The organism is Trichocoleus sp. AS-A1 (genome assembly GCF_039962015.1).
In the GTDB taxonomy this organism is placed as follows: domain Bacteria; phylum Cyanobacteriota; class Cyanobacteriia; order Cyanobacteriales; family FACHB-T130; genus FACHB-T130.
Window position 1 is genome coordinate 1 of record NZ_JAMPKG010000044.1, and the last position, 40,389, is coordinate 40,389.

30 protein-coding genes and 3 pseudogenes are annotated in these 40,389 nt (G+C 46.7%); 14 read left to right on the forward strand and 19 right to left on the reverse strand.

From position 1 onward, the window contains the following. Positions 1–201: 201 nt before the first annotated feature. Positions 202–1,719, reverse strand: coding sequence for a glycerol kinase GlpK (gene glpK / locus NC994_RS23950; RefSeq protein WP_190439409.1), 1,518 nt, complete (start codon positions 1,717–1,719; stop codon positions 202–204). 386 nt (positions 1,720–2,105) lie between these two features. On the opposite strand from glpK, the gene NC994_RS23955 reads away from it, so the two are divergent. After that, positions 2,106–3,464, forward strand: coding sequence for an erythromycin esterase family protein (locus NC994_RS23955; RefSeq protein ID WP_190439481.1), 1,359 nt, complete (start codon positions 2,106–2,108; stop codon positions 3,462–3,464). A gap of 312 nt (positions 3,465–3,776) precedes the next feature. Further along, on the forward strand, positions 3,777–4,652 hold the full coding sequence (locus NC994_RS23960; RefSeq protein WP_190439412.1) for a phosphatase PAP2 family protein: 876 nt from the start codon (positions 3,777–3,779) through the stop codon (positions 4,650–4,652). Between the two features lie 36 nt (positions 4,653–4,688). Here NC994_RS23960 and NC994_RS23965 read toward each other — a convergent pair whose 3' ends face one another. Next, a complete protein-coding gene (locus NC994_RS23965) occupies positions 4,689–7,166 on the reverse strand; it encodes a glycoside hydrolase family 31 protein (protein WP_190439414.1) in 2,478 nt (825 codons plus the stop codon). A 424-nt stretch (positions 7,167–7,590) separates the two neighbouring features. Here NC994_RS23965 and NC994_RS23970 point away from each other — a divergent pair, with 424 nt between their 5' ends. Beyond that, on the forward strand, positions 7,591–7,803 hold the full coding sequence (locus NC994_RS23970) for a hypothetical protein (RefSeq protein ID WP_190412242.1): 213 nt from the start codon (positions 7,591–7,593) through the stop codon (positions 7,801–7,803). 7 nt (positions 7,804–7,810) lie between these two features. On the opposite strand, the gene NC994_RS23975 is transcribed toward NC994_RS23970, so the two are convergent. The 4 genes from NC994_RS23975 to NC994_RS23990 form a co-directional block, all read right to left on the reverse strand. Continuing rightward, positions 7,811–11,320: a tetratricopeptide repeat protein gene (locus NC994_RS23975; RefSeq protein WP_190439416.1), complete on the reverse strand. Its 3,510-nt coding sequence runs from the start codon at positions 11,318–11,320 to the stop codon at positions 7,811–7,813. Positions 11,321–11,719: 399 nt separating this feature from the next. After that, positions 11,720–12,802 carry a glycosyltransferase family 4 protein gene (locus tag NC994_RS23980; protein WP_190439417.1) on the reverse strand — a complete coding sequence of 361 codons (1,083 nt, stop codon included), beginning with the start codon at positions 12,800–12,802 and terminating at the stop codon, positions 11,720–11,722. Positions 12,803–13,271: 469 nt separating this feature from the next. Continuing rightward, the gene (locus NC994_RS23985; RefSeq protein ID WP_190439419.1) at positions 13,272–13,556 is read right to left on the reverse strand and encodes a hypothetical protein; all 285 of its coding nucleotides are present in this window, start codon (positions 13,554–13,556) and stop codon (positions 13,272–13,274) included. 405 nt (positions 13,557–13,961) lie between these two features. After that, positions 13,962–14,570, reverse strand: coding sequence for an Hsp20/alpha crystallin family protein (locus NC994_RS23990; protein ID WP_190439422.1), 609 nt, complete (start codon positions 14,568–14,570; stop codon positions 13,962–13,964). A gap of 430 nt (positions 14,571–15,000) precedes the next feature. Between NC994_RS23990 and NC994_RS23995 the strand changes: the two genes are divergently transcribed. Both NC994_RS23995 and NC994_RS24000 read left to right on the forward strand, forming a co-directional pair. Beyond that, positions 15,001–15,669 (forward strand): DUF1614 domain-containing protein, encoded by a 669-nt coding sequence (locus NC994_RS23995; protein WP_190439483.1) that lies wholly within the window; start codon positions 15,001–15,003, stop codon positions 15,667–15,669. A gap of 161 nt (positions 15,670–15,830) precedes the next feature. After that, positions 15,831–16,121 carry a hypothetical protein gene (locus tag NC994_RS24000; protein ID WP_339380513.1) on the forward strand — a complete coding sequence of 97 codons (291 nt, stop codon included), beginning with the start codon at positions 15,831–15,833 and terminating at the stop codon, positions 16,119–16,121. A gap of 456 nt (positions 16,122–16,577) precedes the next feature. On the opposite strand, the gene NC994_RS24005 is transcribed toward NC994_RS24000, so the two are convergent. Both NC994_RS24005 and NC994_RS24010 read right to left on the reverse strand, forming a co-directional pair. Then, entirely contained in the window at positions 16,578–21,974 is a 5,397-nt protein-coding gene (locus NC994_RS24005; RefSeq protein WP_190439425.1) for an ATP-binding sensor histidine kinase, read from the reverse strand. 115 nt (positions 21,975–22,089) lie between these two features. Continuing rightward, positions 22,090–22,416 (reverse strand): annotated as a pseudogene (locus NC994_RS24010) (transposase); the annotation flags it as partial. Positions 22,417–22,423: 7 nt separating this feature from the next. On the opposite strand from NC994_RS24010, the pseudogene NC994_RS24015 reads away from it, so the two are divergent. Continuing rightward, positions 22,424–22,571: pseudogene (locus tag NC994_RS24015) on the forward strand (IS982 family transposase); the annotation flags it as partial. A 63-nt stretch (positions 22,572–22,634) separates the two neighbouring features. Beyond that, complete coding sequence (locus NC994_RS24020) at positions 22,635–24,146, forward strand: CoA-acylating methylmalonate-semialdehyde dehydrogenase (RefSeq protein ID WP_190439434.1); 1,512 nt, start codon at positions 22,635–22,637, stop codon at positions 24,144–24,146. A gap of 150 nt (positions 24,147–24,296) precedes the next feature. Here NC994_RS24020 and NC994_RS24025 read toward each other — a convergent pair whose 3' ends face one another. The 5 genes and pseudogenes from NC994_RS24025 to NC994_RS24045 all read right to left on the reverse strand — a co-directional run. Further along, complete coding sequence (locus tag NC994_RS24025; RefSeq protein ID WP_190439437.1) at positions 24,297–25,085, reverse strand: tryptophan-rich sensory protein; 789 nt, start codon at positions 25,083–25,085, stop codon at positions 24,297–24,299. A gap of 216 nt (positions 25,086–25,301) precedes the next feature. Next, the gene (gene msrA, locus NC994_RS24030; RefSeq protein ID WP_190439439.1) at positions 25,302–25,955 is read right to left on the reverse strand and encodes a peptide-methionine (S)-S-oxide reductase MsrA; all 654 of its coding nucleotides are present in this window, start codon (positions 25,953–25,955) and stop codon (positions 25,302–25,304) included. Positions 25,956–26,198: 243 nt separating this feature from the next. Next, a complete protein-coding gene (locus tag NC994_RS24035) occupies positions 26,199–26,915 on the reverse strand; it encodes a pentapeptide repeat-containing protein (RefSeq protein WP_190439498.1) in 717 nt (238 codons plus the stop codon). Between the two features lie 112 nt (positions 26,916–27,027). Next, entirely contained in the window at positions 27,028–27,330 is a 303-nt protein-coding gene (locus NC994_RS24040; RefSeq protein WP_190439442.1) for a hypothetical protein, read from the reverse strand. A gap of 179 nt (positions 27,331–27,509) precedes the next feature. Further along, positions 27,510–27,714 (reverse strand): annotated as a pseudogene (locus NC994_RS24045) (ATP-binding cassette domain-containing protein); the annotation flags it as partial. Between the two features lie 340 nt (positions 27,715–28,054). Here NC994_RS24045 and NC994_RS24050 point away from each other — a divergent pair. Then, positions 28,055–28,855, forward strand: coding sequence for a prohibitin family protein (locus NC994_RS24050; protein WP_190439446.1), 801 nt, complete (start codon positions 28,055–28,057; stop codon positions 28,853–28,855). 6 nt (positions 28,856–28,861) lie between these two features. Here NC994_RS24050 and NC994_RS24055 read toward each other — a convergent pair whose 3' ends face one another. Further along, positions 28,862–29,800: a LysR substrate-binding domain-containing protein gene (locus NC994_RS24055; protein WP_190439449.1), complete on the reverse strand. Its 939-nt coding sequence runs from the start codon at positions 29,798–29,800 to the stop codon at positions 28,862–28,864. 222 nt (positions 29,801–30,022) lie between these two features. Here NC994_RS24055 and NC994_RS24060 point away from each other — a divergent pair, with 222 nt between their 5' ends. The 6 genes from NC994_RS24060 (at position 30,023) to NC994_RS24085 (ending at position 35,883) form a co-directional block, all read left to right on the forward strand. Next, entirely contained in the window at positions 30,023–31,510 is a 1,488-nt protein-coding gene (locus tag NC994_RS24060; protein WP_190439451.1) for an APC family permease, read from the forward strand. Positions 31,511–31,555: 45 nt separating this feature from the next. After that, positions 31,556–32,293, forward strand: a complete 738-nt coding sequence (locus tag NC994_RS24065) for a cadmium resistance transporter (protein ID WP_190439454.1) — start codon at positions 31,556–31,558, stop codon at positions 32,291–32,293. 21 nt (positions 32,294–32,314) lie between these two features. Continuing rightward, the gene (locus tag NC994_RS24070; protein ID WP_190439457.1) at positions 32,315–32,974 is read left to right on the forward strand and encodes a cadmium resistance transporter; all 660 of its coding nucleotides are present in this window, start codon (positions 32,315–32,317) and stop codon (positions 32,972–32,974) included. Between the two features lie 146 nt (positions 32,975–33,120). Continuing rightward, the gene (locus NC994_RS24075; protein WP_190439460.1) at positions 33,121–33,765 is read left to right on the forward strand and encodes a hypothetical protein; all 645 of its coding nucleotides are present in this window, start codon (positions 33,121–33,123) and stop codon (positions 33,763–33,765) included. A gap of 243 nt (positions 33,766–34,008) precedes the next feature. Then, a complete protein-coding gene (locus tag NC994_RS24080; protein ID WP_190439462.1) occupies positions 34,009–34,434 on the forward strand; it encodes a DUF202 domain-containing protein in 426 nt (141 codons plus the stop codon). Between the two features lie 261 nt (positions 34,435–34,695). Beyond that, complete coding sequence (locus NC994_RS24085) at positions 34,696–35,883, forward strand: AbrB family transcriptional regulator (RefSeq protein WP_190439465.1); 1,188 nt, start codon at positions 34,696–34,698, stop codon at positions 35,881–35,883. A 31-nt stretch (positions 35,884–35,914) separates the two neighbouring features. Here the strand turns inward: NC994_RS24085 and NC994_RS24090 are convergent, their stop codons facing one another. The 5 genes from NC994_RS24090 to NC994_RS24110 form a co-directional block, all read right to left on the reverse strand. Beyond that, positions 35,915–36,661, reverse strand: coding sequence for a phosphatase PAP2 family protein (locus NC994_RS24090; RefSeq protein ID WP_190412263.1), 747 nt, complete (start codon positions 36,659–36,661; stop codon positions 35,915–35,917). A 114-nt stretch (positions 36,662–36,775) separates the two neighbouring features. Beyond that, a complete protein-coding gene (locus tag NC994_RS24095; RefSeq protein WP_190439469.1) occupies positions 36,776–37,573 on the reverse strand; it encodes a sulfite exporter TauE/SafE family protein in 798 nt (265 codons plus the stop codon). Positions 37,574–37,681: 108 nt separating this feature from the next. After that, on the reverse strand, positions 37,682–38,143 hold the full coding sequence (locus NC994_RS24100) for a hypothetical protein (protein WP_190439472.1): 462 nt from the start codon (positions 38,141–38,143) through the stop codon (positions 37,682–37,684). A gap of 402 nt (positions 38,144–38,545) precedes the next feature. Further along, on the reverse strand, positions 38,546–38,725 hold the full coding sequence (locus tag NC994_RS24105; RefSeq protein WP_190439475.1) for an HNH endonuclease signature motif containing protein: 180 nt from the start codon (positions 38,723–38,725) through the stop codon (positions 38,546–38,548). 73 nt (positions 38,726–38,798) lie between these two features. Continuing rightward, the gene (locus NC994_RS24110; protein WP_190439478.1) at positions 38,799–40,022 is read right to left on the reverse strand and encodes a hypothetical protein; all 1,224 of its coding nucleotides are present in this window, start codon (positions 40,020–40,022) and stop codon (positions 38,799–38,801) included. Positions 40,023–40,389: the final 367 nt, after the last annotated feature.

Here is a 40,389-nt window from a genome sequence, read left to right on the forward strand (position 1 = left end):
GAACTGTTGGGCATGGATAAGGAGCGGATTCTCCATCATTTTGCGCTCTTTGATGCGATTCAGATTGTTTCAGGGCGACTTATGTATACACGGTAGCTAGCAGAGGTGAGGGGTTGGGGTGGGGTTCCGAATGCCGAGGAATTATTGGTAAACCGACATAATCTTACCAAGAAGTCCTCTTCCCTCAGCCCTCAGTCCTCTTCAATCCGCCCAATGTTTCGCTCTTTCAACTGCTTTTTGCCACATTGTAAAATTCGCCTGTGCCTGGGTGACTCCCGCACCGGGTTGAAAAGTTCGGTCGATTTGACGACTCGCGGTTAATGTAGTGTAATCTTGCCAAAAATTAACTGCCAAACCAGCAGCAAAAGCGGCACCTTGTGCAGAAGCATCAAGAACGGCTGGACGTTCTACGGGTATCCCTAAAACATCCGCTTGGAATTGCATTAAAAAGTCATTTTGACAAGCTCCGCCATCTACTTTTAGCAGGGAAATGTCGGTGCCGCTATCTTGGTTGATTGCCTGTACAACTTCTTTAACTTGGAAGGCGATCGATTCTAGCACCGCCCTGACCATGTGTTCTCGCTGCACTCCGCCTGTAATGCCGAAAAATGCCCCCCTCGCACTCATATCCCAGTGCGGCGCACCCAAACCACTCAACGCCGGAACGAAGTAAACACCCCCGTTATCCGCCACCTGCTGCGCCATTCGTTCTGTATCTGTAGCCGCCGTAATGAGTTTAATGCCATCCCGCAACCATTGGATGCAAGCTCCAGTGGTAAATATACTGCCTTCCATGCCATAGCCGGCTTGGATTTTTCCGTCATTACCTGTCTGCGTCCAAGCGACAGTTGAAAGGAGTTGATTGCGCGATCGCTGTATTTTCTCTCCGGTATGTGTAACTAAGAAGCAGCCAGTGCCATAGGTGCATTTTAATAACCCAGGGCGATCGCAACCATGAGCAAATAAGGAAGCTTGTTGATCGCCCAAAATTGCCATAATTGGCACCTCACCGCCTAATAATTCCGGCTGAGTGTAGCCAAATAAGCCTAAACTTGGCTGAATTTTTGGCATCAAAGGAACCGGAATTTTAAATAAATTCAGTAGCGTCTGATCCCACTGCCGCGAAGCCAAATTCATTAACATCGTGCGGCTGGCGTTACTATCATCCGTGGCGTGTACCTTACCGCCCGTGAGATTCCAGAGAATCCAGGTATCAATCGTGCCTGCTAAAACATTCTCTAAATCAATGGGGGGATGTTCTCTTTGAATGTCCTCCAACAACCAAGCTAATTTAGTTGCAGAAAAGTAGGCATCTAATACTAACCCCGTGCGATCGTAGATATCTGCTGCATGACCTTGACTTGCAAGTTGATTGCACAGGGGTGCCGTGCGTCGGTCTTGCCAGACAATTGCATTATGTAAAGGTCGCCCCGTGGTTTTGTCCCACAACAGACAAGTTTCTCGCTGCACGCTTAACCCAATCGCAGCAATATCTTTTGCAGTGATGTCCGCCTTCTGCAATACAGTCTGCATCGCCCAACAAGTATCTTGCCAAATTTCTCTGGGGTCATGCTCTAACCAACCCGGTTGGGGATAATACTGAGTGAGTTCTTTGTAAGCAGAGCTAACAATCGTCCCTTCAGCATTAAATAAGATCGCTCGGTTGCCGGTAGTACCGAGGTCTAGGGCGAGAACGTAGGCAGGCGTCGATGCAGTCATTGCAAGCTTTATTAGTAATAAATTGAGAGTTTTTCAACGGGCGAATTAAGCCGAAGTCTCGATCGTCAACGTTGCCAAGAATGCCAAGAAAGCGATCGCTGCTACACGCATCAGACTTTGAGCGTGCAACGTCTACGTTTCTCGGCTTTTTTGTATTCCTCATAACAGACTAACTTCACCCAGAGCCTTTCCTGGGGTAGAAGTTAGCAGAAATCGAGGCAGTTAGTTTGGAGGTAGACTCTCCACGTTCTGAGACTTTGCACAAGTATTTTGCACAAGTATAAGAGTCTGCCAAGAACCAGTTCTCATCAGCAATGCGATCGCATAAATATTCACCCAGTAGCGATCGCTGTCCCAAGCAAATTTTTGAAAGGAGGGCGAAAGCGATGCCCGACGTGACTCAGACTAACGCGACTCAGACTAAGCTAACCGATACCGTGCGCCAGATTGCCCACCCGCTCACAGGTGCCACCTCGGACTACGACCCTTTGATGGAACTTGTTGGCGATGCCCGCTTTGTCTTGCTGGGTGAGGCATCCCACGGCACCCATGAATTTTATCAAGCGCGAGCCGAAATTACCAAGCGGCTGATTCAAGAAAAAGGCTTTACAGCGATCGCTGTCGAAGCCGATTGGCCCGATGCTTACCGCGTCAACCGCTACGTCACTGGTGTCAGCGACGATACCACCAGTAACGAAGCACTCTCTGGCTTTGGACGCTTCCCCGCTTGGATGTGGCGCAACGCGGATGTGGTCAACTTCATTGATTGGCTGCGCCAGTACAATAGCGCCCTCCCTGAAAATGCGACGAAGACTGGCTTATACGGTCTTGACCTCTACAGCCTACACCAGTCAATCGCCGCCGTTCTCGACTACCTTGACAAAATTGACCCAGAGGCGGCAGAACAGGCGCGTCACCGCTACTCGTGCTTTGAAGACTTTGGTGAAGACGCTCAATCCTACGGGTATGTCGCCAACTTCGATGATGAGGAATCCTGTGAGAGCCAAGTTGTCAACCAACTTCTAGAATTGCAACATCGTGCTAGCGAGTACGCCCATCGGGATGGTCGCGTGACAGAGGACGAATTTTTCTTTGCCGAACAGAACGCACGACTGGTCAAGAACGCCGAGGAATACTACCGCTCAATGTTTCGTGGTCGGGTGTCGTCGTGGAATTTGCGCGATCGCCACATGGCAGAAACGCTGCAACACCTCGTCGCTCATTTGGACAAACAAAGCGATCGCACTAAGGTCGTTCTGTGGGCGCACAACTCCCATCTCGGTGACGCCCGCGCCACCGAGATGAGCGCACACGGCGAACTGAATGTCGGTCAACTGGTACGCGAACAGTACGGTCGCGACGCGGTACTCGTCGGCTTCAGCACCTACACGGGAACCGTCACCGCCGCCTCAAATTGGGACGCACCCGCCGAACGCAAGCGCATCCGTCCGGCAGTCCCAGACAGTTATGAAGGGCTGTTTCACGATACGGGTTTGCCACGCTTCCTGCTCCCCTTACGCGACAGTGGCTCATCAATCAAAGGATTGCGGGAGCCTCGATTGGAACGGGCGATCGGTGTCATCTATCGACCCGAAACCGAGCGGAGCAGCCATTACTTCCACGCACGGCTACCCGACCAATTTGACGCCATCATCCACTTCGACGAAACCCAAGCAGTGCAGCCACTAGAGCGTGCCGGATGGGAGACAGACGAAGTGCCAGAGACTTTTCCCTCTGGTTTTTAACTCGCCTCGCAGGAAGTCCCGTCCTCTACCGGATCGAGGGGGAGCGGGATGAAACCCCGGCTGTTGACGATACTCCTGTGACCCATGCCGTTCGTGTAGCGTCTTGAAGAGAAGGCGAGGAAAGAGGAGATGGAGGAAACAGCCAGTTATTAGGCCCCACCCTAGATTTATGAATCGGCTTCTTCCCCGCGAACAGGGACGGCTTCTCCCTGAGACTTTGGTACCGCATTCTAAGCGTGGAATTCTCCTCCAGCACAGCGACTTAGCTAAAACGTAATATATTTAGTTAGGTTTTTTGGAAAAAATTGCGGCATGGGGATTGAGCTACTGTGGAGTGCTGAGTCGATTATTGGAGTTCAGCGCTTTTTTGGGGCTAGCTGGAGTTGGTTCTTTAAGACCCTCACCATACTAGGGACAGTTCCGGCGATCGCAGTGGTCTTTGCTGTGGTGTTGTGGATCTGGGGGCGAGAGCTTGCCTACGGCTTGCTGGGTATTATCCTCTGGGCAACCTTTACAAACGTCCTGATTTGGACACTCTTCCCGGTGCCGCGTCCGCACGACCCGCAGATCGAGATCCGCGAAAAACAAACAGTACCGTCCTTTCCCAGCGGACACACCGTTACTGCAACTACCCTGTGGGGAACGTTAGCTGCGTTCAATCGTATCCCGATCGTGGTTGCGGTGGGTATTGTTGCGGGGGTGATGCTGAGTCGCCTATATCTCGGCGTACACTATCCGGTAGACTTACTCGGTGGCGTGTCGATCGGGCTGATCCTGGTGCTGACTTATCAGCGTTTGTGGTTCGTGCTTTTGCACTGGTTCTCCGGACGCCCCTTTCGATTTTTCTTAATCCTCGGTCTTTCCGCACCCGTTGCAGTGTTTCCTTTCACCGGCTTTTTGCCCCAAGCTTGGGAAATTTTTGGTGCTGCACTGGGTATGGGAATTGGAATGCCCCTGGAATATTGGTACGTTCATTACTCTCCAGATATACTTCCCCTCCAAAAGCAAATGTTGAAGCTGGCGGTCGGTTTGGGAGGACTTGCCTTGCTCGTACTGGTGCCTCGCCTCATCGGCATTTACGGGGTGGTACTTGAGGTGGTGACGTTTGCGATCGCGGCACTGTGGATCGTGTTCTTGGCACCGGCACTGTTTGTACGCATGAAACTATCATCGACAGGACTGACGTAGCCATTCTGCAATCAAGCTGAAAACAGGCAATTGGGATTAAAAAAACGCTCCTTTCAAACGAATTTGCTGGAAGCGATGGATGCTACCGCCTCCCGCTGCGCTAACGCATTCCACACGATTTCCCTGACAAGTCACTTCTGCCCCATCTAGCCAAGCTTGCTGCACTTCCATCCCGTGAAGTTGCACTTGGACACTGGCGTAAGGGAAAGCATACTCCCCGTGTTGTTCTTCCCAGGTCAGTTCTAAACCGTTCTCGTCCCGCACCATCCGGAATCGATCGAGCCGCGATTCTCCATATCCATCTCCGGCGTCGCTGTAGAGGTGAGCTTCGCCGGTTCCTTGCACGGGTGGATAGAGGTGGAGAATCAGTTGCCGATCTTCCTCCATTGGGAGAATACTTCCCGCCCTTACTAGCAGCGGAATCTGCTCTAGCGGTGCATCCAGATTCACCGACTGCGAACCTTCCAGTACGGCATCATCCCAGAAACGATACCAACGACCCTTGGGTAAGAGGACTTCACGCGATCGCGCTTTATCCTCGACAATTGGACAAATCAGCAGTGCATCGCCCAACAAGAAAGCATCCTCTACATCCCAAAGTGCAGATTCATCGCTGTCAGCCCAGAAAAGCGGACGAACTGGAGAATAACCCTTCTGGCTTGCTTCCCAAGCCAATGTATAAAAGTAGGGCAGCAGTCGGTAGCGTAATTGCAAGAATTGCCGAATAATACTCAGGTAAGGTTCGCCATACGTCCACGGCGTGCGGTGTTCAACGTTATTAGAAGAGTGGGTGCGGCAAAAAGTCAGAAAACTTGCCATCTGGAACCAGCGCAGGTAAAGTTCAGCACTCGGATTTCCCTGAAAACCGCCGATATCCGGGCCACTATAAGGAACTCCCGATAGTCCTAACCCCACCACCGTCGCCACCGTCTGCCGCAACGCCGCCCAAGTACACTCAATATCGCCCGTCCAGGTCCAAGCATAGCGCTGGAGTCCCGCCCAACCCGAACGCGAAACAATGAACGGGCGTTGATGGGGTCGATGTTCCCGCAGACTTTCGTATCCCGCCTCCGCTTGCAGCAACCCGTAGATGTTATGCGCCTCGCGGTGGTCGCCCCCTCTCCCTTCCAGGAAATGCCGCGTCGGTTTGGGAAGAGAGCGATCGCCCCAAAGAATAAACGCAGCCGGTTCGTTCATGTCGTGCCAAAATCCCGCCACGCCGACATCTAGCAAGTATGCATACTGCCGACTCCACCACTTGCGTACCGTTGGATTCGTGTAATCGGGGAAAACTGACCAACCGGGCCAAACTGGGGCAACAACAAGCTTGCCGTTGGGGTGTTTGCAAAACGCATCGAGAATCTGACCCTCTAAAAACAAGTTGCTCTGGCGGCTGTACTTAATTCCTGGGTTGAGAATGGCAATAAACTGCACCCCTAGCTCAGCCAGTTCTTGGGTAAAACTTCCTAAGTTGGGAAAACGCTCCGGGTCAATCGTGAAGGCTCGGTATCCCACCTGACAGTCAATATCTAGGTGAATCGCACTCAACGGCAAATTATGAGCCTGAAATGTCTTCGCTTCTTTTCGGACTGCCTCTTCCGTACCATATCCCCACTTCGACTGATGATAGCCCAAAGCCCAGCGGGGAGGCAGAGGAGAACGTCCCGTCAACTCCGTGTAACGCTCTAGTAGTTCCGCAGGAGAGCCGGAAGTAAAGTAGTAACGCAGCGCTCCTCCGTCGAAGTCAGCGGTGGCGACATCCGCAAACGTAAAATTGGCATTAAAAGAATTTTCATAGAAAACCAAGTAACTGCCAGCGGAGTGAAGACCCCAATAAACCGGAATGCAGATATACATCGGATCTGAACCGGGAGCGTACATCCCAGCCGCGTCATAGTTCCACATCCGATAAGTTTTCGGTTGCTGGGTAACTTCTCCTTTCTTTGTCACCTCCCTCGCTGCACGCAGGTTGAGGGAAGAAGCGCGTTCTCCCAAGCCATAAATGCGTTCTTCTTCTCGCAGTTGGGCTTTGTGAATCCATCCCCCATCTTTTCGTTGCGGCGGGAGTTCTTCCCGTATGGTTTGTCCAGAGGCGTCGCAGAATTTCAGGCTGCCATCGATTCCGACGATAACGGTGAGATTGTGGCTCGAAACCGTCCAACCCTCCGCCGTTTCTTCCAGCGTCGTCTCGACTTCCGACCACTCCTGACGAGCGATCGCATACGGAATCGGCGGTATCCCCGGCTTCCAATCCACTCGGACTAAATCGCCAGTCAGAAAACAAATTTCTAACTCTGCTTGCTCGAAGTAAAAATTAGCACCTCGATTGCTTGGCTCGCCCCGCAGTAATTTTCCGGGGTTGTCAAAAGCCTCATCGGCTGGCAGATTGGGAAACTCCTGTTCAATGCGATCGCGCTGGCGAGAGTAGACGAATGCCTGCGGCATATAGCTCACGTAAAGCAGAGAGCCTAGAAAGAAACGTATTTTTAGCGATATTTCTTTGAAGAGAGTCATCGTAATTTATGCGACAAGAAAGCTTAGATTTTCAACCGATTTAAAAATCTTTTTAATCAAGCAACTCTTCAAGAGAAAACCAAATTCATCGCGAGTGATTCATCAATCCTAAGTATGATTTCTTGAATTCAATAGAAAAATTGGTTGATTTTAAAAATATTCTGCCGATTTACAAAGCAAATTCTAGCCAAGCTAGTTCTGAAAGCCTGCTGAAACAGCCTTCCCTTCAGAACCCAGTAATCACAAGGATTATTGCGTCTCTATCTATACTTATTAAATCCAAATCAAAAGAAAATGCTTAGACAAAAACTAGCTAAAAGTATTGAACTTTCTTAGTGAAATCTAAGCCTCAAGATAGGGTATTTCTCTCAACCAACGAGACTAAGCTCAAATAGATAGATTAATTCAAATTGAGGAAAAAATCATGCCAGGTGGTCACGCTAGTCATAAAAGCACTTCACCCAAACCCAACACCAATGCGAATGGTCGGATTGATACTGCTGCCGACCTCTCAGTAGAGCCAGCCGATCTTCTGGATGAAGGTGTTGATGCGAGAAGAGCCGAAGAAGAAAGTCCGGAGAATGCCGCCGCGACTCAACGACCGAATCAAGGCGGATCGGGGCAAGAACAGCAGTAATCGGCATTTATAGACCATTGCCAATTAAGATGAAGGGTGCCCAATAATAAGGGTGGCTAAGGCGATCGCTAACATTACCGGGTATATCGCGAATCCGTTCGACGACAAAAATGCCCCGTTCTTGACCCAAAGCTGTATAGTCGCCGGTAATCAAGGCGATTTGTGCTTGGCGGAGGGATTCAGCTTTTGGGGTATTGCCATTTTCTAGGGCGGTATAGAAAGCATTCATCAGTGCTTGGGTACCGCCATCATCGACCGTCCACAAAGACGCGATCGCCGCCCTCGCACCCGCCTTTTGCATCAGGTACCCAAAGCCTAAAATCTCTTTCCCATCACCTAATTGACCGCCGACTCCGGTTTCACAGGCAGAAAGGACGACGAGATCGGTGTTTTTCAAAGGCCAAGTTTCGACATCGCGGAAATTTGCGCGATCGCCATTGCCAAATAAAATAAACGAATCTTCTGGTTTCCCCGTGACAAAGGCGGCATGAGTCGCGAAGTGGAGGATAGAATAATCGCTGATCCGGGCTAATATTTCCTTTTCGCTAAAGTCCCGGTTGAGTAAACCTGTCGTGCTGGGAAGCATCGCCGCCAAGTTTTCGACTTCCTTCCCTGCAAAGCGCAATCCTCCAAAGTTGAAGTTGCGATCGCCGACTTGAAAGCTGTAATTTCCCTGACTGAACGCACCCGCTAAAATCTTAGGCGCTTGGGGTTTCTTGTCCCACTCGATCAAACTCAAGGCAGTGATATTATTGACGCGGTACTTCTGCACCAACCACTGATTACCGTCATACAAAGCCGCTAGCGGAATGTAGCGCAGTTGCCCGTCTGGGGCATAGATAATCGTCTGGGCGTTCGCTTCTTTAAGGGCAGCTTCTATCGGTTGAATGAGCCAATTGTAGAGTTTTTGAGCAGGTTCTTTCGCATTCGCGTTCGGATTTTTCAAAGCTGAGCGAAAATCGACAATGGTGCGGTTGAGTTCTTCTCTTTTGACGGGGACAGTTTGATGAATCGGAGGCGCGTAGGGGGTAATGAGTACCAGTTCCAAGCGATCTTCGAGAATCAGCGGATAGAGAAGAACGGCATCTTGTGCCAGTTTCTTGAGGTTATCCTGTAAACCTACAAGCATTTGCGGGCTGAGGTTTTCGCCGCCTGTAGTTTGGTTCAGTTGCCCGACAAGGGCGACAATTTGGGGAGAACCGATGAAATCGAGAAATTTTCGAGTTGTTGCCCGCTGAACGGTTTCAATCTGCCGTCGGCGCTGTTCCTGCTGTGGAGTGCGATCGCTTGCGGGAATTTTCTGGAGTTTCTGTAGTTCTTTACCGATTTGGACAACGGAAGCTAGTTCGGTATTGTACTCACTCAAAAGTCGCTCTTCTAAGGGTAGATATTCCACCCCCGGTTTTGTATTTTCGTTTCCTTGTACGGTACGGAGGTAATCGTCGAGTTCTTGAACTTTGAGCAAGTCGAGGACTCGTTGCGCTTCGAGTACCCGGTTTTGTTTCAGCAGGAGATCGGCAAGACGGCGATAGGTAGCTGCAACGGTTTCGGTGTAAGACTGCTGTTGCTCTTTTGGCAGGATTCTTAAATCTTTGCGAATGCCTTCCGTGACATTGACAGATTGTTTGAAGAAAGCGATCGCTAATTCTGGCTGCTTCTGTTCTTCTAAAAGCAAACCAATATTATTGAGGGTTATACCTTCTCCAGGCTTATCGCCAATTTCTTTAACAATCGCTAAAGCTTGTTGATAGAATTCCAACGCTTTTGGATACTGTTTCTGGTCGTAGTAAACTGCCCCAATATTATTGAGGGTTGTCCCTTCCCCCGCCTTATCGCCAACTTCTTTGCGAATCGCTAAAGCTTGTTGATAAAACTCTAATGCTTTCTCGTACTGTCCTCGGTTGTAGTAAATTCCCCCCATGTTATCGAGGGTGGTCCCTTCCCCTGCCTTGTCGCCAATTTTTGTACGAATGGCTAAAGCTTGTTGATAGAACTCCAACGCTTTCGGGTACTGATTTAACTTGCGGTGAACTATCCCGATGTTGCTAAGAGTGTTTGCTTCCCCCGCCTTGCTGCCAACTTCAATGAGAACCGCTAAAGCTTGTTGATAAAACTCCAAGGCTTTTGGGTACTGTCCCAACTCGGCGTAAACTAACCCAATATTGTTGAGGAGCAAACCTTTCCATGCCTTGCCACCAATTTCTTTTCCAATGGCTAAAGCTTGTTGATAAAACTCCAAGGCTTTTGGGTACTGTCCCAACTCGGCGTAAACTAACCCAATATTGTTGAGGGTTGTCCCTTCCCCCGGCTTGTCGCCAATTTCTTTGCTAATGGCTAAAGCTTGTTGATAGAACTCCAAAGCTTTTGAGTACTGCCCCAACTCGGCGTAAACTCCCCCAATATTGTTAAGAGTCACCCCTTTCCCCGCCTTGTCACCAATTTCTTGACGAATGGTTAAAGCTTGGCTAAGGAACTCCAAGGCTTTCGGGTACTGCCCCAGGTTCTTGTAAACTCCCCCAATCTTGTCAAGGCTTGTCCCTTGCCCTGACTTGTCACCAATTTCTTGACGAATAGCTAAAGCTTGTTGATAAAACTCTAAGGCTTTCGGGTACTGCCCCAGGTTGTTGTGAACTAAGCCAAGCTTGTTGAGGGTGTTTCCTTCCCACGCTTTGGCACCGATTTTAGTAAAAATAGCTAAAGCTTGGCTAAAGAACTCTAAGGCTTTCGGGTACTCTCCCAGGTCGGAGTAAACTGTCCCAATGTTACTGAGGTTTGCCCCTTCCCCCGCTTTGTCGCTAACTTCTCTAGTAATGCCTAAAGCTTGGCTAAAAAACTCTAAGGCTTTCGGGTACTGTCCCAACTGGCTGTAAACTGCCCCAATGTTACCGAGGGTTGTCCCTTCCCCCCTCTTATCGCCAATTTTTCTACGAATATCTAAGGCTTGGTTATAGAACTCTAGGGCTTTGGGGTACTCTCCAAGGCTGTTGTAAACTGCCCCCATATTGTTAAGGGTTGTCCCTATCCCTGCCTTGTCATCAATTTCTCTGCGAATAGCTAAGGCTTGCTGATAGAACTCCAGGGCTTTGGGATACTGACTCAGTTTGCGGTAAACTAACCCGATGTTACTGCGAGTGTTACCTTCCTCCACCTTGTCCCGACTTTCCATAAAAATCGCTAAAGCTTGTTGATAAAACTCTAAAGCTTTGGGATATCGATCCAAGTTGTCGTAAGCTAGCCCAATGTTGTTGAGGCTGACTCCCTCGCCTTTGCGATCGCCAATTTCTCGATTAATCGCTAAAGCCTGCTGGAATTTCTCTAAGCCTTCTCGAAATTGCCCCCTATCTAGTTGCTGAAGTCCCTCTTGGTTTAGCCGTTTCGCCTCCGCTGTTCTATCTTGGGTCGTTTGCGCCTGAACTACCAGCGGCTCAAAGTTTGAGGTAAGCGGTAAAAGGGGAAATGTTACCGAAAGCAGTAGAGTCGCAGTAGTAAAGCTGAGGTATCTAAGACGGTAGTGCATTGGGAAGTCCTCTTGCCGATTGGTAGATGGCTTGCTCCCTTATCTATATCTTTATCTGAGCCACAGTTATGTAAAAATTTGCTCAATTATCAAGCACTCCGGTTAGTGGCAAAGCTCATAGCTTGCACCATTGCTAAGCCGAAGGGCACTGACATAAGAACCTTGAGATAAATCTCCGGCTTTGTAGAGATGGGAAATTGCCTACGACTTAATTTAGCGAAATTATTTTTAAGTCGGCTCACCTAACAGCAACTAGGCGAAATCATACCAAATTTTAGGAAAATTATAATTTTTAAACTAGGATTCGCTCTTAACTGAACTGAATTGAGGAATTAAGACTTACAGTTTGGATGGTAAAAGCTTCCTCCTCCCTGTAAGATTCCTCAAAACGATTAGCGATTAATGGGTGCTACGCAATTTAGATTGACTGCGGACGTGACCATTTTGCGAAAAGCGCTCTGCCAAGATTTGTTGATAAACTGCTTCGTAACCATCAGTCATCTGTTGGACGCTGAAGTGGCTTAGCACGTGTTCTCGACAAGCGTAGCGGTTTAATTGGGCGGCTTGATCGATTGCTGCGATCGCTTCTTCAACATTGTGGGTCAAAAAGCCTGTCTTCCCGTGAGCAATCACTTCTGGCGTAGAACCCATCTTCATGGCAATCACTGGCGTTCCCGATGCCATCGATTCAATCATTACTAACCCAAACGGTTCGCGCCAGGTAATTGGGAACAAAGTTGCAACAGCCCCTCCCATCAATGCATTCTTTTGAACATGGTTTGCTTCACCCAAATATTCAATCTGCTTGCCATCGATGTGAGGCTTGATTTCCTGCTCAAAATATTCCACATCAACGACATCCACTTTCCCTGCCATCTTTAAGTGCCAGCCAGAACGCTTCGCAATTTCTATTGCCAAATGCGGCCCTTTTTCCGGTGAGATTCGACCTAGAAAAGCCAAGTAAGGGGGGTTATCCGGCTGGGGGTAAAACTCATAAATCGTTGGATTGATGCCATTGTAAACTGTAGCGACGCAGTTCAGATTTAGTCTGGGTTCCCGCTGGTCATTGGAGATACTAATGAAAGGTTGACGACGGGCGTGCATAAACAGCTTTTCATTGTCTGGGGTAAAAATGCCATGCAGGGTGTGAACAGTAGGCGTTTTTACCAGATTCGCATAAGGCAAGGCAGCGCAGCCCATGTGAGAGTGAATGATATCAAACTTATCTGCTTGCTCGTAGACTCGACTCAATTGCAGCATTTCGTAAATGCTATATTCCTTCACTGAGGAGTCTAAACGGAGTGCCTGTGGATGAACAGATTCTAATTCAGCGAGACTGATGGAATCACCAGATGCAAACAAAGTGACCTCATGACCGCGCCGGACTAATTCATCGCAAAGTAACCCGACAACTAATTCGATGCCGCCATAGGCTGGAGGTGGAACACGCTCCCATAAGGGGGCCACCTGTGCAATTCTCATCACTAACCTCCTAATTGTAGTAAGGTCTAATTTAGATTAGAAGAGGCTCTGTTCTATAGATGTCTTATTCCTTGTGAAGGATTTCGTAAACAGAGGAAATTACTTCACAAGATTTTAATCAAGTTTATTTACTTTTGTAAATGCTACTTTGGACGGAAACTTGGAATCAAGAATGTAGAGATATCCGAACCAAAGAATATAAAGTTTGAGATATAGTTTTGAGACTTAAAATACTTGTATTGTGAGAGTTTTGCGCGTAATAATCTCTTTTTATCTGGCACTATAACAACCCTATTGGAATTGTGAATCAGCAGAACAGATTACCGACTTCTTTAAGGAAGTCGGTAATCTCGCTTTCAAGCATCATTTAGGACTGCTATATCTTTCCGGAAGCAATCGGGCAAAACATAACTAAGAGCTAAGGTGCGTTCCAGCTACCTCCCACTCAGGTCAGTATTAAAGTAACCGATTAGCTTCCCACAGCAGGTTTTGTTGAGGCAGCACAATAACTATCACTCACGACTGTAGAGGTAGAAGACATTTTGACAACTTGTCTGCCAGATTCTCCGGACTGCAACTGTTTCTCCGGATGCATCACAATCTTTTTACAAACAACTTGATGGTTGCCTACATCCGCAAAGCTCCAGATGTAATTTTCAAAGTCACTGCTAGTCGCGTTAGCTGGAGATAGCGCTAACGCAGACAATAACACTATCTCCAAAGTTAATAGAGCTACGATCGCAATTCTCAGCATAGTATTTCTACCGAACTAAAAATTTTCCTCATCTGTATTTCTCTAATTATTCCCTGAATTTTCGTCTTCGTAAAGAACCAGGCTTAACCTGGATTCAGGGAGATGCAACCGCACCACGCTTTGATGAGCAGCTGCAACACTGCTGGAGATTGAAGGCTGCTGTGGGTGTGTATTTCAAAATCTCAGTTCAAGCCACTGATGCGGCGATTGAAGCAGCACTCAACAGACAAATTGGAATAATCCTTTAACTTGTGGGAATGCACAAAGCTGTTATGTGAAAAAATTAACGGCGATCGCACTTGCAGTGATTGCGATCGCGGTTAGTTGTCGTTTCAGCAACAGACGGAATTGCTCCCGTCTGTTGCCATGTCTCTCAGGAGGAATAGAGGATGCGAAGCGCGTTAATTAGGAAGCGATCGCAGATTCAGCTTGAGCCTGGTCGTTATGACCGTTACCTTGTTCGCTGTTCGCTTCTACCGTCGTGGAAGCATTTGTGGAAGCATTTGTTCCAGCGATTTCCTTTGGCATCGCTATAGCGTTATCGCGCATGGCTACGCTAACGCTGCCCACGCCTTGGCTTTCACCCAAGTTGAGTCTGACAACTCGGCGTTGTGCTTCTTCCACCTTAGGCAGCGTCAGCGTTAAAACGCCATTCTGGAAGTCAGCTTGTACCCGCTCGTTTTGGATATGAACCGGCAAAGGAATCATCCGTTGGAATTTACCGTAGCGAAATTCTGAGCGGAAATATCCTTTCTCTTCAACCTTGTTTTCAGAGCAGTGTTCCCCCGAAATTGAAACTGCATCACGAGTCACTTGGACATCGAGATCCTTAGCTTCTAATCCGGGAAGTTGTGCCCTGAAAATGAGGTTGTCATCCATATCTTGAAGTTCAACCAAAGGCGTCCAAGTCATCTCAGACTCGCGGTTGCCTCTTGCAAGTTCCTCAAACAGTTCGTCAAATTGACGGCGTAAGGTTTCTATTTCGCGGAATGGTTGCCAACGTATTAGTGCCATACGTTCAGTTACCTCCGTTATAGACTTAACTCACTCAACGTTATCGTTTGATAGGCTCGCGCACAGCTTCTTTGATTGCGATTACTTAATATGGAGAAGCTGCTTTACCTGAGGCAAGAAAATAGTCTTTTTCAGTAACTGGCTGCACTGCTAATTACTTTGACAAGGCAGCTTTTAGTCACAAGACTTATTTACTTTCCTTAATTTAATATTGTTCTATCCAAAAACTTTTTTCATTAGGGAAAACCCTACCTAGTAAGTAATTCTTTCCACCCATATTGTAGGGCCGCACAACCGCGAACCTTTCCTGCTCGTGTACGGCAATAACGAATGCGTAAAGTGGTCAACACCGTCCCGCTCGATTTCTCTAACTTTATACAATAGCGACAGCGTGAAGGACTCTAACGAGGAATCCTTCCCCCAGATGTTTATGATTTATCTTCCAGTCTCCCTACTTCTATTTATCCTGTTCCTGCTGCTACTACCTTTTCTTTGGTTTGCTTTAGCGGTGGATGTGGTGCAAATTGCGGTAGCCAAGCTAGGATTTTCTCCCGGTATGGCTGTTTTATTACTAACAGCAGTTATTCTGGGCAGCACTATCAATATCCCCCTCTATCGAGTGGAATCCCAAACTGACTTGATCGATGACTTTACCTCCTTCTGGTTAAGGCAATTCTGGGGGATTCCTCTGAGGAAAGTGCAGCGTTCAACTGTCGTAGCTTTAAATGTGGGGGGTGGATTAATTCCGCTAGTTGTGGCGCTGTACCAATTTACCCGTGCAGATCCGCTCTTCATTGTCCTAGTGACTGCAATTGTCTCGCTTGTTAGCTACTACGGGGCGAAAGTGGTGCCGGGAATTGGTATTCAAATGAGTCCATTATTGGCTCCCCTAACCGCTGCGCTGTCTGCCATTGTGATTGCAGGGGTTCATGCTGCTCCTGTCGCGTTTGCTGGGGGCGTATTGGGAACGTTGATTGGTGCGGATTTGCTGCATCTGAAGGCAATTCAAGCAATGACACCAGGAGTGCTAAGTATCGGCGGAGCCGGAGTCTTTGATGGCATTGCTTTATGCGGTCTTTTTGCCTTGCTGTTGACTTAAATTGACACTCCTAGGACGGAAGCCTCTGGGAGTCTCGATTCAGCACAAACGTAAAGCTTTCGCCAGGAAGCCATAAAGTGACCCAGATCGTACTCGTGCTGCGATTGAGTTCGCCATTTCTTGTGATTTGAATCACAAGAGGCGGCTAAAAGAATCACTTTTTGCTATCCCATCGCATCACCAATGACAACCGGAAATTCACCGATATTATAGATATCGAGTTCAAGTCCCAAACGATGCCTTCTATCCAACTTCTCCCCACCGCCCTCTCTGAGTTATTCGCTCAAGTTACTTATTCTGGTTCCCTGACGCTTGCTGACCGCTACGGACTTATGGCAGCGCTACTCGATGATTCGTTGGGTGAAGAAGAGAGAGATGTCATCGACCGTCTGCTTCGCGCCGCGTGTAAAGGACGGCTTTCGTTAGTGGAGCAAATTTCGGCTGTAATGTAGAGAACAAAGCGGACGGGACTCTAGATAAAAAATAATCGGACTCGAAAGAACTCGCTCCTCAGTACACCCCAGATGGGTACTGGGGTTTTTTGTTTTTAATCACTTTGATTTGGCGAATGTTGGAGTTTAAATTAATCTGAGTTTGGGATAAGAAAAGAAGGAGACGTGTAAGCTGAAATGAGTTAAATCTATAATTCAGCCAGTTCCTCCCATATCTAGTGCCAGAAGAACTTTTATAGCACATTGACGATTTGTGCTGCCACTTTGAACCCTAGTGGCGAAAGTCCCAGCTTCAGCAGCCGAAACCTAGAATTTAAGCTGTACAACGGTCGTGCTCAGCGGCAGCAGATCGCCTTTGCATCTACACCAAGATATCTAAACTGTTCGCTGCAACAGAGTGGTTGTACTGCGCCACAGCGGTGGTTGATTTACAGCGTTTCAAGCAGGATGGATGACTTAACCCCGAACCGGGAGGAAGATGGAAAACTCAGAGCCTTGCCCCAACTCCGACTGGACTTCCAGCCGACCATCATGTTTCTCTAGCACAATCTGACGGGCGATCGCTAAGCCTAACCCCGTTCCCTTGCCAACCTCTTTAGTGGTAAACAAATGATCGAAAATCTTAGTTCTAACTTCCTCATTCATGCCTTTACCATTATCATTAATGCGAATTTCAACCGTATTTTTTTCTAGTAATAATGCAGTTTGAATCGTAATTTTTTGGGGATGATGTTCTAATTTTTCAAAGGTTGTTTGCTGTGCCATTTCATCGAACATATCAATTGCATTAGCCAGAATGTTCATAAACACTTGGTTAAGCTGACCGGGGAAGCAATCAATTTCAGGGATATCACCGTAGTTTCGGATAACTTTAATGGCAGGCCGATTTTCATTCGCGTTGAGTCGATATTTGAGAATTAACAGCGTACTATCTAACCCTTCGTGCAGCTTGGCGCTAACTTTGTGTTCCGTATCGGCACGAGAGAAGGTACGCAGACTGGTGCTGATGCCTTTGATGCGATCGGTCGCTCCTTGCATTGAGTCAATTAACTTAGGTAAATCCTCCAATAGAAACTCTAGGTCAATTTCTTGGGCCAATTCGGCTACCGAACCAGTAGGCGGCTGGTGCTGCTGGTAGGTGTCTAAATACTCACGCAGGTCTTTTACATAATCTTTGGCATTATTAATACTGCCGTTGAGGAAGCCGACGGGGTTATTAATTTCGTGAGCAACTCCTGCCACCAAGTTACCCAAAGTCGCCATTTTTTCGTTTTGCACAATCTGAAGCTGAGATTCTTCAAGCTGTTGAGCATAGGCTTGGGCTTGCCGATAGAGGCGGGCATTCTCCAGGGAAATCGCAGCTTGGGCACAGAGCAAATTCAACAACTTCACGCGATCGCGGGTAAAGGCTCCTGTTGCCAGGTTATTTTCCAGATAAACCATACCCAGCAACTTACCTTGGTGCAGAATGGGGCTGCACAGCAGACTCTTGGGCTGTTGGTTTTGGATATACACATCACCGATCAATAGCGGCTCTTGCACGGCGTTGGGAATCACGGCAGACTGCAAGTTGCGTTTGACTTTTGTGACCAGACTGATGGGCACTATACCGCTATCGACAAGCGACTGCGCCGGATGCAGAATCTGCGTTTCGATTTGACCCGATCCCGTAAGCTCTGCCTTAGCCTGAACCGTGAGATTTTGTTCCTCACTCAACATCAAAGCGCACTGCGTCGCCCCTGAGGTTTGTATTACCGTAAGTAAGAGAGTGCTAATTAACTGCTCAAGCTCAATTTCACTAGAAAGAGTTTGGGAAGCTTTGAGGATGGCAAGCAGATCCAGGGAATCAGAAATACTGGTGGAGGAAGTATTCGTAGCGGTGACAGTTCCAGTGGCAAATACGGTTTCGTCAACAGAGAATGGTGTCTGCGTTTGTTGGAGGATGGGAGCCAGTAGTTGAGGATAGCGAGTTTCTAAGTCGGCGAGTTTGGCTTTCGCCCCCCAGCGAGCATAGCCATAATAGGCTTCAATCATATAAGCTTGGGCGATCCGCTCTTTGTTCCAAGCCAAGTAGAATTTTGCCGCCAGTTCATTGGCAAGGGCTGCTTCCTGAGGGTAGCCATTGGCTTTGGCATCGGCGATCGCTAGGTCATACAGTTCTATTGCTTCCGTTTTGCGATCGAGAACGCGATGTTTTTCAGCTTCTACTAGATGATATTTGTGCAAGTAATTCATGGGGCCATAATCTGCCCACTCTTTTAGCTTGGCTTGATTTTCTTGCATTCGCTGCCATCTAGGTTCTGACTCCAACATCGATTCCGGGGGAGTCGCCAGCACGGTCAGGGAATCATAGAAATATAAGATCGGTTCAACGGTACTTCCCATCCCTCCGGCTAAATACTGTCGGGTTTGAGTGGCATCGTATTCCGCCTTGGCAAAGTCTTCCAGCCAGTAATTCAATGTGAATCGATACAGGTAAAAGAAAGATAGTCGGTAAAAATCGACTTTTGCCTCATCCAGAACTTGTTCTTCATAGGCATCCTGGCGTAGGAGAATCTCTTCCTCTGACTCACCCAAAAGAATTTGAGCCGCTTGCCAGTAAGCCAAAACACAGTTTGCTGCCGTGACTTGGTGGAGGTCGCACAACTGTTGGTAATAGGCGCGAATTTGAGGTTCGAGTTCAGCGAGCGGTTGACCGCACCAATAAGCATTGAAGCAGTACAACTGGGCATCGTAGCCCATAAATTCTAGATTGCCAGTTTCCAATCCAGCTTGATAGCCTTCCAGCAGAATAGCCAACGTTTCTCGCAGATGGATCGTCCAGTGACCCACATATCCCCCCATTAACAGGGCTGTTGCGGCTCTAATATTTTTGGCATCTGGCTCTGAGGCGAGTTGGTATCCTAATTGCCCAAACTGAGGCACCTTGGTCATGTCTCCCCACAATATCCTCAGTTGAAAGGCGTAACCCGCGTAGCAGTAAGGGGAAACCGGACTATTGCCAAACTGAATTGATAATTTAACCTGGAGGGCTACGACCAGAAAATAAAGCTTTGTGCCGGACATATAGCAGACGGGGGTCAGTCGCGCTGCATTTTGCATAATCGCGAGCTGCTGAGGATCGCTCATGGGGGGCAGATGAAGAAATGACTCAATGGCGCGATCGCCAATTAAGGCATCAATTTCCTGCTTCAGGAGCCGAATATCCTCTAGCGTTGTTTCGTCCGGCAGGTTCACGCCCAACATTTGGAAGACCGATTGACCGATCGCGATCGCTTCAACAAATTGATTGCGGGCGACCAATGCCTGGATTTTGACTTGATAGACTTGCACCTGTTCTAAAGGCGTTTTCGCATGATGAATTACCGCTTCAATCCACCGATCCATCTGCTCAAAATCGCCCACCAAGAAAGCGACCTCGGCAGCTAAGTCATGTAGGGATAGGGTCTTGTTGTACTGCCGTTGCCAAGCGTCTGTTCCTAGTAGTTCCAGACCTACTTTGGCATATTCACGGGCGGCTTGATAGGCGGTTGCCAGTCTGGCCTTGCGGCAAGCCATGAGGTTGAGTTGGGCGAGTTCGTCCCGTTCCTGTTGTGCCTCAACCAGCGTCGTTCCATAGTTCAACTGATTGACGATTTCAAAAATGCGCTCTTCTCTGGCGGCAGGGGAAACTTGTTGCAGCAACAGTTGCCCGATTTGGTAATGAGTCGTCTGTTTTTGCTCGTTAGGGATGAGAGAATAGGCGGCTTGCTGAACGCGGTCGTGAAGAAAGCGATAGGAACAGTTAAAGGTTGCTGCCTGGTTGACTTCTGCCACCTGAAGTGGTGACGGCTGATAAAACTTATAGACCTCGGCAATCGGTAAAATCACGCCTTCTTGCAAGGCTTTCCAGAGATCGATGGCGGTATCTTCGGGCGATCGCTCATTGACAATCGCCAAAGTCGCCAAATCGAACTGAGCGCCAATGCAAGCTGCCAGCTTCAAAGCAGTCTGGGTTGCAGCAGGTAATTTTTGCAACTGAAGTGCCATGAACTCAACGACATCATCCGTGAGTGCGAGTAACTTCACCGTTGCTAAGTCGCACTGCCAATGTCCTGCCTGGGAATCAAACGAAATATAGCCGTCCTCATGCAGGGCTTTGAGAAATTGGGTGAGGAAGAAAGGATTCCCTTTGGTTTTTTGATAGATCAACTCTGTCAATGGCTGAGCCAATTCAATCGAGCAACTCAGCGTATCTGCCGTTAACTGATTCACATCCGCTTGGCTCAGGGGTTCCAGGGTGAGGGTATGGATCGGGGTTTCAGCTTTTTTGACCTCATCGAGCATCAGCATCAAGGGGTGAGTCGGGAACGCTTCGTTATCCCGATAGGCTCCGATGATGAACAGATAACCGCGCTCGCGCTCTGTCAGCAGTAGCTTCAGCAAGTTCAAAGAAGCGGAATCAGCCCACTGCAAGTCATCCAGGAAAATGACCAGTGGATGCTCTGGGGTGGTGAACACCGTGATGAACTTCTGGAACAACAGATTGAAACGGTTCTGAGCGGCGCTACCAGAGAGTTCGGGTACAGGGGGTTGCGAGCCAAGTACCTGTTCGAGTTCAGGAATTACCTCGATCAGCACCTGACCATTGTCACCCACTGCCGCCAGGATCTTCGCTTTCCAATCTTGCAACTGCACGTCATCACTACTGAGCAGTTGACCCATCAGGTCGCGGAAGGCTTGGACAAAGGCGCTAAAGGGAAGATTGCGGTTGAATTGGTCGTATTTACCTTTGATGAAATAGCCATGCCAACGCACAATCGGCTTATGCACTTCATTGACGACGGCGGTTTTGCCAATACCGGAAAAACCGGCTACCAGCATCAGTTCGGAGGCTCCGTTGGCAACTCGTCCAAACGCATCAAGCAAGGTTTGAACTTCTTGTTCTCGTCCGTAGAGTTTTTCGGGAATCAAAAAGCGATCGCTGATATCCCGTTCACCTAAGTTAAACCAGGCGTGTTTGTTCGCAACACCATACTCTTGCTGGCATCTCATTAGATCGTGCTTAAGACCGAGGGCACTTTGATAGCGCTCTTCCGCATTCTTAGCCATCAGTTTGCGAAGGATTTCACCAAGCAGGATGGGCAAATCTGGGTTGAGATCGCAGACAGAGAGGGGTTGCTTCGCTATATGGGCATGAACCATTTCCATTGGCTCGTCAGCTGGGAATGGTAACTGTCCCGTGAGCAGTTCAAAAAAGGTAATTCCCAAAGAATAGAAATCGCTGCGATAGTCAATCCCCCGGTTCATCCGCCCGGTTTGTTCTGGTGAGATATAGGCTAGGGTGCCTTCTAGAATGTTGGGATTTTGAATCTCTTGGGTTTCGCGGGGTAACAGGGAAGCAATGCTAAAGTCAATTAGCTTAATCTGCCCAGTTTCGGGTTGAATCAAAATGTTGGCGGGTTTAATGTCTTTGTGAATAATTCGTTGCTGATAGAGCTGGTGGAGGACATCCACAATTTGCAGAGCAATTGGCCAGAATTGTTCAACCGTCAGCGGGGAAGTCTGGATGTAATGACGTAGAGAGATGCCACCAATGTCTTCCATCACCAAGGCATAGCCATGAGCATAGGGCTCTAGACTCATCGGTTGGACAATGCCTGGAATGTCGAGATTTTTTGCGATCGCATACTGATTGCGAAACTGCACTAATTCGCTGAAGCTTGGATATTCGTGCCGCAGTGTCTTAATCACCACCGGACATTGCTGTAACCTTTGCACTCCTCGATAGACAGCTGTCCTAGAACCTAGATACAGTTGCTCAACCAAGGTATAGCCAGAAAGTTTTGGGAATTGCTGTACTAGAGGAGTCATTAGGTTTAAAAAGCGAGCTTTAACTTTATTCCTAGGATTCCCTAAAATGTTACGTATGTAACAAATAAGCTAAAAGTACAACTTACTTAATTATTCAGAAACTTTCTATATATCCCTATCGGCAGGAGTGTGAGAACACAGCATTCCTAAGAACAGACTCGATCGCGTGTCGGAGGGAACTGGAGTGAGAGAAGCATTGGCGAATGCGAGTTTTGAGCCAAGCCCAACACTTCTCAATTCGATTGAGGTCAGGAGAATCGGGGGGCAGATACAACAGCCTCAAGCTAGCCTAAACAAGCAGTTGTGCAATGCCTCTGCCATGATGAAACGTCGCGTTATCAACAATTACCACCTGTCCCAGTTCCAGCACGGGGATGAAGCAGCTCTCTAGCCAAGTCTCGAATACCACTCGATTACAAGACCCTTCTACGGTAAATGGTGCCTTTGTCAGATTGAACATTTGTCAGATTGAACACTCCAGGCATCGCAGCCCGGTTAACTTCATGGTGAACCTGCTGTGTGGGTTGATTGCAAGAATGCCATCAGCCCAAGAAACCGTCGCTCGATCTGGACTTTGCTTTGCTCCAAGTTGCTTAACCCGAACTCAGGTTAAATTACCCTCCCCGGTAAAGCTTCGGTTCCGGTCTTTTTGGGAGTAGGATGCAGAAAAAACCTTTGGAAGGAGAAATCTCTGTGTCCTTCAGAAACCCTTTACCCAACTACATTAACGGCGAGTGGTGTGCTTCCCGCGCCACCGAATACCTGGATGTGGTAAATCCCGCTACTGCCGAAGTCTTAACTCAGGTTCCCTTGTCACCGGCAAGCGATGTCGAGGCTGCTGCTGTTGCGGCTGCGGCTGCCTATCCGAACTGGCGACGCATCCCGGCAACGGAACGAGTGCAATATCTATTTAAATTGAAATTTCTATTAGAAGAACATTTAGATGAGTTATCTCGCATCGTGACGCTGGAATGTGGGAAGACGTTTGCTGAGTCAAAAGCAGAATTACAACGTGCAATTGAGAATGTAGAAGTTGCTTGTGGGATTCCCATGTTGATGCAGGGTTACAATCTGGAAGATGTTGCCCGTGGGATTGACGAAATGATGATTCGTCAACCCGTGGGAGTGACCGCAATCATCGCTCCGTTTAATTTCCCTGGAATGATTCCCTTCTGGTTTTTGCCCTACGCGATCGCTTGTGGCAATACAACCATTCTTAAGCCTTCTGAAAAAGTCCCTTTGACGATGCAAAAGGTCTTTGAATTACTAGAAAAGACAGGATTGCCCAAAGGCGTCGTCAATTTGGTGAATGGGGCGAAGGAAGTAGTCGATGCAATCTTAGAACATCCCACAATCCGCGCCATTAGTTTTGTCGGTTCTTCACCCGTTGCCCAATATGTCTACAGTAAAGCCGCCGTCTTTGGGAAACGAGTGCAATGTCAGGGAGGCGCGAAAAATCCCATCATTGTCCTGCCAGATGCGGATATGGAAATGACGACTCGAATTACCGCCGATAGTGCTTTTGGCTGTGCTGGACAGCGCTGTTTAGCGGCTTCTGTGGCTGTGACGGTGGGAGAAGCACGGCACACTTTTACCGAAGCGATCGCAAATGCGGCACAAACACGAGTCGTTGGCTATGGCTTGGATGAGAATGTCCAAATGGGTCCTGTAATTACCCGTCAAAGCCAAGCTCGAATTGAGCAATTAATTCAACAAGGAGCTGATGAAGGTGCGACGGTATTAGTAGACGGACGCAGCGCTAAGATTCCCGGTTACGAACAGGGAAACTTTGTGCGACCGACAATCTTGCAAAATGTCAACCCAAAAAGCGAATTAGCTCGTACAGAAATCTTTGGTCCGGTGTTAGGAGTGATGCATCTAGAGACGATTGAGGATGCGATCGCACTAGTCAATAGCGGTCAGTGGGGAAATATGGCTTGTTTATTTACTAGCAGTGGTGCGGCGGCGCGGCAGTTTCGGTATGAAGCAGAAGCTGGCAATATTGGCATCAATATAGGAGTCGCTGCACCGATGGCGTTCTTTCCGTTTAGTGGTTGGAAAGACAGCTTCTACGGCGATTTACACGGTCAAGGGAAAGACGCTGTGCAGTTCTTTACCCAAACAAAAGTTGTAGTAGAACGCTGGCCTAAAACGTGGTCGCGTCAGTTTTAGTATCTAATGCAATACATTGTCTTTCACAATAAAAACCTTACCCCCCCAACTCCTCTCCTTCAAAGGAACGGCAAGCCGTAAAACCTTTAGCATTTTCCCCTCTCCGTTAACGGAGAGGGGTAGGGGTGAGGTTCTTTGGGATTTTATCGATTAAACCGCCACATCAGGACGGCGCAGTTGACGCCATAAGATTAATAACCCTAACGCGATCGCAAATCCAACCGCTGTCACAGCAATCAAAGGTTGACTGGCTTGACGAACCGCGATCGCTACGAATGCCCAGATAATGACGGAGGGATAGGCAACATCCGCCCGTTTTAGGGTAATCGTAGCAGCGATCGCTGCCGCTACAACCAGCAGAATTACCGTCCATATTTGAGGACTGATGCCCCAACCATTCCAACCCAAATAGTCAAGCGTACTTGCCACATTCACAATCGCCGCAACACTAATCCAGCCTAGATAGATGCTCAAGGGAATGTGAACGAACCATTTTTGTGCCCTTGAAACTCTTTCTAATCCAATCCCCAACCGCAGATAAAGCCCAATCAGGGGCAGTAATATGAACAGCATTGCCACAACTGAGAGTGTAAACAGTTGGTACTCGAAAAGGAACACCCAGGCGATTTGTGCAATACTCGCAAGTACCAGAAAATACCCTTCTCGACGCAGATAGGGATTTTGTCTTTGGGTGGGTAAAATTTGATAGACTGCAAAACTAATCAAACCTAAATAAATGACGCCCCAGATCGCAAAAGCATAGTTAGCGGGGATGATGGGGACTTCACTGAAGAAGCGATTAGAAATTTCCCCAATTGTCAATCCATTGGGAGGAGCAACATTTGCATAGACATTGATCGCAAATGCGGCAAGAATCGCGATGAAGTTAGCTACTGACCGGAGGAAATCTGAGTCGAAGCGCTGATTGACAGATTTCATATTGTTATCGCCTCTGTTTCAAGGCTTTTCAAAATAAAAAATTGTGGCACTGGTTTGCTAAAGAGTGAGAACTGTTCAAACCACTGCCAATTCTAGGTTAGACAAGCTCATCACGCTTTAAGGAACCAGTGCCACGAACGCACCAACCCGCTTAAGAGCATACCGGGTAAGGATAGTGATTTCTGCTAGCGATCGCTAGCAGACAGAATTTCTATTTCAAGCGTTCGTCATTACAGGACAAGTAACGTTCGTCCCGCCTAGTCCACAATACCCATTTGGGTTTTTGGCGAGGTACTGCTGATGATAGGCTTCTGCGTAATAGAACTCAGGAGCATCCAGAATCTCAGTGGAAATTTCCCCATACCCGGCGGTTTTCAGGGCTTGCTGATAAGCGTCTCTTGAGGCTTCAGCCAGCTTCTTCTGGCTGTCTGAATACGCATAAATTCCGGAACGGTATTGGGTGCCGACATCATTGCCTTGACGCATTCCTTGGGTAGGATTGTGGCTTTCCCAGAAGAGTTTCAGGAGTGTTTCGTAACTAATTTCTTTCGGGTCAAACACAACGAAAACTACTTCATTGTGTCCCGTCATGCCCGTACAAACCTCGTGATAAGTGGGGTTTGGCGTGACTCCTGCTGCATAGCCAACTGCGGTGGTGAAAACTCCAGGTTGCTTCCAGAATATGCGCTCTGCTCCCCAGAAACACCCCAAGCCAAACATCGCCATCTCCATCCCATCGGGAAAAGGAGGTTTCAGCGGATTACCGTTTACGTAGTGAGTAGCGGGGACTTGCATGGGTTCTGCCCGTCCCGGCAATGCTTGCTCGATCGTGGGCAGACTTTGCTTTTTACCAAATCCGAATAGCGCCATTGATTCTGACTCTGTTTTCTGATAAACGTTTTAACCTTATTTCATATTGTAAAGATTTTGGCATCCCCTGAAGAGCGGGAAGGAGGTAGGGTTAGCCGGAACCTCACCCCCCAACCCCCTCGACATTCACGGAGAGGCGGCTATTTCTTTGCCTTTTTGTTGAGCTAAACGTTGAGCTAAACGGGGCTAGCTTCTCCTCTCCCTGCTTACGGGGTAAGGTCAAATAGGATATATCGCTGCTTCCTAACCGTGGATGCTGCCATCGGGTAGGATGGCTCCTGCTAAGTTCGCTCCAGTCAGTTTAACCAGGACTCGGTCTTGCGACCCAACCTTAGCTCCCCTCAAATCGGCTCCCCTTAAATCGGCTCCACTGAGGTCGGCTCCAATTAAGTTAGCTTCTCGCAAGTTAGCGTTGTTTAGCTTCGCTTGCAACAGGTTGGCTCTAAAAAGATTCGCTTTTTCCAGGTTGGCTCCCTGAAGATTCACTTTATGCAGGAAGGCATCGCTTAAGTTGGCGTTGCTGAGGTTGGCATTGCTCAAATTTCTTCCAGACAAGTCCTTTTCTTTGAGATTAGCTCCGCTCAAGTTGGCTCCGCTCAAGTCGGACTGCTGCTTAGGAGCCTGATGGTGAGATTGAGGGGGAGATTGAGGGGGAGATTGAGGCGGTGATTGATAGGAGTAACTAGATTGATAATAAGAACTCGGTGGATGAGCGCGATCGCGTGCCGGAGGGTCGGGATTTCGATTCTTTTCGCCGGGTCGAACTGAGCGCAAGCGATCGCGTGCCTGATTAATCTCTTTCAGCTTTTCTTGAGCTTTTTGCTGTAACCGAGGATTATCTTTTGGGATGCGATCGGGGTGCCAAATAAAAGCCAAATCCCTATAAGCCTGGTTCACTTCATCAAGTGAGGCTCCAGGCTCTAATCCCAGCACTTTGTAGTATCGATCTAGATCGCTCATTATCACTACCCTAGCAGGCGTTGCCGGTTGAACGAATGCTTCTTTCGGAGTGAAGTAATGAGATCCCGAAACCTCTAGGGGCGATCGCGCTCCTGTTGCCCATCCCATCAAATCATCGCGGTTTGCAACGCTTTAACACATCCTCTGCGATCTGCTGCCATTCTTGGTTTAGGTCTTCTTTAAACTCTGGTCGTCCGGTGTGCCGATACCAGTAACGGGCATTGCTTTTGTCGCCTTCTTTCCGATGTAGGTAGGCGTGAACCCAAGCGCTGTCAGCATCACTGGCATTTTGCACAATTTGATGAGCTTTGTCCCAATCTCCTTTTTTGTCGTACCACAGTGCCTGCAATGCTTGAGGTAGAGACTCCGGGCATCTTTCCTGTTCGATCAACTGTGTAAATTCATCTAGTCTCATAATCTGCTCCCGGATTGTTTAAGGAAAGGCACAGACTAAAAATGATTATAGAGATTTGGTCGAATCAACTAAGTAAGGACTTCCGTTCCAATACTTAGATTACTAAGAATTTCTGGTCGCTTGGGTTGCAATCGGTCAAAATCTGAACCGAAATGTATTGAGTCAAATCTGTGCTGGGGTGCCAGTGCTACTCGTTGGCGCTGACCTCCAGAGAGTTGAAAGGGATAGCGATCGCCCATTCCGTTCAATTGCACCAACTCTAGTAGTTGTTCTACTCGCGCTTGGGTTCTCGCTTTCAGCACATTGCGAATTTGTAGACAAAAGGCTCTCGCTCTCACGCTCAAGTGCGTCAGAGCGAGTATAGTGCTGCAACACAAACCCGACCCGCCATCTTAGACGCTTGTAAGGGCCAAACTGCTTGGGTACGTTTTCAACAACAATTCTCACGACAAGTGTACCTTTCGATATAAACTACGGTTTATCGATTCCATTACCGTAGTTTGGCACTCCGCTTAATCATCTGAGTACAAAAATATTAAAGATTGGGGAACTAGCAAATGGCGAGGGGTTCAAGTTGCCGAGTTATCAGAACCGACACCTCTCTAATGGCAGATTTGTCAAATGTTAGACCTGCTGACTCGATATAAAGTGAGATTATTTGAGATTGAGTACATCTACGAAAGTTCGCTGATAGTTTAGTAAATTTGCCATTTACCCCTCGACCATGAAAAAATTTAAAGCTCTTCCCAATGGCGGTAAACTAATTTTATTTTTATTATTAGTCGTGATTTCCCTTACTCCTGTTGTGATTGTAGATGCTGGAGAACGGGGTGTATTAATGCAGTTTGGTAAAGTGCAGCCGAGAGTATTAGACGAAGGAATACACTTCATTATTCCTATCGTTAATACCGTCCAGAAATTGAGCGTTCGAGTACAAAAACAGGAAAGTTCTGCTGAAGCTTCCTCGAAGGATCTTCAGGATGTTTTCACGGATGTAGCTCTCAACTGGCACATTATTCCAGAGGAAGCGAATGCTATTTATCAACAAATTGGGAACGAGAACCTAGTTATCGAAAAAATTATAAATCCAGCAGTAGAAGAAGTATTAAAAGCAGTAATGGCACAGTACACTGCTGAAGAAATTATTACAAAGCGAGGAGAAGTAAAAGCGGGCGTAGACGATTCATTAACTACACGACTGGCTAGTTATCACATTGGAGTTGATGATATCTCCCTAGTCCATGTCCACTTTTCCAAGCGATTTAGCAATGCTGTGGAGGCGAAACAGATTGCCGAACAGGATGCAAAACGTGCAGGCTTTATAACTTTAAAAACATTGCAGCAGGCAGAAGCACAGGTTAATTTAGCCAGAGGAGAAGCAGAAGCGGATAGGGTGTTACGTGAAAATTTAACTCCAGAATTATTGCAAAGGCAAGCAATAGAGAAATGGGATGGAAAGCTGCCGCTAATTGTCGAAGACTCTACAAAATTGTTGGATTTAAGTAAATTTGTAAAACCTAACTAAAATTGGTTAAAATATTGTAGATAGTGTTGTGGATATTAACATTTTTTCAAAAGCAATTGAAACTTGAGTCTGAAACCGTTGTTGATGCTTCAGTTTCAAGACAGGCTGGGCAATTTCCAGTTTCGTTTTCGCTCTTTTTCTATCATCTACCACGTTAACTGCGTGCAGTGTAGAGAGTTGTAGTTCTTTTTGCACCATTAATTCTGGAATGGCGGCTGCACCGACGCCGCCTTCTACCACTGCCTTCACCATCTCGCTACTGTTCAATACTAAAACTACATTGAACCGGGTAGGAGCGATTCCCCAATTTTGTAAGGCTTGCTCAAACATTTGCTGCGCTCCGGAGCCTGCCTCTCGCATTACCCAACTGGTTGTAGAAAGTTCTGTTAGAGAAATCTCAGCAAGCCCAAACCAGGGGTGAGACTTTCCCACGACAATTTGTAAGCGATCGCTCCCTACTCTCTCTTGCTCTAAGCAACTCTGTAGGGATGGTTTCACTTCTCCTGTGATTAAACCTAAATCAAATAGTCCCGTTGCTGTCCCTTCGCAAATTTCTTCTGCATTGCCCAGAGTACAGTTAACAAAAATGCCAGGATATTGGGTTTTAAATTGACTAATTTTGTTGGGTAGCCAGTAGTTGCCAATCGTGAGACTCGCACCCAATTTCAACTCGCCCCGTTGTAAATTGTTTAATTCGCGCAAACCTCGCTCAGTCAAAGCCACCTGATCGAGAATCTTCTTTGCTTCCACCTGTAGCAGCTTTCCCGCCTCCGCGATCTCGATGTGGCGACCAACGCGATGGAACAGTTTCACGCTGTATTGCTGTTCCAAGCTTTGGATCGCGGCACTAACCGCAGGTTGGGTAATATACAGTTCTTCCGCCGCACGGGTAAAGTGCAGATGTTCTGCCACCGCTAGAAAAATTCGTAATTGTTCAAATGTCATCTCTACTTTTTAAGGCTCCTTAAGCACCTCTAGCTGTCTATATCAAGCTATCAATCACTTTAAGTTATCCTTTCAACAAAAAAAAGTATTTGCTTTTATTAATTTGGCTGCGTAGATTGAAAACATATATTCATTGCAATCAAGCCTTACCCAGACAAAGCCTAGCGGTTAGATTCGGCTAGCCGCACCGAATTGGCAAATCTGTATGAAGGGAGTCTCTAAATGACGAGTGAAAGACGACTAAATCAAAGCGATCGCGGCTTAAAGCCAAACTGTCTTCCCTTTGGAGAAGTTCTTGCTCAATCCTTTGCGGTCATTGCACCCACAACAATACCCGCCTCAAATATAGGATTGATCGTCGTACTTTCCGGCAATGGCACCTGGCTAAGTTTTCTCATCGGCATGATTGGTTTAGTGCTGGTTAGTATTAACATCAATCAATTTGCCAGCCGCTCGGCTTCTCCCGGTTCGCTCTACTCTTACATCGTCAAAGGATTAGGCCCGACAGCAGGTGTAATTTGCGGTTGGAGTTTGGTTCTGGCTTACTTGTTTACAGGAATGTCAGTGTTGTGCGGCTTTGCCAACTTTAGCAGTATCTTGATTGGTCACTTGGGCATTCATCCCTCGACGATTACGCTGCTGGCACTCGGTGCAGGGGTTGCCTGGTATGCAGCATATAAAGATATCCAGCTATCAGCAATGGCGATGCTGTGGATGGAGGGAGCCTCTCTGCTCCTGATTGCCGTCTTGGGGATCATCATCTGGGCGCACAAAGGCTTTGCGTTAGATATGTCCCAATTGACTTTGCAAGGCGTAACTCCAGGTAGCGTCGCAATGGGGCTTGTCATGGTGATGTTTAGTTTCTCTGGCTTTGAAAGTGCTACATCTCTGGGTGATGAAGCAAAAAACCCATTGAAAACGATCCCCAGAGCAGTTTTGGGGAGTACTACCCTGGCTGGTCTATTCTTCATTTCGATGACTTACATTGAGGTGCTGGGTTTTAGTGGTACTGGAGTTTCCATTACCACTACGGAAGAACCGCTGGGTTTTCTAGCGCAACAGGCGGGAGTTGGTTTTTTAGGAACCTTGGTCGCCTTCAGTGCCCTGTTTAGCTTCTTTGCCTGTGTCCTTGGTAGTATCAACCCAGCAGCCAGAGTCTTCTTTACGATGGCTCGTCACGGCTTATTCCCCTCTTCGTTGGGTTTATCTCACTCATCGAACCGGACACCGCACATTGCCGTTACGCTGTGTTCGCTGATTGTATTTCTTGTGCCTGCTTCGATGTCCCTGTTTCATGTGAAGCTGTTTGACAGCATGGGTTACTTGGGCGCGATCTGTAGCTACGGGTTTTTAACGGTTTATACCTTGATTTCGATCGCTGCACCCGTTTACCTGCACAAGATTAGAAAACTCCGCCTACACCATGTAGTGTTCTCAGTTCTCGCAGTTGGGTTTATGATGATTCCCGTTCTCGGAAGTGTGGGAATTCCCGGTAGCAGTCTTTTCCCAATTCCCGCAGCCCCTTACGATGCGTTTCCTTACCTGTTTTTGATGTACCTGATGGTTACTTGCGGATGGTTTGTCATCCAAAGATTCCGCTCTCCAGAAATTGTCAGTTCAATGGAGCGAGGGATTGAAGAGATTCATGCAAAATTTGCGACACCTAGTTCGGTGGTGATACCAGAGGCGATCGCAGATGATGAATTCTGAAGCTAGTTTGTACAACGCATCTACAAACCTTAAGGACACGCAAAAATGAGCGAAATAATCACGGCAATCCCCCTTGGATTAACTGCCTTCACAGCCACCAACCTTGATGACATCGTGATTTTATTGCTGTTTTTCTCGCAGGTGAATGCGGTATTCCGACGTCGCCATATTGTGGCTGGTCAGTATCTGGGTTTTGGTGCATTAGTCCTTGCTAGCCTTCCCAGTTTTTTTGGTACCCTAATATTACCGCGCCCTTGGATTGGTTTGTTAGGCATTCTCCCGATTGCAATTGGAATCAGTCGCTTACTCAATCAAGACACGGATGAATCGGAAGGCGAGGAAAAAGTAGAACCACCTGAGAAATCTTGGTTTACCAGTTTTTTATCTCCACAAACTTATAGCGTAGCAGCCGTTACATTTGCGAATGGGGGTGACAACATCGGTATCTATGTGCCGTTGTTTGCGAGTAGTAGCTGGGAGGGTCTTCTGGCGATTCTGGGGGTATTCTTCTCGCTGGTGGGAGTTTGGTGCTACACCGCTTACCAATTAACCCGTTTACCTGCGATCGCTCAAACCCTGACTCGCTATGGCAATCAACTCGTTCCCTTTGTTTTAATTGGGTTGGGTGTTTTAATTCTAGTAGACAGTCACACACTGGAAAATCGTGGCTTGCTCGTACTGACTTTAGTCACAAGTTGTCTCTGTTTGCTGACTCTTGGCAGAAGTAATGAGCAAGTGTCTGAGGCGGAAATTTGCTCAACGCCTGAAGTGGAGAAAAATTGAGGAGGTTGCGATCGCTGTGTCATGAGTTGGTTTGCACAAGCAATAATTGCCGGGGTCACATCCTTTGTGGCAACTAACATTGATGACATTGTGATCTTGATGCTATTCTTCGCCCAGGTAAATTCTACCTTCCGCACCAGACATATTGTTGTAGGTAAGTATCTTGGATTCACAGTATTAATTGCCGCCAGTCTTCCGGGTTTCTTTGGTGGCTTAATTCTGCCAAAAGCTTGGATTGGCTTACTAGGTCTGGTTCCCATTGTTATTGGAGTGAATCACTTAGTCAATTGGGAAAAAGATGAAAACGAAGTCCAGACAGTATCAGATGAATTCAATAGCTCAAAAGCTAGTTCCTCAGTGATGTCAACTCTCGCTAGTTTTCTTACTCCTCAGACTTATCACGTCGCAGCTGTTACATTTGCTAATGGGGGTGACAATATCGGGATATATGTACCGTTGTTCGCTAGTAGCAATCTGGCTAGTTTGGGAGTAATTTTAAGCGTATTTTTTGTGTTGGTTGGAGTTTGGTGTTATGTCGCCTACCAATTAACCCGCCATTCGGTTGTTGCTCACCTTTTCACTCGCTACGGTAAGAGAATCGTCCCATTTGTGTTAATTGGCTTAGGAATTTTTATTCTGGTTGAAAGCGGTAGCTATCAACTCTTACCGTCGTTCCAATAAGTGTCAGTTTTACCTTGGCAGACCCTTTACCAGTATCTGCAATTTAATAAAAACCTTTTTTGCTAAAGGTCTACCCTTAAAAATTTTCCAACCATAAACCCAAACATCGAGTTGGAAAAACTCGGAATCTCGCAAGGAGAAAGTTCATGAAACTGTTCAAAATCGCTCTGGTAGTATTAGTATTTCTGGTCAATTTGGCGATCGCTCAACCTTCTTTGGCAGACAGACCGAAACTTACCCTGAGTCCTGACTACACAGAGGTAACTCAATCTCTTGACAGCCTCTTAAAAGCAAAAGACGCACCAAATCAATCCGATTATACACCTGAGGAAATTCAGCAGAAGCTCGGTGAGTTGCAACTGCAAAAATATATCTTAGAGACAGCAGCAGACTGGGGACAGTGCCGCAATGAAACTGGAAAAACGTTGGCGGTCTATGCTCATAAACCCAATAAATCTAACTTTTCCGAAGCAAGTACTCTCTACTACTTGGGAAATGGCAAAGTCACGGACGATGATTGGAACTGTGATGGCGTTTACTTGCCAAGTGGTGTCAAAGTAGCTGGCTTAACTCCTGGTGACACCCAAGGGCAAAATTTAGGGGAGCCTGTAGCTCTCAAAATAGTGGCTGGAACCCAATTAGTCGCTAAAACCAATCCAGAAACTGGTGCAGTTGAATTCAACGTTCCTGCTGCGAAAGTTTTCAAAGCAGGTGAGGGTACATGGTCTGTTCCTAACTTGTCGTCAGCAGATGTGGAAGCGCAAACTCCTAACGCACCAATCGAGGATTAAATTTTTCACGCCAGCGAAAGCACTTTAAGTGTTTTTCCTCTAAAGAGTAACAGGATGACAGCCAGGGTATGAAAAGCTACCAAAAGTAAACGGTTGAACAGCTATCATTCTCTGGCTAATAGACTTCATAAAATTTTTCGGAATATCGGGTTCCGGATCAAAGTGCTTCTGAAGGGATAAAGCTTGTTTTGTTTGTACATCTAAACTGATAATTGAGGGTAGTATTTTGTGCAGCTATTGTTTATGTTTAAGCCGATAAATGGGAGTACAGAAAAATTAGAGACGCCGAAACGACGGACTTCTGAGCGAGTGCGGGATCATTTGGCAAACGAACGCACCTACTTAGCATGGATGCGGAGTGCGATCGCGCTAATGGGATTTGGCGTTCTGATCGTCCGCCTTCGTCTCCTCCGTCCACCCCTTGCGCCTCAACCCCCTGGTAGTGGGTGGAAGTTAGGATTAGTGTTCTCCTTAGTTGGTTTGGTAACGGTATTGCTGTCAACCCAGCACTACTTCGCGGTTCGTCATGACATTGACGAGGATACATACGAACCGGCGGATCGCTGGGTGATTCTGTTTAGCCTTGCCGTACTCACCTTGGGAGCTGGGGTTATCTACTACGTCTTCACAGTTCCAGTTGAATCATTAAGTAATGTCATACTTGATTAACTGAGATTATTATTTAAGTAACCCTGAAGAGAGCCTACCTTTAAAAGTCATTTTTAGAGGTTTTATAACGCATATAAACGCAGAGATAGGGCGTTAGACCTAGCTACAGGCTACGCAGATATGTTGCACCGTCAATTATTTTTAGGGTAGGCTGCAATGTGTCAGCAATGCGCTTTTTATAAGCATTTTCGGATAATCTTTTCACTTCAACGCATAAGAAAGTAATGATTAAAGATTGGAGATTTTGTGAGCAAAATAAGTTTGGATAAATCTACACTTAGTAATAGTAAATTGACGACCACTTGTTTAATTGTTGGTATAGAAATAATTATTGGTTTACTAAGTGGTCTAACTTTTATTGCACTTGGGGCAGGTGGAGGGTCTTGGATACTTGGGGGTATTGCTGCTGGTGCCTTGGTCTTTTATTTTTATCGTCGATATAACAATCAAGCTAAGCCTAATCGCAACTCAAGGAAATTTGGACAAATTATTGTTGGTCTTACTGTAGGATTTTCTCTTAAGCAAAGTAATCTAATAACTATTTATTCCCAATTACATATTTTTCTACTTTTAGCATTATTTTTAATGTTTTGTGGTGGAATTATTGGTTATATATATTCACGCATTGAAAAAACAGATTTGCTAACTGCCATGCTTGCTACGGTTCCCGGAAATATAGGAATCATGGCAAGTATAGCAGCAGACTATGGTAGAAATATTTCACTTGTTTCTCTCGTTCAGTTAATACGCTTTACGGCAATTATTATTGTTATACCGCTTGTTGCTAATGTTTCTAACGCACATGACATCAAGGCGATAATTCATTCCGTTACTGAAAATTTATTTGTCATAAATTTTAACTACTTATTTTTACTATTTTTGTTACTTTTTGTAACATTATTGGCAGTTAAAATAGGCAGTTATTTAAAAATCCCTGTTGCTGGTTTCTTGTGTTCAATAATAGTCGGGGTTGGTTTTGATTCGTTGCTAGATTCACTGCCATTTTTATCTCATATCGATTTTAATCTACCCCCTTTATTTAATTTAATTGGTCAAATTCTACTGGGAATTACAATCGGTGAATATTGGGGAATGAACCCAAAGCTGGGAAAGCTTACAGTAGCGTATGCCTCGGTTCCTGTAGCCATGACCTTTTTGGCAGGATTCATCTCAGCAGGAATTGCTACGTTGATCTCGCCCTGGGACTGGCTAACGTGTTTGCTTGTAACATCTCCAGGTGGCTCGCCAGAAATGATATTAATCTCTCTAGCGTTGCATCACAATGTTGAGATTGTAACCGCAGGTCATCTAGTTCGGCTAATGACGATTAATCTGTGTCTTCCAGCTTTGGTGTCTTTCATTTGCTATCTAGAACGCCGTTCTACAAAAAATCAAGATGGCGCAGCAGATCAGCTTAAAACGATATCGCCTAAATCAGCAATGCCATAATTTCTTTACGATGGTATTAACCTTGGGCTTGTTAACCTTGAGCTATTGATTCCTCTTCATCCACAGTTAGCTCATCCTCAGGAATAGTACTCGGTTTAGTTAAATGTGGTTGGATTAGCAGACTAACGCCAATTGTCCAAGCAATTGAAACCATCCATCCTGCCAAAATATCACTGGGAAAATGAACCCCCAAATATATTCGCGTCCAACCGATCGCTAATACGAATACGCTCCCCACAGCCAGCACTAACCAGCACCAATTACTATTCCAGGTCAAAATGACTAAAGCAGCTATCAAGGTCATACTGGACATTGCATGACCGCTGGGAAATGCGTAATCAAACTCTGGAGAGATTGACTCCCAGAGGTTAGGACGCACTCGATGCAGCAACAGTTTTGCAGTGCGATTAATTAAAATGCTCCCTAGTAGAGTCGTCAGTAAATAGGCGAGCGATCGCCACTTTTTAAGGCGCAGCAACACTAACGAGATTACAGTAGCAACTGGAAATACTCCCCAAAATACTCCGAACTTGGTTAAAGTTGCTGCAAAAACGTCTAGTTGTGGCTGTGCTATCTTGTGAACTGCTAGTAGGAGTGTTTCATCCCAGGGAAGACCGCCTTGATTCTGCAATACTACTAATGCAAGTTCCTCAAAAACCAGCATGGGTAAACAGACTCCTATCAATAGGAGTAGCAAAGAACGCCAATAAGCAACGAGCAGCTTTTCGAGAAAACTTAGGAAAGATGAAGACAGCTTCCAAAAATTAGAACTAAACATTCACCAAAAAATGCTTAAAATGTGTACAAACCGAAATTTTTCTTTATTTTTTAAAAAAAAGTAGCACCCTGATGGGGGAATATCTTTGCTATCAGATATTAAATCAAACTCAGATCACGCTTGATAAACTAACTTCCAACTTACCCCTGCTAAAATCACATAAATTACCAGCCGAAGCGCGCCTTGAGGAGTAACCTTGCAGAGTTTAGCCCCTAGCAAAACCCCTGGTACTGTCCCTAACCAAATTGGCAATACTAAACTCCAATTGACTGTCCCAAGGCAGAGGTGTCCAAGGGAAGTAAACACCAATAAAATCGCTGCCTGTGAAATATCTGTGCCTACCAATTTACGCGCGTCGAGGCGAAAAAAGGTAATCAACACAATTGCAAACATCGCACCAGACGACACGCTAGTTAATCCTACCAGACAGCCTAAAAATGCTCCTACACTGAGGGTCGAAATTCGACCCATCTGAGTGTTTAAATCAAACTTAGGCGGTTCAGGTAACTGCAACTTCGGGAAAAAAGTTTTCAGCGACAATTGTGCGAGTCCCAACAAAGTGACAAGCAGGATCATAAACCCGATCGCACGTAGCAGAATGTAATCTAGGTCTAAGGTTGCATTAAGCTTAATCAGGTATAAAATCCCTACTCCGGTTAGTGAGCCAGGAACACTTCCCCAAGCCAGCCATTTGATAACTTGCAGGTCAAGCGTTTGCTGTTTCCAGTGTTTAAAGCCGCCGATCACCTTCATCAATGTGGCAGCTACTACATCGGAACTGACTGCGATCGCAGGTGGAACGTGGAACACAAAAATCAACATCGGAGTGATCAGAGATGCTCCACCGATTCCCGTTAAACCCACAATGATACCCACGACAAAACTGAGGAACGGTAGTAATAGATAGTCCATACTGCTGTCCTGATACAGGCGATTAAAATGCTGAATCTCTAACTAAAAGTAAACTTTGACATTAGTGCTAGCGGCGATTAAGCAACATTCGCCGCCCATAAATCCCCCTTAGCCACCGGGGAATAAGACAGGAGCATCGAGAATCTTAAACTGTATCAATGCCAGAATGACCAGAGTGTAAGCGGTTGAGGAGACTACACCTGTCAATAACTCTTTTTTCAAGTTACGCTCTGTGGGTTCCTTGCTAAAAACATCCACAGCCCCTACTTGCATCAAGAGAATTCCCGCAATGTTAGAGAGCCAGTACCCGACGATTGAGCAAGGCAGAAGTAAATCTGGGGAAAGCCAACTACAGATATACCCAAAAAAATAAGCAATTGGCAGATTGAAAAACAGGTCATTCCACCAACATAGTGGTGACAGCATATATCCAATGACCAGAAGGAATCCGCCTCTGAGCTTTTTGAACCAACCTTCCTGGAAACTTTGTTGAGCCGCTGGTTGCAAATGCTCAGGAGTTACTTGCCCTGCGAGGGTCAGCTCACTACTGGGTCTTTTAGCGTTGTCCATGCAAAATCCACTATCCCGCTAGAGTTACCGTAGTTTCAATTTAATCTGATACGGATCAAAAGTCTAGTGCGGAAGGGACAACGCTTTAGTTTTTTTTGAAATATCTAACTATGGTGTGAAACCTGCAAGGCTCTCCAAAGCTCTTGAAACCCTTAGAAGAGTCATCGGTTGGCTTGAGGCGGGAGCAAAACTAAACGAAATACAGGCTGCTGTTGGGTTTCACTCTGTTCAACCCAACCTACCCGGAATGATTTGTCAGGCAGCCAGGACGTGAAAGTGAGGCTTGTTAGCGTAGCAGGACGTAGTCGAGAGTCGTTAGTTAAGTAGTTAAACTAAGCCGGGTTGTCGTCAACCCGACTTGTCTTCAAAACCGGACTTTAAACTTTCGCTTCCTCCGACTCCTCAGGGGAGCTTCGGCTGGTCATGCACACTACTAGCCGAAGCTCCCAATCGTCGAAGGGCTGTTTTCACATCATGGCAATGTCGGTGAAGTAGCTGTAGATTCTCAGGGGTATCGTTACTCCCTCTGTTTTTAGGGATGATATGGTCAGTGTCCAGCAAGTCTCCATCCTTGAAGGACAATCCGCTCCTGCACCTACTATCAAGCTAACTACCTGGTTTAGGCATCCACCTAATCCCCAAATCAACGACAAAATCACTCGACTTTGAACCGAGAACCCGATCGATCGAGGCGATAAACTAAGGTTTTCCCGTTGCCATCCACAGCGACTCGCCAACCTGCGACCATTGCTTGAGCGCAGCTATTTTCCGTACCAGGCAAATCAAAACAGGTATTTGACCACATCTGACTTCGACCTTCGAGGATGTATAACTGAGAAGTTGGTACTTTTAATTGCTTACTAGCATCCTGCAATACCACCTTGGCAATGGAATTCGGTAAAGAGTCTTTGCGTGGGGGCATATCGCCTATTGCTTCCGTCCTAATTTGCTCAGCAGATTTATCAGTACGATAGACCTGATATTGCTTCGGTTTGCCTTCCACCGTTACCTGCCAACCTGGTGTCTGAGCGCTCATGCACCGCTCTACAGGACTTGGAAGATCTAAACAGCCATTAGACCAAGTTTGCTGTTGAGTTTGTGTAATCAAAAGTTGGGAGATTGGTAAGGTTAAATGCTCGGATGCTAACTTTAAAACTTGCTCAGCAACCGCAGGAGGTAATTTTTTCGCCTCGTTTGGCTGGCTCTCCCTTTGATAAAGCTGAACCTGGGAACCCACTTTGTCAGTATTATAAATCCAGCGTTTTTGCCCGCTTTCTACGGTGACTTGCCAGCCCTCCACGACAACTGGATCGCAGGGATGGGGAAAAGTCGAAACTTCGCAACCATACGCCCACCCTGTCTGCTTCGCATTCACAATGCGTCCGGTGTTCGCCGGAAGTCCCCAGTTTTGGGTGGCATCTTGCAAAACGGCACTGACAACAGATTTAGGCAATTTGGCATCAACGATGCTGCTAGCAGCTTCATTTAATCTGATCCGGGAGCCGTTGCGATCGCTTCGATAAACTAAGCTTTGTTGCCTAGCTTTTACAGTGACTTCCCACGCAGGCATATTAATTTTGGTGCAGCCTTCAGCCGGACGCGGCAGATTTAAACAACCGTTGGTGTAAATCTGTTCATACTTAATGATGCGTAGTTGCGACGCTTGTAATCCCGTGCGTTGAGATGCTATTCGCAAAATGGCATTGGCAACGGAAGACGGTAACTTTTCTTTCTTAGATACTTGTTTGACGGGATCGGCAACAGCAGCTTCTTTTAAGGTTAAAGCAGTACATAAAGATAAAGATAAGCTGCTAGTCAATAAAATTAAAGTAGCGATCGCCCATTTTTTAGGGTCTTTCTTTTGAGTCATTTTTTCCATAATTAATGCTGCTCCAAGCCTAAGAAAATTAAAATTTAGAATTTCAATGCTTGCTTGAAATTTCTATAATTATTTGAGACGTGCCTGAAAAAACTATGTTCCAAATTGAGTTTTATCTGATTTGTAGAGGCGCGTGCCATTTTGCGTTTCTATATTTTGAACGCATTTAACGCAATTTATAAAAAGTTAAAACTAAAATCGGATTGCCAGAACCAAAATTTCTAATTTCTCGGGGAAATTTGCTCCTATTTTTATATAGCGGTTCTCAGTTGGATGGCATACAGTAAGGGAGTAGCCCAGCCTGCCAGACAATCGCCGATCATGAAAGCCTACTCGCTTGACCTACGCCAAAAAGTGATTGATGCCT

Excerpts from the sequence above, each read along its gene's own strand:
- NC994_RS24020 (WP_190439434.1), top strand. The coding sequence starts at position 22,635 with ATGCAGAAAAAACCTTTGGAAGGAGAAATCTCTGTGTCCTTCAGAAAC.
- NC994_RS24070 (WP_190439457.1), top strand. The coding sequence starts at position 32,315 with ATGAGTTGGTTTGCACAAGCAATAATTGCCGGGGTCACATCCTTTGTG.
- NC994_RS24100 (WP_190439472.1), bottom strand. The coding sequence starts at position 38,143 with ATGGACAACGCTAAAAGACCCAGTAGTGAGCTGACCCTCGCAGGGCAA.
- NC994_RS23965 (WP_190439414.1), bottom strand. The coding sequence starts at position 7,166 with ATGACTCTCTTCAAAGAAATATCGCTAAAAATACGTTTCTTTCTAGGC.
- NC994_RS24090 (WP_190412263.1), bottom strand. The coding sequence starts at position 36,661 with ATGTTTAGTTCTAATTTTTGGAAGCTGTCTTCATCTTTCCTAAGTTTT.
- NC994_RS23990 (WP_190439422.1), bottom strand. The coding sequence starts at position 14,570 with ATGGCACTAATACGTTGGCAACCATTCCGCGAAATAGAAACCTTACGC.
- NC994_RS23980 (WP_190439417.1), bottom strand. The coding sequence starts at position 12,802 with ATGAGAATTGCACAGGTGGCCCCCTTATGGGAGCGTGTTCCACCTCCA.
- NC994_RS24065 (WP_190439454.1), top strand. The coding sequence starts at position 31,556 with ATGAGCGAAATAATCACGGCAATCCCCCTTGGATTAACTGCCTTCACA.
- msrA (WP_190439439.1), bottom strand. The coding sequence starts at position 25,955 with ATGGCGCTATTCGGATTTGGTAAAAAGCAAAGTCTGCCCACGATCGAG.
- NC994_RS24040 (WP_190439442.1), bottom strand. The coding sequence starts at position 27,330 with ATGAGACTAGATGAATTTACACAGTTGATCGAACAGGAAAGATGCCCG.
- NC994_RS24110 (WP_190439478.1), bottom strand. The coding sequence starts at position 40,022 with ATGGAAAAAATGACTCAAAAGAAAGACCCTAAAAAATGGGCGATCGCT.
- NC994_RS24055 (WP_190439449.1), bottom strand. The coding sequence starts at position 29,800 with ATGACATTTGAACAATTACGAATTTTTCTAGCGGTGGCAGAACATCTG.
- NC994_RS23970 (WP_190412242.1), top strand. The coding sequence starts at position 7,591 with ATGCCAGGTGGTCACGCTAGTCATAAAAGCACTTCACCCAAACCCAAC.
- NC994_RS23975 (WP_190439416.1), bottom strand. The coding sequence starts at position 11,320 with ATGCACTACCGTCTTAGATACCTCAGCTTTACTACTGCGACTCTACTG.
- NC994_RS24035 (WP_190439498.1), bottom strand. The coding sequence starts at position 26,915 with ATGAGCGATCTAGATCGATACTACAAAGTGCTGGGATTAGAGCCTGGA.
- glpK (WP_190439409.1), bottom strand. The coding sequence starts at position 1,719 with ATGACTGCATCGACGCCTGCCTACGTTCTCGCCCTAGACCTCGGTACT.
- NC994_RS24025 (WP_190439437.1), bottom strand. The coding sequence starts at position 25,085 with ATGAAATCTGTCAATCAGCGCTTCGACTCAGATTTCCTCCGGTCAGTA.
- NC994_RS23985 (WP_190439419.1), bottom strand. The coding sequence starts at position 13,556 with ATGCTGAGAATTGCGATCGTAGCTCTATTAACTTTGGAGATAGTGTTA.
- NC994_RS24095 (WP_190439469.1), bottom strand. The coding sequence starts at position 37,573 with ATGGACTATCTATTACTACCGTTCCTCAGTTTTGTCGTGGGTATCATT.
- NC994_RS24005 (WP_190439425.1), bottom strand. The coding sequence starts at position 21,974 with ATGACTCCTCTAGTACAGCAATTCCCAAAACTTTCTGGCTATACCTTG.
- NC994_RS24080 (WP_190439462.1), top strand. The coding sequence starts at position 34,009 with ATGTTTAAGCCGATAAATGGGAGTACAGAAAAATTAGAGACGCCGAAA.
- NC994_RS23960 (WP_190439412.1), top strand. The coding sequence starts at position 3,777 with ATGGGGATTGAGCTACTGTGGAGTGCTGAGTCGATTATTGGAGTTCAG.
- NC994_RS24050 (WP_190439446.1), top strand. The coding sequence starts at position 28,055 with ATGAAAAAATTTAAAGCTCTTCCCAATGGCGGTAAACTAATTTTATTT.
- NC994_RS23995 (WP_190439483.1), top strand. The coding sequence starts at position 15,001 with ATGATTTATCTTCCAGTCTCCCTACTTCTATTTATCCTGTTCCTGCTG.
- NC994_RS24075 (WP_190439460.1), top strand. The coding sequence starts at position 33,121 with ATGAAACTGTTCAAAATCGCTCTGGTAGTATTAGTATTTCTGGTCAAT.
- NC994_RS24060 (WP_190439451.1), top strand. The coding sequence starts at position 30,023 with ATGACGAGTGAAAGACGACTAAATCAAAGCGATCGCGGCTTAAAGCCA.
- NC994_RS23955 (WP_190439481.1), top strand. The coding sequence starts at position 2,106 with ATGCCCGACGTGACTCAGACTAACGCGACTCAGACTAAGCTAACCGAT.